General features: G+C 42.0%; 56 protein-coding genes and 1 pseudogene (1 of these 57 cut by a window edge). 46 read left to right on the top strand and 11 right to left on the bottom strand.

The features are described from left to right. Positions 1–120: 120 nt before the first annotated feature. Positions 121–315: a hypothetical protein gene (locus ASC42_RS01800; RefSeq protein WP_032100610.1), complete on the top strand. Its 195-nt coding sequence runs from the start codon at positions 121–123 to the stop codon at positions 313–315. Here the strand turns inward: ASC42_RS01800 and ASC42_RS01795 are convergent. After that, entirely contained in the window at positions 281–766 is a 486-nt protein-coding gene (locus ASC42_RS01795) for a sigma-70 family RNA polymerase sigma factor (protein ID WP_055440289.1), read from the bottom strand. The genes ASC42_RS01800 and ASC42_RS01795 overlap by 35 nt on opposite strands. 256 nt (positions 767–1,022) lie before the next feature. Here ASC42_RS01795 and ASC42_RS01790 point away from each other — a divergent pair, with 256 nt between their 5' ends. Together ASC42_RS01790 and ASC42_RS01785 are read left to right on the top strand one after the other, a co-directional pair. Beyond that, on the top strand, positions 1,023–1,265 hold the full coding sequence (locus ASC42_RS01790) for a YueH family protein (protein WP_055440288.1): 243 nt from the start codon (positions 1,023–1,025) through the stop codon (positions 1,263–1,265). A 23-nt stretch (positions 1,266–1,288) separates the two neighbouring features. Next, positions 1,289–2,545 (top strand): ATP-binding protein, encoded by a 1,257-nt coding sequence (locus ASC42_RS01785; RefSeq protein ID WP_055440287.1) that lies wholly within the window; start codon positions 1,289–1,291, stop codon positions 2,543–2,545. Positions 2,546–2,556: 11 nt separating this feature from the next. Here ASC42_RS01785 and ASC42_RS01780 read toward each other — a convergent pair whose 3' ends face one another. Then, a complete protein-coding gene (locus ASC42_RS01780; protein ID WP_055440286.1) occupies positions 2,557–3,162 on the bottom strand; it encodes a nitroreductase family protein in 606 nt (201 codons plus the stop codon). Positions 3,163–3,271: 109 nt separating this feature from the next. Between ASC42_RS01780 and ASC42_RS01775 the strand changes: the two genes are divergently transcribed. The 5 genes from ASC42_RS01775 to ASC42_RS01760 all read left to right on the top strand — a co-directional run bounded on the left by ASC42_RS01775 (position 3,272) and on the right by ASC42_RS01760 (position 5,657). Further along, positions 3,272–3,580 (top strand): winged helix-turn-helix transcriptional regulator, encoded by a 309-nt coding sequence (locus tag ASC42_RS01775; RefSeq protein WP_055440285.1) that lies wholly within the window; start codon positions 3,272–3,274, stop codon positions 3,578–3,580. Between the two features lie 57 nt (positions 3,581–3,637). Further along, positions 3,638–3,841: a DUF1659 domain-containing protein gene (locus tag ASC42_RS01770; protein WP_055440284.1), complete on the top strand. Its 204-nt coding sequence runs from the start codon at positions 3,638–3,640 to the stop codon at positions 3,839–3,841. Positions 3,842–3,854: 13 nt separating this feature from the next. Further along, the gene (locus tag ASC42_RS01765; RefSeq protein WP_055440283.1) at positions 3,855–4,070 is read left to right on the top strand and encodes a DUF2922 domain-containing protein; all 216 of its coding nucleotides are present in this window, start codon (positions 3,855–3,857) and stop codon (positions 4,068–4,070) included. Positions 4,071–4,139: 69 nt separating this feature from the next. Beyond that, a complete protein-coding gene (locus tag ASC42_RS13570) occupies positions 4,140–4,283 on the top strand; it encodes a YvrJ family protein (RefSeq protein ID WP_009361115.1) in 144 nt (47 codons plus the stop codon). 81 nt (positions 4,284–4,364) lie between these two features. Next, the gene (locus tag ASC42_RS01760) at positions 4,365–5,657 is read left to right on the top strand and encodes a globin-coupled sensor protein (protein WP_055440282.1); all 1,293 of its coding nucleotides are present in this window, start codon (positions 4,365–4,367) and stop codon (positions 5,655–5,657) included. A gap of 1 nt (position 5,658) precedes the next feature. On the opposite strand, the gene ASC42_RS13960 is transcribed toward ASC42_RS01760, so the two are convergent. Beyond that, positions 5,659–5,826: a hypothetical protein gene (locus ASC42_RS13960; protein WP_167338083.1), complete on the bottom strand. Its 168-nt coding sequence runs from the start codon at positions 5,824–5,826 to the stop codon at positions 5,659–5,661. 113 nt (positions 5,827–5,939) lie between these two features. Between ASC42_RS13960 and ASC42_RS01755 the strand changes: the two genes are divergently transcribed. Genes ASC42_RS01755 through mnhG form a run of 7 tightly spaced genes read left to right on the top strand, consistent with a single transcriptional unit; the run spans position 5,940 to position 11,625 of the window. Beyond that, positions 5,940–8,324, top strand: coding sequence for a Na+/H+ antiporter subunit A (locus ASC42_RS01755; protein WP_055440281.1), 2,385 nt, complete (start codon positions 5,940–5,942; stop codon positions 8,322–8,324). Continuing rightward, positions 8,321–8,743: a Na(+)/H(+) antiporter subunit B gene (locus ASC42_RS01750; protein WP_055440280.1), complete on the top strand. Its 423-nt coding sequence runs from the start codon at positions 8,321–8,323 to the stop codon at positions 8,741–8,743. Before ASC42_RS01755 ends, ASC42_RS01750 begins: the two co-directional genes overlap by 4 nt. After that, entirely contained in the window at positions 8,743–9,075 is a 333-nt protein-coding gene (locus ASC42_RS01745; protein WP_032100601.1) for a Na(+)/H(+) antiporter subunit C, read from the top strand. Before ASC42_RS01750 ends, ASC42_RS01745 begins: the two co-directional genes overlap by 1 nt. Then, positions 9,068–10,540 (top strand): Na+/H+ antiporter subunit D, encoded by a 1,473-nt coding sequence (locus tag ASC42_RS01740; RefSeq protein ID WP_055440279.1) that lies wholly within the window; start codon positions 9,068–9,070, stop codon positions 10,538–10,540. The genes ASC42_RS01745 and ASC42_RS01740 overlap by 8 nt, the downstream gene beginning before the upstream one ends. Positions 10,541–10,545: 5 nt before the next feature. Then, the gene (locus ASC42_RS01735; RefSeq protein ID WP_032100599.1) at positions 10,546–11,022 is read left to right on the top strand and encodes a Na+/H+ antiporter subunit E; all 477 of its coding nucleotides are present in this window, start codon (positions 10,546–10,548) and stop codon (positions 11,020–11,022) included. Next, on the top strand, positions 11,019–11,294 hold the full coding sequence (locus ASC42_RS01730; RefSeq protein WP_032100598.1) for a Na(+)/H(+) antiporter subunit F1: 276 nt from the start codon (positions 11,019–11,021) through the stop codon (positions 11,292–11,294). Before ASC42_RS01735 ends, ASC42_RS01730 begins: the two co-directional genes overlap by 4 nt. Continuing rightward, on the top strand, positions 11,278–11,625 hold the full coding sequence (gene mnhG / locus ASC42_RS01725; protein ID WP_032100597.1) for a monovalent cation/H(+) antiporter subunit G: 348 nt from the start codon (positions 11,278–11,280) through the stop codon (positions 11,623–11,625). Before ASC42_RS01730 ends, mnhG begins: the two co-directional genes overlap by 17 nt. Positions 11,626–11,638: 13 nt before the next feature. On the opposite strand, the gene ASC42_RS01720 is transcribed toward mnhG, so the two are convergent. Continuing rightward, a complete protein-coding gene (locus tag ASC42_RS01720; protein WP_055440278.1) occupies positions 11,639–12,400 on the bottom strand; it encodes an alpha/beta fold hydrolase in 762 nt (253 codons plus the stop codon). 174 nt (positions 12,401–12,574) lie between these two features. On the opposite strand from ASC42_RS01720, the gene ASC42_RS01715 reads away from it, so the two are divergent. Further along, positions 12,575–13,609 carry a C40 family peptidase gene (locus tag ASC42_RS01715; RefSeq protein ID WP_072242639.1) on the top strand — a complete coding sequence of 345 codons (1,035 nt, stop codon included), beginning with the start codon at positions 12,575–12,577 and terminating at the stop codon, positions 13,607–13,609. Positions 13,610–13,634: 25 nt separating this feature from the next. On the opposite strand, the gene ASC42_RS01710 is transcribed toward ASC42_RS01715, so the two are convergent. Then, on the bottom strand, positions 13,635–14,438 hold the full coding sequence (locus ASC42_RS01710; RefSeq protein WP_055440276.1) for a Cof-type HAD-IIB family hydrolase: 804 nt from the start codon (positions 14,436–14,438) through the stop codon (positions 13,635–13,637). A 337-nt stretch (positions 14,439–14,775) separates the two neighbouring features. Between ASC42_RS01710 and ASC42_RS01705 the strand changes: the two are divergent. The 11 genes and pseudogenes from ASC42_RS01705 to ASC42_RS01655 all read left to right on the top strand — a co-directional run bounded on the left by ASC42_RS01705 (position 14,776) and on the right by ASC42_RS01655 (position 28,497). Further along, a pseudogene (locus tag ASC42_RS01705) lies at positions 14,776–15,328 on the top strand (IS607 family transposase). Then, on the top strand, positions 15,321–16,496 hold the full coding sequence (locus ASC42_RS01700; protein ID WP_055440275.1) for an RNA-guided endonuclease InsQ/TnpB family protein: 1,176 nt from the start codon (positions 15,321–15,323) through the stop codon (positions 16,494–16,496). The pseudogene ASC42_RS01705 and the gene ASC42_RS01700 overlap by 8 nt, the downstream one beginning before the upstream one ends. Positions 16,497–16,671: 175 nt before the next feature. Then, positions 16,672–17,517, top strand: a complete 846-nt coding sequence (gene glcT / locus ASC42_RS01695; protein ID WP_055440274.1) for a glucose PTS transporter transcription antiterminator GlcT — start codon at positions 16,672–16,674, stop codon at positions 17,515–17,517. Between the two features lie 244 nt (positions 17,518–17,761). Further along, positions 17,762–19,774 (top strand): glucose-specific PTS transporter subunit IIBC, encoded by a 2,013-nt coding sequence (gene ptsG / locus ASC42_RS01690; protein WP_055440273.1) that lies wholly within the window; start codon positions 17,762–17,764, stop codon positions 19,772–19,774. Positions 19,775–19,857: 83 nt separating this feature from the next. Next, positions 19,858–20,130, top strand: a complete 273-nt coding sequence (locus ASC42_RS01685) for a phosphocarrier protein HPr (protein ID WP_280790520.1) — start codon at positions 19,858–19,860, stop codon at positions 20,128–20,130. Next, positions 20,130–21,845 carry a phosphoenolpyruvate--protein phosphotransferase gene (gene ptsP / locus ASC42_RS01680; RefSeq protein WP_055440272.1) on the top strand — a complete coding sequence of 572 codons (1,716 nt, stop codon included), beginning with the start codon at positions 20,130–20,132 and terminating at the stop codon, positions 21,843–21,845. The genes ASC42_RS01685 and ptsP overlap by 1 nt, the downstream gene beginning before the upstream one ends. A gap of 142 nt (positions 21,846–21,987) precedes the next feature. Next, the gene (locus tag ASC42_RS01675; RefSeq protein ID WP_055440271.1) at positions 21,988–23,967 is read left to right on the top strand and encodes a methyl-accepting chemotaxis protein; all 1,980 of its coding nucleotides are present in this window, start codon (positions 21,988–21,990) and stop codon (positions 23,965–23,967) included. A 345-nt stretch (positions 23,968–24,312) separates the two neighbouring features. After that, positions 24,313–25,557, top strand: coding sequence for a GAF domain-containing sensor histidine kinase (locus tag ASC42_RS01670; protein ID WP_055440270.1), 1,245 nt, complete (start codon positions 24,313–24,315; stop codon positions 25,555–25,557). Next, positions 25,554–26,828: a GGDEF domain-containing response regulator gene (locus ASC42_RS01665; RefSeq protein ID WP_055440269.1), complete on the top strand. Its 1,275-nt coding sequence runs from the start codon at positions 25,554–25,556 to the stop codon at positions 26,826–26,828. Before ASC42_RS01670 ends, ASC42_RS01665 begins: the two co-directional genes overlap by 4 nt. 19 nt (positions 26,829–26,847) lie before the next feature. Continuing rightward, on the top strand, positions 26,848–27,615 hold the full coding sequence (locus ASC42_RS01660) for an SDR family oxidoreductase (protein WP_055440268.1): 768 nt from the start codon (positions 26,848–26,850) through the stop codon (positions 27,613–27,615). 15 nt (positions 27,616–27,630) lie between these two features. Then, the gene (locus tag ASC42_RS01655; protein ID WP_055440267.1) at positions 27,631–28,497 is read left to right on the top strand and encodes an NAD(P)-dependent oxidoreductase; all 867 of its coding nucleotides are present in this window, start codon (positions 27,631–27,633) and stop codon (positions 28,495–28,497) included. Positions 28,498–28,507: 10 nt separating this feature from the next. Here ASC42_RS01655 and ASC42_RS01650 read toward each other — a convergent pair whose 3' ends face one another. The 3 genes from ASC42_RS01650 to ASC42_RS01640 all read right to left on the bottom strand — a co-directional run bounded on the left by ASC42_RS01650 (position 28,508) and on the right by ASC42_RS01640 (position 30,478). Further along, positions 28,508–29,659 carry an aminotransferase A gene (locus ASC42_RS01650; RefSeq protein ID WP_055440266.1) on the bottom strand — a complete coding sequence of 384 codons (1,152 nt, stop codon included), beginning with the start codon at positions 29,657–29,659 and terminating at the stop codon, positions 28,508–28,510. Positions 29,660–29,771: 112 nt separating this feature from the next. After that, a complete protein-coding gene (locus tag ASC42_RS01645) occupies positions 29,772–30,011 on the bottom strand; it encodes an IDEAL domain-containing protein (RefSeq protein ID WP_055440265.1) in 240 nt (79 codons plus the stop codon). 281 nt (positions 30,012–30,292) lie between these two features. Next, positions 30,293–30,478 carry a hypothetical protein gene (locus ASC42_RS01640; RefSeq protein WP_055440264.1) on the bottom strand — a complete coding sequence of 62 codons (186 nt, stop codon included), beginning with the start codon at positions 30,476–30,478 and terminating at the stop codon, positions 30,293–30,295. A gap of 140 nt (positions 30,479–30,618) precedes the next feature. Between ASC42_RS01640 and ASC42_RS01635 the strand changes: the two genes are divergently transcribed. Continuing rightward, a complete protein-coding gene (locus tag ASC42_RS01635) occupies positions 30,619–31,875 on the top strand; it encodes an ATP-binding protein (RefSeq protein WP_055440263.1) in 1,257 nt (418 codons plus the stop codon). Here ASC42_RS01635 and ASC42_RS01630 read toward each other — a convergent pair. Next, positions 31,872–32,447 (bottom strand): TetR/AcrR family transcriptional regulator, encoded by a 576-nt coding sequence (locus ASC42_RS01630; protein WP_032100580.1) that lies wholly within the window; start codon positions 32,445–32,447, stop codon positions 31,872–31,874. The genes ASC42_RS01635 and ASC42_RS01630 overlap by 4 nt on opposite strands. Before the next feature lie 145 nt (positions 32,448–32,592). Here ASC42_RS01630 and ASC42_RS01625 point away from each other — a divergent pair, with 145 nt between their 5' ends. The 12 genes from ASC42_RS01625 to ASC42_RS01570 all read left to right on the top strand — a co-directional run bounded on the left by ASC42_RS01625 (position 32,593) and on the right by ASC42_RS01570 (position 50,140). Beyond that, positions 32,593–33,231, top strand: coding sequence for a glycoside hydrolase domain-containing protein (locus ASC42_RS01625; RefSeq protein WP_055440262.1), 639 nt, complete (start codon positions 32,593–32,595; stop codon positions 33,229–33,231). A gap of 68 nt (positions 33,232–33,299) precedes the next feature. Further along, entirely contained in the window at positions 33,300–34,205 is a 906-nt protein-coding gene (locus ASC42_RS01620) for a chemotaxis protein (RefSeq protein WP_055440261.1), read from the top strand. A 16-nt stretch (positions 34,206–34,221) separates the two neighbouring features. Beyond that, complete coding sequence (locus tag ASC42_RS01615) at positions 34,222–35,832, top strand: diguanylate cyclase (protein ID WP_055440260.1); 1,611 nt, start codon at positions 34,222–34,224, stop codon at positions 35,830–35,832. 2 nt (positions 35,833–35,834) lie between these two features. Further along, positions 35,835–36,869: a HEAT repeat domain-containing protein gene (locus ASC42_RS01610; protein WP_055440259.1), complete on the top strand. Its 1,035-nt coding sequence runs from the start codon at positions 35,835–35,837 to the stop codon at positions 36,867–36,869. After that, the gene (locus ASC42_RS01605; RefSeq protein ID WP_055440258.1) at positions 36,862–38,247 is read left to right on the top strand and encodes a glycosyltransferase family 2 protein; all 1,386 of its coding nucleotides are present in this window, start codon (positions 36,862–36,864) and stop codon (positions 38,245–38,247) included. The genes ASC42_RS01610 and ASC42_RS01605 overlap by 8 nt, the downstream gene beginning before the upstream one ends. Further along, positions 38,247–41,444 carry a hypothetical protein gene (locus ASC42_RS01600; protein ID WP_055440257.1) on the top strand — a complete coding sequence of 1,066 codons (3,198 nt, stop codon included), beginning with the start codon at positions 38,247–38,249 and terminating at the stop codon, positions 41,442–41,444. Before ASC42_RS01605 ends, ASC42_RS01600 begins: the two co-directional genes overlap by 1 nt. 5 nt (positions 41,445–41,449) lie before the next feature. Continuing rightward, entirely contained in the window at positions 41,450–41,824 is a 375-nt protein-coding gene (locus tag ASC42_RS01595; RefSeq protein WP_055440256.1) for a response regulator transcription factor, read from the top strand. Further along, the gene (locus ASC42_RS01590) at positions 41,808–44,699 is read left to right on the top strand and encodes an ATP-binding protein (RefSeq protein ID WP_055440255.1); all 2,892 of its coding nucleotides are present in this window, start codon (positions 41,808–41,810) and stop codon (positions 44,697–44,699) included. The genes ASC42_RS01595 and ASC42_RS01590 overlap by 17 nt, the downstream gene beginning before the upstream one ends. Positions 44,700–44,779: 80 nt before the next feature. Next, a complete protein-coding gene (locus ASC42_RS01585) occupies positions 44,780–46,243 on the top strand; it encodes a spore germination protein (protein ID WP_055440254.1) in 1,464 nt (487 codons plus the stop codon). After that, positions 46,243–47,340 carry a GerAB/ArcD/ProY family transporter gene (locus ASC42_RS01580; RefSeq protein WP_072242638.1) on the top strand — a complete coding sequence of 366 codons (1,098 nt, stop codon included), beginning with the start codon at positions 46,243–46,245 and terminating at the stop codon, positions 47,338–47,340. The genes ASC42_RS01585 and ASC42_RS01580 overlap by 1 nt, the downstream gene beginning before the upstream one ends. Next, the gene (locus ASC42_RS01575; protein ID WP_082435659.1) at positions 47,337–48,449 is read left to right on the top strand and encodes a Ger(x)C family spore germination protein; all 1,113 of its coding nucleotides are present in this window, start codon (positions 47,337–47,339) and stop codon (positions 48,447–48,449) included. Before ASC42_RS01580 ends, ASC42_RS01575 begins: the two co-directional genes overlap by 4 nt. A gap of 92 nt (positions 48,450–48,541) precedes the next feature. Next, complete coding sequence (locus ASC42_RS01570; RefSeq protein WP_055440251.1) at positions 48,542–50,140, top strand: putative bifunctional diguanylate cyclase/phosphodiesterase; 1,599 nt, start codon at positions 48,542–48,544, stop codon at positions 50,138–50,140. Positions 50,141–50,202: 62 nt separating this feature from the next. On the opposite strand, the gene ASC42_RS01565 is transcribed toward ASC42_RS01570, so the two are convergent. Beyond that, the gene (locus tag ASC42_RS01565) at positions 50,203–50,643 is read right to left on the bottom strand and encodes a YkyB family protein (RefSeq protein ID WP_032100571.1); all 441 of its coding nucleotides are present in this window, start codon (positions 50,641–50,643) and stop codon (positions 50,203–50,205) included. 97 nt (positions 50,644–50,740) lie between these two features. Here ASC42_RS01565 and ASC42_RS01560 point away from each other — a divergent pair, with 97 nt between their 5' ends. From ASC42_RS01560 to ASC42_RS01545, 4 genes are read left to right on the top strand one after another with little or no spacing between them, the layout of a single operon-like run. Next, positions 50,741–52,252, top strand: coding sequence for a Ppx/GppA family phosphatase (locus ASC42_RS01560; RefSeq protein WP_055440250.1), 1,512 nt, complete (start codon positions 50,741–50,743; stop codon positions 52,250–52,252). 2 nt (positions 52,253–52,254) lie between these two features. Continuing rightward, a complete protein-coding gene (locus tag ASC42_RS01555; protein WP_082435658.1) occupies positions 52,255–54,339 on the top strand; it encodes an RNA degradosome polyphosphate kinase in 2,085 nt (694 codons plus the stop codon). A gap of 11 nt (positions 54,340–54,350) precedes the next feature. After that, complete coding sequence (locus ASC42_RS01550; protein WP_055440248.1) at positions 54,351–54,737, top strand: CrcB family protein; 387 nt, start codon at positions 54,351–54,353, stop codon at positions 54,735–54,737. Further along, the gene (locus ASC42_RS01545) at positions 54,734–55,066 is read left to right on the top strand and encodes a fluoride efflux transporter FluC (protein WP_055440247.1); all 333 of its coding nucleotides are present in this window, start codon (positions 54,734–54,736) and stop codon (positions 55,064–55,066) included. The genes ASC42_RS01550 and ASC42_RS01545 overlap by 4 nt, the downstream gene beginning before the upstream one ends. On the opposite strand, the gene ASC42_RS01540 is transcribed toward ASC42_RS01545, so the two are convergent. After that, complete coding sequence (locus ASC42_RS01540) at positions 55,061–55,909, bottom strand: metallophosphoesterase (RefSeq protein ID WP_055440246.1); 849 nt, start codon at positions 55,907–55,909, stop codon at positions 55,061–55,063. The genes ASC42_RS01545 and ASC42_RS01540 overlap by 6 nt on opposite strands. Before the next feature lie 145 nt (positions 55,910–56,054). Between ASC42_RS01540 and fadH the strand changes: the two genes are divergently transcribed. Together fadH and ASC42_RS01530 are read left to right on the top strand one after the other, a co-directional pair. Then, positions 56,055–56,810, top strand: a complete 756-nt coding sequence (gene fadH, locus ASC42_RS01535) for a 2,4-dienoyl-CoA reductase (protein WP_055440245.1) — start codon at positions 56,055–56,057, stop codon at positions 56,808–56,810. A 97-nt stretch (positions 56,811–56,907) separates the two neighbouring features. Further along, on the top strand, positions 56,908–57,671 hold the 5' portion of the coding sequence (locus ASC42_RS01530) for an EAL domain-containing protein (protein ID WP_055440244.1). 445 nt of this gene lie beyond the right edge of the window; only the first 764 of its 1,209 coding nucleotides appear in the window; it begins with the start codon at positions 56,908–56,910; its stop codon lies beyond the right edge, outside the window.

Raw genomic sequence — 57,671 nt, 5'->3', positions numbered from 1 at the left:
ATCCACCAACATTGTATGTTCATTTTTTATAGACGTGTGTCGATATGACAAAATTAGGCATTCACACATCGTATTGACATGTGTCTGTAAGCAAGTTAAAACAAAGAGGGAGGGATGACGATGACTGAACAAGAAGCAAAGCAACTTTTACAACAATTGCGCGCAAAAGACATTCCGCATGTGCTTGTGAAAAAAGAACATTTTTTAACGTTTCGTCATGTGCTCGTCCAACAGGAAGATTTTAAACATTTTCGCGGCGTTGCGCAGCGCGGTGGCGACGTCATGTATTACTATATGGATCGACCGCGCAGTTAACGTATCGTTTTAATTTTTTTACGGCCGACATGCGCCATTGTTTCACCGCATTGACGGTAACGCCTTCTTCAGCGGCAATTTGTTTAAACGTTTTTCCTTCCCTCACATGACGAATGAACCATATTTGCTCGCGTGGCGTTAAATATTGCAGCGCATCTTTCCATACGATGTCGGCAAAAAAATCGACATCTTCTTTTAGCACATATTCATTTGGCAACGGAACATGTATGTTTTTCGTCTCTTTCCGAAGCTGTGATACGATGCGCCAACGAATCATTTTATATGCGAACGAATAAAATGAGCCTTTCGTTTTATCATATCGTTCGTACGCTTCCCAAAGCGCGATTAAACCGATTTGCACATATTCATCGACATGGCGACGAATATGTAATTGACGGATGGTATAGGAAATAAGCGGACGATATTGCTCAACGATGGCTTCAAATGACATATATATCCCTTTCCCGAAGGCGCGCCTTCACGTATTCCGCGGTTACATGTAGCTTATCAAACACGCTTACGTTGCGCGAAAGAGAAAATAGGAAAAAACGCCCCGTTTCCGTTAGGCATATGCGGTGTTTCCTTTAAGGAAATGCAGAAAATGAGGCGAAAAAAGGGCGGGAAATAGCGTATTTGCCTAAAAAAATGCTTTGAATAATGGGAATTTTTTGTGTTATGATAATAAAAAATGGAAAGGCATGAGCAAGATGAAAATAAGAAAAACATGTATTCATCAAGATTCTACTCAACAAAATGTATACATTTATGAAAATAAAAAAGAACAATATATCGTTGTCGCTATTCCTTATTTAGAATGGTCGATGCATGTCACTTATGACGATTTTACTTATATCGAATCACGTCTACAACAATCGCTTGCGAACGTATTAGACGAACAATATGTGCAACCACTTGCGATGAAGCTAGCCCAATGGATGAGGGAAATGTAAATGAAGAAAGGTTCCGTTGTCAGATGAAATACGCCGTTTTTGCTTATGTGATTGTAAGTATCATTTGGATTGTATTAACCGATTTATATGTAGAGCAGTTGCCTATTCCGCCACATATCGCTCCGTACGTTCAGACGCTCAAAGGCTCGCTTTTTGTCATTTTATCTGCCGTCTTTATGTATATCGCTTTAAGAAAACATCGTCAGTTAAAACAAATGGCAGAAAGCGAGCAAGAGTTGTTGACGCTCATTCATGCGATGCCCGATTTCGTATCGTTTAAAGATGGACAAGGCCGTTGGCTAAGGGTAAACGAATTTGGCTTAAAGCTATACGGGCTTGAGCATGTCGATTATAAAGGAAAAACAGATGCCGAGCTTGCGGAATACACTCCTCATTTTCGCGAAGCATTACTTTACTGCATCGATTCCGATGAAGAAGCGTGGCAAGCGAAAACAGTCACGCGCGCAGAAGAATCGTTTGCGATGCCGAACGGTGAAATGAAAACATTTGACGTCATTAAAGTGCCGCTGTTTCATGGAAACGGCAAACGTAAAGGACTTGTCGTCATCGGTCGCGACATTACACAACAAAAAATTGCTGAGCAGCTGTTGTTGAAAAAAGAAAAGCTATCGGTGATCGGGGAATTAGCAGCAGGCATCGCCCATGAAATTCGCAATCCGTTAACGTCGATTAAAGGATTTTTGCAAATGATGAAAGAAACGAAACAAGTAGATGAGCGATTTGTGCAAATTATGCTCGATGAAATTGAGCGCGTCAATCAAATCGTTACCCAACTGCTCGTGCTTGCGAAACCGCAAATGAAAGCGTACAAACCGCTTGCCTTACACGACGTGCTCGAATATGTGATCGAGCTGTTTACGTACGAAGCGATTTTACAAAACGTACAAATGAAATACGAACCGCGTACGTCTGCCATCGTATATGGGGATAAAAACGAACTCATTCAAGTGTTTGTCAATATCGTGAAAAACGCATTAGAAGCGATGCCAAAAGGGGGAAAACTGACGATTTCCACGAAAGATGAAGATGACTGCGTTTATGTTGTCATCGAAGATACAGGAAAAGGCATTGAACAAGAGCGATTAAAACATATCGGTGAACCGTTTTATACGTTAAAAGAAAAAGGTATGGGACTTGGCTTAACGACAAGTATGAAAATCGTTCATGAGCATAAAGGCACGATGCAAATTGAAAGTAAAGTCGGCAAAGGAACGCGGGTTCGTATGATGTTGCCCCTCTATAAAAACGACCCGTCTTAAAACGGGTCGTTTTATCCATTTACCCACGTCGTTATTTCCTCAATTGATAAACGGGACGATGGATGAGCAGGGGCGCTCGCTTTTCCGATTGTAATAAGCATCACCGGAATGTAGCGGTGTGGGATGTGGAATGCTTCCATAAACGCTTGTGTGTCAAAGCCGCCGATGGCGCACGTATCGAATCCTTCCGCTTTTGCCGCAAGCATGAATTGCATCGCGGCTAACGATGCGTTTGAGAATGCCGCATCGCGCGCATATTGGCGGTTTGTATATGCCTGTTCAATTTGCTTTGCGAGCGTTTCTTTCACTTCTTTTGTCATTTTTCCTGCTGCGACAAGCGGATCATAGACCGCATCTGTTTTTTTATTGGCTTCTAAGTCGCCAAGTACCGCAACAACGGCAGACGCATCAACGATTTGTTGTTGGTTGTAAGCGATCGGAAGAAGTTTTTGTTGCGCTTCTTTTCCGTAAATGGCGACGAAATGCCAATGTTGTAAATTCCAAGCGGAAGGCGCTTTTCCTGCTAACTGCAACAGTTTTATTAATTGTTCCTTAGAAATCGAAGCAGTCGGATCGTATTTTCGGACGGATTGCCGTTGTTCAATAATCGAAAGCATATATAATCCTCCTTTATAAAAGAAAATAACTTACTTTTTGTTAGAAACAATGTTTATATTAATTTAGTTACAATAAGTTTGTCAAATTTCATGCATAGGGTGATGAGAGATGGAACATTCACACGTCTGTCCGAAAATTGAAGCGGCGTTTCAACTGCTTGGGAAGCGATGGAATGGACTGATTATTCACGTATTATTTCGCGGACCGCTTCGGTTTAAAGATTTAGCAGAAAGTATTCCAGAAATTAGTCAAAAGATGTTAACGGAACGATTAAAGGAGTTAGAAGAAGAACAAATTATCGTTCGTCATGTATATCCTGAAAAGCCTGTCCGAATTGAATATGAATTAACACCTAAAGGAAAAGATTTACATATTGTGATGGAAGCTGTGCAAAAATGGGCAGAAAAATGGATGTAGTCCCTAACCTTTCGCCGTTATCGTTGCGATAGTTATAAGTGAAAGGAGGGGAGGAACATGCTTCAACGTTCACAACTTCGTTTAACGTTTGAAGTGGGCGCAACAGAGGCGGGCAAACCGATCTATAAAAATAGGACGTATACGATTAAACCGAACGCAACGGAAAGCTCGCTCGTCTCTGTCGCTCAAGCGCTTGCATCTTTGCAAAGCGCCCCGCTCGTTCACGTGTATCGCAACGATGTGCATGTATTAGGCGAGTAAGGAGGGATAACAAATGAAAACGCTTGAATTACAGTTTGTAAATGAGGAAGGAAAGACCGTTCGTCTGAGCGTTGATGCTCCGCGTGACGATGTTACACAAATACAAGTTGCGAATGTGATGGATGTGATCATTGCTGCAAACGTCTTTCCATCAAGCGGAGGCGATCTAATGGGGAAAAAAGGCGCGCGCCTCATTGATACAACAGTAACAGAATGGACGTTTATGTAAACGGTTCGGGTGCCCTATGTTTCGGGGCACCTTGTTATATATCAACCGAAAAAGAAAGGGATGAGAAAGATGGAAGCGTATTTGTCGCTTCTTTCCGATGTCGGTTTTCCGATTGCGGTGACGTTTTATTTACTGCATCGGATTGAAGGAAAATTAGATGCGGTCATCGACTCGATCCGAACATTAGGCGAACAATGGAAAGCACCCAACTAAATGGGTGTTTTCTTTTTTTCTTCTGTTTGCTAACATAAACATATAGGTAAGTTGTTTATGTGATTTAAGGGGGCTCGGACATTGTTTAAACGAAAACAAGAACAGCGAGATGAAAAACTTGAAGTCATTTTACAAATGAAAGAAGAGCCGATTCGTCTAAGCGAAGGAACGGTCGAACGGCAACTCGCGCTCATTGGGATGACGACAAAAGATATGGCGATTTTGCAACATGTCAAACCTTATATTGATGCGCACATTGCGCGCATTGTCGATGCATTTTACGGTGCATTACAAAAAGAAAGCCATTTGCTTTCCATCATTCAACAACATAGTACAATAGAGCGACTAAAACAAACGTTAACGGTACATGTCAAAGAAATGTTCAGTGGACATATGGATGAAGCGTTTATTGAAAAAAGACGTCGCGTTGCCCAAGCGCATGTGCGCATCGGCTTAGAGCCGAAATGGTATATCGCTTCGTTTCAACATTTACTTGAGGAAATTTTAGCGGTGATGCTAGAGCAATTGCCTCAACAATCGTATGTCATCGCAGTCATGAAAACAGTTTCGAAAATGTTAAACGTTGAACAACAACTCGTTCTTGAACAATATGAACGAGAGAACGAATTGCTTCGTCTGCAAATGGAGACGTTAAAACAACAAATGAAAGAACAAGTGAAATTATCGCTACAACAGTTAAGTCACGCATCTGACGAAGTAAGCGCTTCCGTTGCGTCATTAAACGAACAAGCAACAAGCATTTCGCAAGCGGCAAAAGAAGCGTCTACCGTAGCGATAGCGAGCGCAGAAAAATCGACGCAAGGAAAACAACAGTTGCAAATGCAAGTCGAAAACATGTTACAAATGAACGAAAAAATGAAACAAATTGAGACGAATATGGACAAGCTTCAACAAGCAATGAAAGAAATTGAACATATCGCATCTCTTGTCACATCGATTGCCGATCAAACAAATATGCTTTCATTGAACGCATCCATTGAAGCAGCGCGCGCAGGAGAACATGGCAAAGGATTTGCGGTCGTCGCTAACGAAGTGCGTAAGCTTGCTACGCAAACGAAACAGTCCGTTGCAGATGTTGCGCGCGTATTAAGTGACATTCATCATCACATTTTAGCCATGTCGCAATCGCTCGAACAAGCGTCGCTATCAGTGACCGAGAGTACAAACGGAATAGAAACGGTGTATACGTTTTTCGATGAATTTGCGTCAGCGCTTGAGCGAATTTGCCAATATAACGTGCGTATTGATGATGAAATGAAAGCATGTGTACAAGCGGTTAGTGAAATTCACGAAGCGATGACACACGTATCGGCATCGGCGGATGAATTAGAAGGGCTCGCAAGCGAACTGTAAGCTAGTTTGTTTTCTCCTTCTCTTTCCTTTCTATTTTCCGAATATATTGCCTCGGTTGAAACGGCTGATCGAGCTTTTCGTTTACGGTGGCGTAAGCGGGAGGCTCTATTTTTTTGACTGTTGTTTCATAGTGATCGACCATCATGGCAATGATAAAAAAAAGAACCATCACGTGTCTTCCTTTCTTTATTTTTACTATGTATTTTGAAAAAAAGTGAAACTTTTTATACATATGGCACGTATAAAAAAGCGGATGGCTATGTCAGAAGGGGGTTGATTGTTATGCCGACATTACATATCGCGATGTTTGCGCCATTTTTGTTGGCGCTACTCGTTCCGTTTTTGTACAAATTGATTCGTTCGTTTCATGTCGGATGGTTTGTTTTACCGTTGCCGATTGCGCTATTTGTCTACTTTTTATCTTATATGGAGAACGTGCGTCAGTATGAAGCAGTGAGCGCCACGTTGCATTGGATTCCGTCGCTTCACATTTCATTTGACGTATATGTTGACGGATTAAGCTTATTATTTGCGCTACTTATTACAGGTATCGGCTCGCTTGTTGTCCTTTATTCGATTTATTATTTACAAAAAGGAAAAGAGCAACTCGGAAACTTTTACGTCTATTTACTTTTATTTATGGGAGCGATGCTTGGGGTTGTGCTTTCCGACCACTTAATTTCGCTATATGTATTTTGGGAGTTGACGTCCATTTCGTCGTTTTTATTGATCGCCTATTGGTACACACGCGATCGATCGCGCTATGGCGCACAAAAATCAATGCTGATTACGATGTTTGGCGGACTGCTGATGCTCGGGGGATTTGTGGCGCTTGCGATCGCAGGTGGAACGTATAACATTCGTGAGCTTATGCATACACCATTAACGGAACATCCGCTTTTTATCCCCGCACTTTTCCTTATTTTGTTTGGTGCTTTTACGAAATCAGCGCAATTTCCATTTTACATTTGGTTGCCTGATGCGATGGAAGCGCCAACGCCCGTCAGCGCATATTTACATTCTGCTACGATGGTGAAAGCAGGTATTTATTTAATTGCTCGTTTGACGCCGATTTTCGCCGTTTCATCTGTTTGGGTTTGGACGATTGCGCTCGTTGGCCTTGTGACGTTATGTTGGGCTTCGTTTTTAGCCTCCAAACAAACAGATTTAAAAGCGATTTTAGCGTATTCAACGGTCAGTCAGCTCGGTTTAATTACGGCGCTGTTAGGGATCGGAGGGCTATCGTTTCATTATGATGGGATAGACGAAAATGTATTTATGGTCGCGGTGTTAGCTGCTATTTTCCATTTATTTAACCATGCGACGTTTAAAGGAAGTTTGTTTATGGTCGTTGGGATTGTTGATCATGAAACAGGAACGCGCGACATTCGTCGTCTTGGTGGTTTAATGACGATCATGCCGGTGACGTTTACGATCGCGCTCGTTGGCTCGCTGTCGATGGCAGGATTGCCACCGTTTAACGGCTTTTTAAGTAAAGAAATGTTTTTTACCGCAATGTTGCGGGCAAAAGACGTTGCGGGATGGGCGGTTGTGTTGCCTGTCGTCGCATGGGTGGCAAGCATATTTACGTTTTTATATAGCGCGCTTTTAGTCAGCCGAACGTTTTTCGGGAAATATAAGCCGCACTTGTTGAAAAAAGAAGCGCATGAAGCACCGATCGGCATGCTTATCGCGCCAATTGTGTTAGCGTTGCTCGTCATTTTCATCGGATTTGTGCCGAATGTATTGTCTGACTCTGTATTAGCTCCAGCCGTATATGCGGTGCTATACGGATTGTTTACGCCAAATGAAGCGCTTGATGTGCATATTTCCCATTGGCACGGCTTTACACCAGAATTGTTTATGACGATCGGCGTATTATTGTTTGGTTTGCTGTTATATCGTACGTTTCCAAAATGGAAAAAAATATATTATCGCTTTTCTGAGCGGATGTCGCTGAACTTTTTGTACGATCAATCGTTCGTCTGGATGGAAAGAGGTGCTCGTTCGTTTACATCGCGCATCATGACAGGCTCGATGCGTACGTATTTAATTTATATTTTTACATCGCTCGTTGCCTTGCTTTTGTTTACGATCGGTTGGAACGAGCAATGGAACATCGATTTAAGCCGTTTAGCAAACATTCGTGTGTATGAAGTCGTTTTAGCGGTAGCGATTGTGGCAGCAACGGTCACAACGGTTATTGCGAAATCACGTTTAACAGCAATCGTTTCATTAGGGGCAGTTGGCTATGCAGTTGCGCTATTTTTCGTTTTATTTCGTGCGCCTGACTTGGCTTTGACTCAACTTGTTATTGAAACGATTTCGGTCGCGCTCTTTTTGCTTTGCTTTTATCATTTGCCGAAGTTTAGTCAAAAGCAAGAAGGCGTCGGTTTTAATTTAAAGAACGCCCTGATTTCGATTGCAGTCGGAGTGACGATGAGCGTCATTGCCTTTTTAGCGTATGCCGGAAAACATTTCGATGCCATTTCGCAATATTACGTGGACAATACGTATGAAAAAGCGGCTGGAAAAAATATGGTCAATGTCATTTTAGTCGATTTTCGTGGCTTTGATACGTTGTTTGAAATATGCGTATTAGCGATTGCCGCCTTAGGCATTTATGCGATGGTGAAATTGCGGCTCGCGAAGGAGGAGGAGCGATGAGACGAAACGATGTCATTTTACGAACGACAACAGCGGTTGTCACGCCGATCATCGTGTTATTTTCCGTTCAGTTGTTTTTTGCTGGGCACTATTATCCTGGTGGCGGATTTATTGGCGGGTTAATGACGGCTGGAGCGATCGTTTTGTTGCTTTTAGCGTTTGATATTGAAACCGTTCGAAAAATGGTTCCTATTAATTACAAATGGCTTGTTGCGATTGGACTGTTGTTTGCGGTCGGAACGGGGATGAGCAGCATGTTTCTCGACCGCCCGTTTTTAACGCATGCGTATGAATACGTCCATTTGCCGTTGCTTGACCATACGTCGCTTCATACCGCTGTGTTGTTTGACTTAGGTGTTTATTTTGTCGTCGTTGGTGTGACGTTGATTATTATTGAAACGATAGGGGAGAGCGACTAATGGAATTGCTTATGATTGTCGTCATCGGTGTGTTATTTACCGCTGCGACATATTTGTTGCTCAGCAAAAGTTTACTTCGCATTATTATCGGCACAGGGTTGCTTAGCCATGGCGCTCATTTGTTGTTGTTGACGATGGGCGGGCTAAAAGTAGGTGCCCCACCGCTTTTAGGGGAAAAAGCGGCACGATACGTTGATCCGCTCCCGCAAGCGCTCATTTTAACAGCAATCGTCATTAGTTTTGGGGTAACAGCATTTTTCTTAGTGTTAGCGTATCGTTCTTATCAAGAAATTGGAACAGATCATATGGAAGGGATGAAGGGAGATGAGTAACCTTCTGCTTTGGCCAATTCTCATACCGCTTGTGACGGCCATTATTCTTATTTTCTTTCCGAAGCACGTCTTTTGGCAACGTGCTGTTTCGACGCTCGCAACAACGAGTTTAATCGTCGCAAGCAGCGTCTTGCTTTATCGTGTGCATACGAACGGCATTCAGACGTTAAACGTCGGAAATTGGCCAGCCCCATTTGGCATTACGCTCGTGTCGGATTCGCTATCTGCTTTGCTTGTATTGACGACGAGCATCATTGCCCTCGCTTGTTTAATGTATTCGTTTTATGCGATCGGGCATAAACGGGAAACGTTTTATTACTATTCGTTTTTTCAATTTTTGCTCGTCGGCGTCAACGGGGCATTTACGACAGGCGATTTGTTTAACTTGTTCGTCTTTTTTGAAGTGATGCTCATGTCTTCTTACGTGTTGCTTGTACTTGGAGGCACGAAAATTCAATTGCGTGAAACGATTAAATATACGCTTGTCAACGTCATTTCGTCCGCGCTATTCGTCGTGGCGGTTGCTTATTTATATGCGGTGACAGGGACGTTAAATATGGCTCATTTAGCTCAGCGCATTCACGACCTAGGCTCATCGCCAATTTTAACGGTTATTGCGGTGTTGTTTATGATCGTATTCGGATTAAAAGGGGCGATTTTCCCGCTATACTTTTGGCTTCCAGGTGCGTATTATGCGCCACCAACACCGGTGTTAGCGCTGTTTGGTGGATTGTTGACGAAAGTAGGAGTATATTCTATTTTGCGTACATTTACATTGTTATTTACGCATGATGCGATGTATACGCATACGTTGCTCGCTTGGCTTGCGCTTGGCACGATTGTCATCGGCGTCATCGGAGCAGTCGCCTACAACGATATGCGCTACATCGTCATTTATAACATTATTGCAGCAGTCGGCGTGATGATTTTCGGCATTTCCATGATGACGCCAGACAGTTTAGAAGGAACGATTTTTTATTTGTTGCAAGATATGGTCATGAAAGCGATGCTCTTTTTATTCGTCGGTATCGTCTTTTCAATTACTCGTTCAAACGATATTCGTTCATTTTCTGGGTTGATGACATCGTATCCGCTTCTCGGTTGGGCGTTTTTTATCGCTGCGTTATCGCTCGCAGGCATTCCACCATTTAGTGGCTTTATCGGCAAGCTGTTCATTGTGAAAGCAAGTTTCGATCAACATCTTATCTTTGAAGCAGTCGTCATTTTATTGTCGAGTTTGCTTGTGTTATATTCGGTAATGAAAATATTTATGAACGGCTTTTGGGGCGAGAAAAAAGGATTTGAACAAAAGAAGCTTGATGGACGATTCGTTCCGGTGTTGTTTTTGCTTGTTTTATCTGTTGCATATGGCGTTAGTATTGAATTTGTCCGCCCGTTTGTTGCTGATGCGGTAAGTGTATTAGTCGATCCGAGTATGTACATTCAAGCGGTGTTAAAGGAGTAGAGAAGATGGCATTTCAAATTTTATTAAATGTCTGTTTAGCGTTCGTATGGATGTTTTTAACCGTTTCGTTTAATGGAGCATCATTTATCGTTGGCTATATGATCGGATTGTTTATTATTTTTATGTTGCGCCGTTTTTTCCATTCCCGCTTTTATCTCGTTCCGGTGTTCGTCATGATGAAATTGCTGTTCATCTTTTTGAAAGAGCTCATTTTATCAAACATTGCTGTAGCAAAAGTCGTCATGAAACGTCAGTTGACGATTCAGCCTGCTATTTTCGCTTTGCCAACGGAGTTAAAAAAAGAATGGGAAATTACGATGTTAGCTATGCTCATTACATTGACTCCCGGCACGCTCGTTTTAGACGTATCGGATGATGGAAGCACGTTATATATTCACGCGTTAAACAGCCCAGATGTGCATGAGGCGATTGAAAGCATTAAACAATCGTTTGAAAAAACGATTATGGAGGTGAGTAAATGATTTTAAACATCGCTCTCGTCATTCTTTCATTAGCGATGATCGGTTTTTTATATCGCGTCGTCAAAGGTCCAAGCACAGCCGATCGCATTATTGCACTTGATGCGATGGGGATTACCCTCGCTGGAATGGTCGCAATCGTTTCTATGCTATTAAACACGAGCGCGTTTTTAGACGTCATTTTGCTCATCGGCATTTTAGCGTTTGTCGGAACGGTCGCATTTGCGAAGTTTTTAGAGAAAGGGGTTGTGATCGAACGTGGTAACGATCGCTAACGTGCTTGTTGCTGTACTTATTTTACTCGGTGCGGTGCTTACACTTTTATCTGCTGTCGGTGCGATTCGATTGCCGGATGTATATACGCGTAGCCACGCCATCAGCAAAAGTACGACGCTTGGCATCATGTGCATTTTACTCGGGGCATTTTTGCATTTTTTTATTGAAAATAACCATTTCAACTCCCGCTTATTACTTGGCATCGTTTTTATTTTCATGACATCTCCTGTAGCGGCCCATTTCATTAGCCGAGCAGCATATTATACAAACGTCGATCGGTGGGAAGGGACGGTTCGCGACGATTTAAAACAAAAAGCTGGCGGAAAATAACCGTCAGCTTTTCTTATGAAAAATATGAGCGAATAATTAAGTGAAGTTCTTGATCGTGTTTCGTTGGAATTTGATGTCTTGCTCCGTCCACATATACGATGCGGACATCGTGTGCATGTTGTTGAAATATACACCCATATGTATGGACGTAATAATCGCGCGCCCCGTATATAAGCAAAATCGGGCAACGAAGTTCATGTAGGCGATCGGTCGACCGATAATGAAGCCCTGTCACATACATTTCATACAGTCGCTGACGATCGCATAATCGAACGTAATCGGCAATCATTTGTTGTTCTTCTTTCGTTATGCCGTGCGAGTTGCCGAGCACGTTTGCGAGAATAGAAAGGCCATGCCATTTTACCGCATAAATCCCTATGAGAAATTCCCCGTACAATAGTGGCGTACATACTTCAGAAAATCCGCCAATTAATATAAGCGCTTTCACTTGATGGGGATATTGCAACGCAAAATGTTGGGCGATCGAGCCGCCGTTTGAATAGCCACAAACAATCGCTTCTTTCAGTTCGAGATGATTGAACAGCTCATGCAAATCGCTCGCTAATACGTCCATCGTTATCGGTTTATTTCCTTTTCCGCTTTTTCCATTTCCCCTTAAATCATATGTCACGATTTGAAATGAAGAAGAAAGTTCGCGCTGACGATGAAATGTCACGCTTCCCATGCCGGGGGGATGAACGAATACAATCGGTGTTCCGCTTCCAATCATCTCATAGTACAAAGGAACGGAATGTTCGACAAATGTATAAGGCATATCGCATCTTCCTTTCGTTTTCATACGAATAGTATGCGAAAAAAGACCGATCATTTATGCTCGTTTCAATTTAATGGAAAAATAGTCTAAAAGTATACGGTTAATAGATTCGTAGTTTCATGTTATCATATGAGCAAGGAAGCGCTTCAAAAAAACAAAAAGGAGTTTGGGACGATGAAAAAAACGATTGTAGCTGGAGCGGTATTATCGACGTTATTTCTAGGCGAAAAAGCGGTAGACGCCGCACAATATACGGTCAAATCAGGGGATTCATTATGGAAAATTGCCCAAACGTTCCGTACATCCGTCAATGAAATCAAAGCGTTAAATCAGTTAACGTCAGATACGATTTTTATTGGACAAGTATTACAAGTGCCCGATGCCCCGACAACTGTACAAACGTCAGCGTCAACAACGACAGCACCAACAACACCGACGACAGCAACATATACGATTCAAAGTGGCGATACGTTATCAACGATTGCAAGAAGATGGAATACGACAGTGACGCGTCTTCTTGAATTGAACCCAACGATTACAGATGTGAATCGGATTTATGTCGGACAAGTGATTAAAGTGCCAGCAATTACCACAACCAATACAATGACAAATCAATTGACGTCACCAACACCAGCGCCGACAACGACACAAACATCGGTGCCAACGTCGACAACTAGCGCAAGTAAATCGTATATTGTCCAACCGGGCGACACGTTATCAACAATCGCTAAAACGTTTAACACGACAGTAAACGATTTACTCGCACTAAATCCAAATATCACAAATGTTGATTTTATTCGCGTTGGACAAACGATCAATGTGCCGCTTTCATGGGAAGAACGAGCAAATGCGATTATTGAAACAGGGAAAAAATACGTGGGAGCGAAGTACTTGTTTGGTGCACCAACGACGCGCACGGATGTATTTGACTGCTCATCGTTTACGTATCGCGTATATAGCGAAAACGGGATCACATTGCCGCGCACATCGCGCGAACAAGCGATGGTCGGTACTGAAGTGCCAATTACGAGCGTAAGAAAAGGCGATTTAATCTTTTTTGATACGACAGGAGATGGTGTCATTAACCACGTGTCTATCGTTGTAGATAGCGAAACGCTGTTGCATGCCGCAACGAGCACAGGAGTCGCGTTTGCGAACATGAAGCCATATTGGGCACCGCGTGCAGTGAAAGCTGTCCGCTTATTCTAGTAATGATAAAATGAAAAGATGCCTCTTACGTTTGAGGCATCTTTTCATTTATGGAAAGCACTGTTTCAATCGCTTCATGAACGGAAGAAACGACGTAGCGCGCTTCTTTTTTTACTTGCTCGGGTGCATGCGACATGACGAAACTATGCGGAGTGAGGCGAAACATCGGAATATCGTTAAACGAATCACCGAAACAAGCCACTTCTTCTACGTTCAGTTGTAAATGGTTCATGAGCAATCGAAGCGCTTCGCCTTTACTAATTTGTTTTGGCATAATGTCTAAACAACGCGGTTCAGAAATAAACGTATCGACATGTTGTGCCCACGTTTCACGAACGAATCGCTCAAAGTGCAGGACGACGTGCTCTTCTCCAATCACAGTAATTTTTGATGGAAATATGTCACGACCAATCGCTTCGAGCATATCCCCTTTTTCGACAATATCGAAAAATAAACGCGATCTCATTTGCTCGATTTGCTCGGTCTTTGTCTCGACAAAGCTCGTTTGTTCGTTGCATACAAGAACGACCGCTTCTAATGTACGTGCTTGCTTATAAATGGAGCGGGCAATGTCTGGATGAAACGAGCTATGATGAAGAAGGTGATGATTTTTTGTGTACACAAATGCACCATTTTGGCTAATGCGATGTGCGTCATGACCGATTTCTTTTAACACTTCTAAAATTTCATTATCCATTCGTCCAGAAGCGACAGCAAAGTCGATACCGTTTGTAATCGCGCGCACGACTGCTTCACGATCTTCCGTTTTGACGCGGCGATCGTAACCGAGCAACGTTCCGTCTAAATCGGTAACAATGAGTTGAATCATGATGGCAAACTCCTTCCATTTTTATACTGAACAAAAGTTTAATCGAACAAATGCGTTTGTGCAACTGAAACGCCTTTTTGACAAAAAACATTCACAGCTGTCTTGACAAAATACAACGCATTTCCATTGACGTAGCTTTGTTCGTTTCGTAACATTGAAAGTAATGTAAACGTTTTTAAAGGGGCCAAGTGCTGTTAAAATGTTTTTATAAAAAATTGTAAAACTCTATATACAAATTATAAAAAAAAAGTATGGCATTATTGTATATAGAGAGGTGATGATGAAGTATTATAGTATAGGCGAGTTTGCTAAACTAATAGGCAGAACTGAATAAAACTTGAGAAATTGGGATAAGAGCAATAGATTAAAACCAGCTTATGTTGCTCCGTCTGGATTTAGGTATTATTCAGAAGAACAACTTAATCATTTTCTCGGTATAAACAAAAAGCCTTTAATTAAAAAAGTAATTGGATATTGTAGAGTTTCAAGTCAAAAACAAAAAGATGATTTAGAAAGACAAATAAAATATGTCAAAGAATATATGATAGCAAAAGGATACAAATTTGAAATAATAACTGATATTGGAAGTGGAATTAATTATAATAAAAATGGTTTAAATAAACCTTGTTGATATGATTACAGATGGTGAAGTTGAAAAGATAGTAGTGCTATATAAAGGATAGACTTGTTAGATTTGGATTTGAATTAACAGAAAATATTTGTAAAAATATGGTACTAATATTAAAATAATTGATAACACAGAAAAAACTGAAGAACAAGAACTTGTAGAAGATTTAGTCCAAATAATAACAGTATTTAGTTGCAAACTTCAAGGCAAAAGAGCCAACAAAGCCAAGAGAATGGTTAAGGAGCTAACTGAAAATGATTAAAACATATAAGGTTATGCTGCTTCCGAATAACAAACAAAAAACAAAATTATTTGAGTGTGCGGGTGTTGCCAGATGGGCGTACAATTTTGCATTGGCGCAACAACAAGAAAATCATAAACAAGGTGGCAAATTTTTAAGTGATGGTGAATTAAGAAAAAGATTAACGCAGCTCAAACAGGCAAAAGAGTATAGTTGGCTCAATCAATATTCCAACAACATCACAAAACAAGCGATCAAAGATGCGTGTCAAGCCTACAAAAACTTTTTTACAGGACGGGCGAAGTGTCCAAAGTTTAAAACAAAAAAGCGAACTCGACCAAGTTTTTATCAAGATACATCCAAAATCAAAATCACCGACACGCATGTAAAACTAGAAAAACTGACGCCTTCCAAAAAGAAAAATAAACAGACATTCAATTGGATCCGCCTTGCAGAAAGAGGTCGCATTCCGCATGGAACACATGTGACATACGTCAATCCACGAATCGTGTTTGACGGACTACATTGGTTTTTAACGGTCGGTGTAGAGGAAGCGGAAGGAAAACATGAAACGTACAGCGAAGGCATCGGCATTGATTTAGGGGTAAAATCGTTAGCTACCATCAGCAATGGCATGACGTTTGCAAACATCAACCAAACACCGAAAGTGAAAAGGCTTGAAAAACAAATGAAGCGCATGCAAAGACAACTATCACGAAAGTACGAAATGAATAAAACAAAAACAGAAAGGGGGGAATTCCGTTACAGAAAAACGGAAAACATCAAGAAAATTGAGTTCCTTGTTTTAAAAAAACGCCGAAGGCTAAAAAATATACAACTTAACTATACCCATCACATCACAACAACGTTGGTGAAAGCCAAGCCAGCGTATGTCGTGATGGAGGATTTGAACACAAGTGGCATGTTAAAAAATCGCAAGCTATCGAAAGCAATCCAACAACAAACATTCCACGCGTTCAAGCGCCAAATGACGTACAAATGTGCATGGCATGGCATCAAGTTGATCGTGGCAGATCGTTTTTATCCGTCAAGCAAAAGGTGTAGCCGTTGCGGTCATGTGAAAAGCCACTTTTCTTTATCGGAACGGACGTACCGTTGCGAAGTGTGTGGGCTAGAAATCGACCGTGATCTCAACGCTAGCATCAACTTGAAACAATATGCCAAGTGAATCACCACATGTACCCATACGTTAGTGGGGAAGTAAAGCCTTCGGAGCGCCAAGCAAACGAGAGTAGCTTTTTGCGAAATCGGGCGTGATGAACAAGGAAGGAAACGTAAACTTTATAAATAATGAATAGATTATTTATAAAGTTTTGTAAGTTTTCTGTAACGGCGAACTAGACGTGGAACAATCGTTTCGCATTGAAAAAGTATTAAACAACAACGTGCTCATTGCCTCGCATCCAACGTACGATGAAGTTGTGTTGATCGGCAAAGGCATTGGCTTTGGCAAAAAGAAAGGGGACATCATTGCACAAAAAGACGTCGAAAAATGGTTTATTTTAAAAAATGAACGGGAACAAGAACAATATAAAAAATTGTTGCCACATGTCGATGAAGAATTTATCGGCTTAATGAACGACATCATTCACCACATTCGGAAAAGAACGAACAGCTCGTTGAATGAACATATTCACGTTGCATTAACGGATCATATTTTGTTTGCGATCAAGCGGTTAGAACAAGGAATGGACATTAAAAATCCGTTTTTAGTCGAGACAAAAAGCTTATATCCGCTTGAGTATGATGTAGCAGCTGAAGTCGTAAACATGTTAAATGAACGGCTGCACATTCAGCTTCCTGAAGGTGAAATTGGCTTTATTGCTTTACACATTCATAGTGCGTTAACGAATCATCAATTATCGGAAGTGAATCAACATTCGCAGCTCATTTCTCGCTTAGTTTCCGTCGTTGAAGAGCAGCTCGACATTCGTATTGATCGCGAAAGCATTCATTATTTACGGTTTGTTCGCCATCTGCGCTATGCGATCGAGCGCGTGAAAAAAGGGGAAAAAATTGAAGAGCCAAAAAAATTGTCGAACATATTGAAAGAGACGTACCCACTATGTTATAATTTGTCGTGGAAGCTCATAAAAATTATGCAGCAAACGTTGCAGCTTCCGGTAGATGAAGCTGAAGCCGTATATTTAACGTTGCACTTGCAACGGCTAACTGGAAAAAGTGAATAAATGGGCACTTATCTTTACGTGTTACTGATTCGATCAGGCATGAGTAAAGAAGGCAAAAAAGTGGTGTAACGACAAAAATCGTTACATAATACCCTTTTTCTGTCTCTCTTTGCTCATGCCTTTTTGTTTTCTCTTATTTGCAAATGCTTACATTCGTTAGACGTCTAACATTTCGCTTCATCTACTTTTCATACATGAAAATGCCGTTTGTTGCAAACGTTAACATGATGAAGGAGGGTTTTATATGAAAAAAGCGTTTGGTACGTTACAAAAAGTCGGTAAAGCGCTTATGCTTCCGGTTGCGATTTTACCGGCAGCAGGTATTTTGCTTGCGTTCGGTAACGCATTGCAAAACCCAGCATTAATTGAAAAAATTCCAGCGTTAGAAACAGGCTGGGTCGAAATGGTTGCAAAAGTAATGGAGCAATCTGGTGGGATTGTGTTTGCGAACTTACCGCTTTTATTCGCGGTAGGGGTTGCCGTCGGATTAGCTGGCGGTGAAGGGGTTGCTGGTTTAGCAGCGATCATCGGTTACTTAGTCATGAACGTCACGATGAGCGTTATTTTAGGTGTCACAGCAGACCAAGTCGGGACAGACCCATCGTTTGCAAACGTGTTAGGTATTCCGACGTTGCAAACAGGGGTATTCGGCGGGATTATCGTCGGTATTTTAGCAGCATATATGTACAACAAATACTTTAACATTGAATTGCCATCTTATTTAGGTTTCTTTGCAGGAAAACGTTTCGTTCCAATTGTGACAGCCGCATCGGCATTAATTCTTGGTATTGCGATGACATGGTTATGGCCACCTGTTCAACATGGCTTAAACGCATTTTCGCACAACATGATTGATGCAAACCGTACGTTAGCAGCATTCATTTTCGGTGTCATCGAGCGCGCATTAATTCCGTTCGGCTTACATCACATTTTCTACTCACCGTTCTGGTTTGAGTTCGGTCAATACGTGAACAAAGCAGGCGAACTTGTACGCGGTGACCAACGTATTTTCTTTGAACAAATTAAAGACGGTGCTGAATTAACAGCAGGTACATTTATGACAGGTAAATTCCCGTTCATGATGTTCGGATTACCAGCAGCAGCGCTTGCCATTTATCATGAAGCGCGTCCAGAAAACAAAAAAGTTGTTGCCGGTATTATGGCATCTGCAGCGTTAACATCGTTTTTAACAGGAATTACAGAACCAATTGAGTTTTCATTCTTGTTCGTTGCACCAGCATTGTTTGCGATTCATACGATTTTCGCTGGATTATCGTTTATGCTTATGCACATGTTAAACGTCAAAATCGGTATGACATTCTCTGGCGGTGTCATCGACTACTTACTATTCGGTGTATTGCCAGGTCGTACAGCTTGGTGGCTCGTCATTCCGGTCGGTCTTGTGTTTGCGGTCATTTACTACTTCGGATTCCGCTTTGCGATTCGTAAATGGGATTTAGCAACACCAGGACGTGAAAAAGAAACAGTTGAAACAACAAGTACAGCGGACGCTGGTGAACTTCCGCACGAAATTTTAGCGGCACTTGGTGGAAAAGAAAATATCGCTCATTTAGATGCGTGCATTACACGTTTACGTGTATCCGTCAACGACATTCAACATGTCGATAAAGATCGTTTAAAAGCGCTCGGCGCAGCAGGGGTATTAGAAGTTGGCAACAACATTCAAGCGATTTTCGGACCAAAATCAGACATATTAAAAACACAAATTAAAGACATTATGGAAGGTCGCGTACCGACAAAAGCGGTAGAAAAAGCAAAACCAACTGTACAAGCGACAGGCGAAACAGAACAAGTGGCATCACCGTTAACAGGAAAAGTCGTTCCACTTTCTGAAGTGCCAGATCAAGTATTTTCAACAAAAATGATGGGTGACGGTTTTGCGGTTGAGCCAACAGATGGCACAGTCGTATCACCAGTAGACGGCACGATCGTCAACGTCTTCCCAACAAAACATGCGATCGGCATTCAATCAAAAACAGGTCGTGAAGTGCTGATTCACTTCGGCATTGATACAGTGAAATTGAACGGTCAAGGATTTGAAGCGCTCGTATCGGAAGGAACAGAAGTGAAAAAAGGACAACCGATTTTAAAAGTGGATCTTGCATACGTAAAACAACATGCACCTTCTGTCGTTACACCAATTATTTTTACAAACTTACAAGCAGGAGAAACAGTAAATATCACGAAACAAGGAACAGTAACAAAAGGCGAAGACGTTGTCGTCGTTCAAAAATAATTTACTTGCAAAACACGTCATTTTTCGGTAAAAAAACATAGAGGGTTTTCGCCCTCTATGTTTTCAAAATAAAAAGTGAGGAGATGAGCAATATGCAAAAAACATTTAAAGTAACTGCAGAATCTGGTATTCATGCCCGTCCAGCAACGATGTTAGTGCAAACAGCGAGCAAATTCGATAGCGACATTCAATTAGAGTACAACGGCAAAAAAGTCAACTTAAAATCCATTATGGGTGTGATGTCTTTAGGCATTCCACAAGGTGCGCAAATTACGATTTCAGCTGAAGGTAGCGATGCAGCAGACGCGATGAACGCATTAACAGAAACGTTAGCAAAAGAAGGATTAGCGGAGTAATGAAACGATTAAAAGGGATTGCTGCATCGAATGGCATTGCCATTGCGAAAGCGTACCGTTTAGAACATCCTGATTTAACAGTTGAAAAACAAACGATTGAAAACCCAGCTGAACAAATTCACCGCTTTCAACAAGCGCTCGCCAAATCAAAAGAAGAACTTGAAGTTATTCAAGCGCATGCATTAAAAGAGCTTGGCGAAGATAAAGCGGCTATTTTCTCCGCCCACTTGCTCGTACTAAGCGACCCAGAACTCGTCCAAGCGGTTGAACAAAAAATTGAACAAGAACGCATCAATGCAGAATTTGCGCTTCATGAAGTGGCATCGATGTTTATTGCGATGTTTGAAGCGATGGATAACGAATATATGAAAGAGCGTGCGGCAGACATTCGCGATGTGACCAAACGTGTTCTTGCTCATTTATTAGGGGTTACGATTTCAAACCCGAGCATGATTACGGAAGAAGTCGTCATCATTGCTGAAGACTTAACGCCGTCTGATACAGCTCAATTGAATCGAAAGTATGTGAAAGGTTTTACAACTGACATCGGCGGACGGACATCTCATTCCGCTATTATGGCGCGCTCGATGGAAATTCCAGCTGTCGTTGGAACGAAAGAAGCAACAGCGACGATTCAAAACGGTGACATCGTCATTATTGACGGACTTGACGGAGAAGTCATCATTCACCCAACGGAAGAAACGATTGCTGAGTATGAACAAAAACGTGCCGCATTTGCTGCACAAAAAGCAGAATGGGCAAAGCTCGTTCATGAAAAAACAACAACAAGCGACGGACATCATGTAGAACTTGCCGCAAACATCGGAACGCCAAACGATGTTGAAGGTGTACTTGCCAACGGTGCAGAAGGTATCGGCTTATATCGTACCGAGTTTTTATACATGGGCCGCAACGAATTGCCGACAGAAGAAGAACAGTTTGAAGCATATAAGACGGTATTAGAAAAAATGGAAGGAAAACCGGTTGTCGTTCGTACGCTTGACATCGGTGGAGATAAAGAATTGCCATACTTAGACCTTCCAAAAGAAATGAACCCGTTTTTAGGTTTCCGTGCTGTTCGTCTTTGTCTAGATATGCAAGAGATGTTTCGCACGCAACTTCGCGCGTTGTTGCGCGCAAGTGTTTACGGCAACTTAAAAATCATGTTCCCGATGATTGCAACGTTAGACGAATTCCGTCAAGCAAAAGCGATTCTTTTAGAAGAAAAAGAAAAGCTTGTTGCTGAAGATGTGGCAGTATCAGACGACATCGAAGTCGGCATGATGGTCGAAATTCCGGCCGCTGCTGTATTAGCGGATCAATTTGCGAAAGAAGTCGATTTCTTTAGCATCGGTACAAACGACTTAATTCAATATACGATGGCGTCTGACCGAATGAACGAACGCGTATCGTATTTATACCAGCCGTACAACCCAGCCATTTTACGTCTCATTTATAACGTCATTGAAGCGGCGCATAAAGAAGGAAAATGGGTTGGCATGTGCGGTGAAATGGCAGGCGAAGAACTAGCTGTACCAATTTTATTAGCGTTTGGTTTAGACGAATTTAGCATGAGCGCAACTTCGATTTTACGCGTTCGCTCGCAACTGAAGAAACTGTCCAAACAAGAAGCAGAACGAGTGAAAGATCACATTTTATCGCTTGCGACAGCCGAAGAAGTTGTTCATTTCGTAAAAGAAACGTTCCAACGATAAGAACCGGACGCCTCCGGTTCTTTTTTTATGGAAAAAAAACAGTAAAAAACGGTCATAGACATGATGATGTAAACCTTTTATAATGAAACTACAACTTTATTAATTTTTCGACAACATTCGACACCGCTAGGGGGGAGTCACTTTGTTTCGCTCATTAACGATGAAATTAACGAGTTTAATGGCATTATTATTAATCATTGCACTCGTTGCTTCACAAACGGTCAACTATGTTCAAATGGCATCGGTTATGAAAGATGATGCAAAAGTGCGTGCGGAATCACTTGTGCTAGAGCTTGTTGACGATATCGAACATAGCTTTGACAGTCAAGAAGATGCGCTAAAGCAATTTAGTGAAACAAAATCATTTCAAACATTTACAAAAACGGAAGATGCACAACTTTGGCCACAAATTGATGAGCAGTTCGCCACGTTTTTAAACATTCATAAAAAAGTACAATTAGCTTACATCGGTACAGCAAATGGCAACATGTATACGACGCCATCCGTCGATTTGCCACCGGATTTTGATCCGACGACACGCCCGTGGTATAAAGCGGCAGTAGCAGCGCCAGACAAAGTCATTTGGACGGAATCGTACGTCGATGCGGTCACAAACGATTACATTGTTACGATTGCCAAAGCCATTGTCGAAAACGGTCAAGTAATCGGCGTCATCGGTTTAGACGTATCGTTAAATACGCTCGCTGAAACGGTCGAACAATTCCACGTTGGCTACAACGGCTATCCGGTATTGTTTGACCAAAACAAATTGGCGATCGTTCATCCACAATATAAAGGGAAAGATATGTCTGACCATCCGGTCGTCAAAACGATGTTTTCTAAAGACAAAGGCGCTTATGAATACGAACAAGATGGCGAAAAACGGTTATTGTATTTTGCGACGATTCCAAAGTTAAATTGGAAAGTCGGTGCAGTGTACAAAGAAAAAGATTTATTAGCGACGTTAACAGCAATCGGAAAAACGTCATGGACGATTGTCGTCATTGCAACAGTGCTTGCCTCGCTTCTTATTTATGCCGTATCGCGTTCGATCGTCAAACCGATCGTTCAACTGAATGAGCGCGTGCAACAAGTGGCGACAGGCGATTTAACGGTGCATGTCGAACCGAAAGGAAAAGATGAAATTGCGCAACTTACTAGCCACTTTAATGAAATGGTGTCGCATATGCGCTCACTTATTGGCGAAGTCGATCGTTCCGTCGCAGAACTCGGTGGTGCGGCTGACCATTTAAGTGCGGTGTCCGAAGAAACGATGGCGACAAGCGAACAAGTGACGACAGCGGTCACCGATATTGCGAAAGGGGTATCCGAACAAGCGAGCAATTTAGATGCGATGAACGACCGCATGAACGATTTATCTGAAAAAATGGGTACGGTAACGCAATCGGCCGAGCGAGTGAAACAACTTTCCGATGAAACGAAAGACGCCAGCTACATGGGTATTGAAAAATTAAATGTGCTTCAAATGAAATCAGCAGAATCGCAAAACGAATTGCGTTCGGTTGAAACGGTGATCACCGATTTAGGCGAAAAAATGAAACAAATCGGTGCGATTATTCAAACGATTACCGACATTTCTGCGCAAACGAACCTTTTAGCACTCAACGCTTCAATTGAGGCGGCACGTGCAGGAGAGCACGGCAAAGGATTTGCGGTTGTTGCGGAAGAAGTACGTAAACTTGCCGAACAATCGGCACAAGCGACAGAACAAATTCGCCAAACGATTACGTCCATTCAACAACAAGCTTCCCTTGCGACTGAAGCGGTTGATCATACGAAACAAATGAACGACCAGCAACAACAAGCAGTAAACGAAACGGCAGAATCGTTTATGCATATTGCGACGATGATGGAACAATTAACGTCAGCGATTGAACATATTTTTACACAAATTCATGACGTAAACGAAAATAAAGAACAAATTGTTGCCGCATTACAAAACTTAGCAGCGATTTCAGAACAATCAGCCGCATCGGCAGAAGAAGTATCCGCGTCATCGGAAGAACAATTAAAAGCGTTAAGCACCGTAACAGAAGCGGCGGAACGACTAAACGATATGAGCCGTTCATTGCAACAACTCATCCATCGTTTTCGTGTATAAAGCTAGGCATCATGCCTAGCTTTTTTTATAAGGTAAGAAAGTATAAAATTTTGCGATTGGATGGAGCGCTGTCTATCTCCAAGCGCCATCGGCTCGAGTCGCTTCGCCCCACGCTGCGGCGGCGACACAATGAGTTTGCCTCTTTGGAATATCCCACGCAAGCCAAAGCTTTTGCTTTGGCTGAGCCTCCTCGGTGGGGCTTGTGCGATCTTCGCCGATAGGCGGGCGCTTTGCGCTTTTCTTATATGCTTGTAACAATTTTTTTCCTTGATTTTTTTTCCCATGAGAATTACGATAAATTTAGTACAAAAGACCTATATTTGTTCGTTTTTGGAGGAGAGGGCTATGGATCGCTCGCTGATGGCGGCGTTAGAAAGTTTGCGCATTGCGCTTCATGTGACGCGCGTTGCCATTTTTCGCTTACATACAACTGACCGAACATATATATTGCGACGCATTTATTATATACAAACACCATCTGCACGTGTTCCATCGCACGATGATATTGTGCTTCCAACAGAAGATGTTCATTGTTTAGCCCATTTATATGACGGAAACGTGTTTGTTGGGCATACAAATGAATTAGATGGGAATATACGCACCATTTTTGAGGAACAGGCCATTCAATCGTTTATGATCGCCCCCATTTTTATTCACGATGAACGATGGGGGTTTTTAAGCGTCGTCGATTGTGAACAAAAGCGAGTATTTTCTGCTCATGAACGCGCCATTTTTTTTGCGCTCGCCCGCACAATAGGTGAGTCAATCAGACGGGAACAAACGTTAAAGGAGCTTCAACAGCTCAAACAAGAAATGGAACAAATGAATGCAACACTCCAGCAAAAAGTTGAAGAAGAAGTGCGAAAAAATCGCGAAAAAGATTTTATGCTTATTGAGCAATCACGCTATGCAACGATGGGAGAAATGTTAAGAAACATCGCTCACCAATGGCGCCAGCCGTTAAACGTCCTCGGCTTGCTTTTACAAGATATACAAGAAGCATATACGTACGGAGAACTAAACGAATCATATTTGCGCACATCCATTCAAAAATGTCTTGCTCAAATTCAACATATGTCCCGAACGATTAACGATTTTCGCAATTTTTTTAAACCGCATAAGGAAGCATCGTTTTTTCGTCCCGTTCAAGCCATTCGCCAAGCGTTAAAAATTATTTCAGCAAGTTTAGACCATTATGACGTTCATTTGCACGTTCAAAATCGGACGCGTGCGCACATGTATGGCTTCCCGAATGAAATGAGCCAAGTGCTTATTAACTTGTTGACAAATGCGTGTGAACAATTTGTTGAACGGGATGTGGGGCGACGAATCATTTGCATTCGTACATATGCGGACGACTCATTCATTTACATTCAAGTAAAAGACAACGCAGGCGGCATTGACGAAACGATCATGCCACGTATGTTCGAACCGTACGTGACGACGAAAAAAGACGGCACAGGTCTCGGACTATATATGTCTAAAATGATTGTGACAAAAATGGGCGGTAATTTGCTCGTTTCATCATCAAAAAAAGGAGCGACGTTTACGATTCGCATGCCACGAAGGGAAAGGGGAAAAGAGGTATGATTGCGGTGCAAACAGATGTCAAAGTATTATATGTCGAAGATGAGCCGAGCGCACGCGAGATGTTGACGCGTTTATTAAAACGGCGCATTCGTGAAGTAAAAATAGCGAAAAACGGTCAAGAAGCGCTCGAACTATTTACGACGTTTCACCCGGACATCGTCATTACAGATATTAAAATGCCTATATTAAATGGATTAGAGCTTATTCGCCATATTCGTGAGATGGATAAACATGTGCAAATTATTATTACGACCGCCTATGACGATAACGACTTTTTCATTCGGGCGATTGAATATGGGGTGAACCATTTTATTTTAAAGCCGATTGACCATGAAAAATTTTTGCAATCATTGCAACATTCCATTTACCAACGTCAGCTCGAGCGGGAACTAGAAAAACAAAAACAATATACGCGCACGATTATTGATTTTCAAGAAAACTTAATATGCATTTTAAATGATGAGCGATTGCTCGATTGCAATTTATCATTTCAACGGTTTTTCGGACGAGAACAAATGGAAAAACTACGCTCTGGTCAAACGCACGTATGCGATTATTTTGTGGCTGAACCTGGCTATTTTTATATAAAAGGAGAAAGGCGATGGCTTCGCCCGCTCATTGACCGCACGATTCCGTTTTTAAAAGTAAAAATGTGCAAACAAGCAGAAGAGCACGTATTTTTAGTGAAGGCGACATCGTTTCCTGATGAGCCCGAGTCGTATTTAGTCGTACTCACCGACATTACCGCGCTTGAGGAAGAAAGTAAACGGAACGAATTTTTAGCGACAAAAGATCCGCTTACCAAAACGTTTAACCGCTTAAAATTTGACGAGTTTTTTACGCGTGAAATTCATCGTGCGAAACGATATAAACATACGTTTTCCATTATTTTATTTGATATCGACCATTTTAAAAAAGTCAATGATACGTACGGACACGACGTCGGTGATGCCGTATTAGTGCGCATGTGTGAAACGATTTCGAATCGATTGCGCGACTGCGACATATTGGCGCGCTGGGGCGGGGAAGAATTTATTATTTTAGCCCCTGCGACATCGCAGGCGGGAGCGTATCGTTTAGCGGAAGCGCTTCGTCATTTAATAGCAACTGTTCATTTTCCGAAAGTTGGACATATTACGTGTAGCTTTGGCGTTTGCGAATACGAACAAGGAATGACGAAAGAGCAAATGGTTAAGCGGGCGGATGAAGCGTTATATGAAGCGAAGCGAACAGGAAGGAATCGCGTCGTCGTTAGCGAATGTATATGTTGAGGGAAGGAGATGAGATGAGATGAAAACAGCCATTGTAGCCGCATCAAGCCAAGGGCTTGGCAAAGCGATTGCGACAACACTCGTTTCACAAGGCATGAACGTCATGCTCGCTAGCCGCGATGAGCAAAAATTGCACGCGGTCGCCGAACAGCTCAACGCGCTCGGAAAAGGAAAAGCAGCCTATGTTGTCACAGACGTGACGAACAGCGCAATGATTGAACATTTAGTAGAAAAAACAGTAGAAACATTTGGTGATATTCATGTACTAGTGAATAACGCTGGCGGTCCGAAAACGGGAACGCTTGCGACGTTGACAGATGCGGATTGGCAACAAGCGTTTGAGTTAAATTTGCTCAGCTACGTGCGGCTCATTCGCGCAACATTGCCACATTTGAAAAAGACGAAAGGGAAAATCGTCAATATTGCCTCATCTTCCATTAAAGAACCGATTCCGGGCTTGCTTTTGTCGAATACGTTTCGTCTCGGCATCGTCGGTTTGACAAAAACGCTCGCACAAGAGCTTGCCCCATACGGCATTTTAATCAATGCCGTTGCTCCGGGGCGCATCGCAACGGAACGTGTCGCCTATTTAGACGAACAAAACGCCAAAAAACTCGGCATTCGCAAAGAAGAAATGGAAGCGCGCATGAAAGCGACCATTCCGCTCGGTCGTTACGGCACGCCTGAAGAGTTTGCGAACGTCGTCGCCTTTTTATTATCCGATGAAAATACGTATATGACAGGACAGTCGCTTTTAGTCGATGGCGGCATGGTCAAAGCGATTTAGAATGGAGAGAGGAACATGAAAACGATTGGTTTCATTGGACTTGGTGTCATGGGAAAAAGTATGGCGCGCAACTTGCTTCGGGCAGGCTATTCGCTCGTTGTATATACGCGCACAAAGGAAAAAGCGGAAGATTTATTAGCAGAAGGTGCAGTATGGAAAGAAACAGTAAAAGACGTCGCTCAAGTGGCGGATGTCGTCATGACGATGGTCGGTGAGCCGCACGATGTGGAACATATATACTTTGGCGATGACGGCATTTTGAAACATGTCAAACGCGGTGCGTACTTGATTGATTTTACGACATCTAAACCGTCACTGGCGGTACGCATTTATGAGGAAGCAAAGAAAAAAGGAATGTTTGCTCTTGATGCCCCTGTATCAGGTGGTGATATTGGTGCACGCGAAGGTACGTTGTCGATTATGGTCGGCGGGGACAAAGAAGCGTTTTCTGCGTGTATGCCGCTTTTTTCGCATATCGGAAAAAATATCGTTTGGCAAGGAAAAGCGGGCGCAGGGCAGCATACGAAAATGTGCAATCAAATTGCGATTGCGACAAATATGATTGGCGTATGTGAAGCGCTTGTTTATGCTGAAAAAGCAGGGTTAGACCCAGAACGCGTCTTGCAAAGCATTTCGCAAGGAGCGGCATCGAGCTGGTCGCTTTCTTATCTTGCGCCGCGCATGCTTGCTGGCGATTTCGCTCCGGGCTTTTACGTAAAACATTTTATTAAAGATATGGGCATCGCGCTTGCCGAAGCAGAAACGCTTGGTTTATCATTGCCGGGCTTAAAGCTTGCAAAACAATTGTATGAGGCGCTTGCGGAGCGCGGGGAAGAACAAAGCGGTACACAAGCGTTATATAAATGGTATAAAGAATGGTAAAAAGGTGCTTTTAGCGAGCACCTTTTTTTATGTACGATTCGATGCGGTCGAGCCCTTTTTCTAGCTCCTCCATTGCACAAGCATACGATATACGAATATATCCTTCGCCGTATGCCGAAAATGCACTTCCTGGTACGACAGCGACTTTTGCTTCTTTCGCTAGCTGTAACGCAAAATCAAATGACGAATGATGAAACTTTGTGATGGAAGGAAAAATGTAAAACGCTCCATTCGGTTTTTGAACGTCAAAGCCCATGTCACGAAGGCGCTCGTACACATATACCATTCGCTTAGCATATTGCTTTTTCATGTCGTGCGCATCGTTCATCCCAACTGTTAGCGCTTCAAGCGCTGCTCGTTGTGAAATAGATGTCGCGCATGAGACGTTATATTGATGCACTTTCAACATATGCTCAATCATCCATTTTCGCGCAAATAAAAACCCGATGCGAAACCCAGTCATCGCATGCGACTTACTAACGCCGTTAATGACGATCGTTTGGTCAGGAAGCGATGTCGCAATCGACTCGTGTTTCCCTGTAAACACCAGTTCGCTATAAATTTCATCAGAAATGACCCAAATCGGTTTGTCTTTTACAAGTTGAGCGATTTGTTGCAGTTCATCGCGTGATAACGTCATGCCTGTCGGATTAGACGGATACGGCAACACGATGCATCGCGTCCGCTCGGTCATAAGCGGTTCGATTTGCTCTGCTAATAGTTTAAAGCCTGTATGCCGCGTATCGACATATACAGGTGTTGCCCCGCATAACCGAATGATCGGTTCATATCCCGGATACACAGGGGCAGGGAGAATGACTTCGGAACCTTCTGTTAAAATCGTACGAAATGCAATATCAAGCGCTTGACTTGCCCCGACGGTAACAATGACTTCATCAGCGGTATAATGCAAGTCGTATTTCGTTTCAACAAAGCGACAAGCCGCTTCACGTAACGGTACATATCCTGCGTTATGCGTATAAGAAGTAAACTGCTCATCAAGCGCACGTTTGGTCGCTTCTTTAATATGATCGGGTGTCGGAAAGTCCGGCTGTCCGATCGTTAATGAAATCATATCTTTTTCTTGGGAAACGAGATTAAAAAACTGACGAATGCCAGAGAGTTGAATATGTTTCACACGTTCATTCATCGGAAGCGTCATCGTCTTTCACCTTTCTTCGTTTTTTTCTATTAAACAATAAAAGGTGAACGTTTCGCAATGTGTTTTGCAGAAAACGTTCACCTTATGTGCTGTTCTGTCATGTCACAGTCGATCATGCGTGTACATCCTCCAAATGACGATAGCGAGCGAGAAGCTCATTGTATTGTTGCGCGAGGGTTAGAAACAACGCTTCATTCCGTTCTTCAAGCGCCTTGTCAATATCGCGCATGAGACGCTCTCTTTCAAACCGGAATAACGCCTGTTCGATCACAAATTGTGCTGCTTGCCCATAACCATTAGCGACATCGTGTGGCTGCGATACGAGTGCCATATCATTGTACTTTTCAAACATGTTTCATTCCCCCTTAGCGAGAAGAATACTCTTCCCCCTTTTCTACATTATAAAGAGTTTTTTGTAAATTGTAAATAAAATTTTGAAAAATAAAAACAAAAAATAAAAGCTGACGAACGCCAGTTTTTTAAAAGATAAGAAAGTATAAAATTTCAGATTCATGTCTAGCTCCAAGCGCCATCGGCTCGAGTCGCTCCGTCCCACACTGCGGCGGCGACAGCCTCCTCGGTGGGACTCGTGCGCTCTTCGCCGATAGGCGGGCGCTTTTCGCTTTTCTTATATTAATAACCGTAGTCCCAGTCGATTTCTTCATCATGCCAAAGAACAGCTTCTGTTTGTTCATCGGCCACTTCTTCTAGCTGTTCTTTCTCTACATCTTCTACAATCGTTACTGTATGATCTTCTTCAAAAAGAATGGCTAACCCTTTCATTTTGACACTACCTTTCGTGTTTGTTTTCACAATCATTGTAACGCGCCATATTTGTCCACGTCTATCGTGTTCATAAAGATGTCAATGTTTTTGTTTTTTCTGAAAATAAAAATGAATGTAGTCGCTGCCATTCTTGTGTTACAATACATGTGGAACGACCATCATGGAGGCATCACATGTTTGTTGCGATCATTAAACCACTCGTTGTCAATATTACCATTTTATTTTCACTCATTTTTAATGCCAACTTATTTTTTCCGTTTCGAAGAAAAATGATGCTCACATGGAAACAAAAGATGATATACGGTGTTGTTTCTTCATTCACCGCTATATTATGCATGATGTATCCAATCCAACCACTTGCAAAAACAAACTTCGATTTTCGCATGATCGTCATTTTAGTGACAACATTATATATCGGAAAAACCGCAGGGCTGTTATGCACATTTACCGTTGTCATCGTTCGTTTCATCATTGGAGGTCCATTTGCTTATGTCGGTTCGGCGGTGTCCGTATTTGCCTACGTCGTCGGTATGATGTTTCGTACGTCTTTTTTTAACGTAAAAAGAAAAAAATTATATGGACTCATGATCGTTTTCATTTATCTTATTTTGTATGTCGCAACGATTATATACGCCGTTCCGCCGCTTCCTTGGCGATTTTATGTTGTATATTTTTCGTTTTTTATCGCCATGTTTGTCGCGCTTATTTACGTGATTGAACGGCTCATTCAATTTAACGAGCAGTTTGATGATATGATTTACGTCGATAAACTAGCCACTGTCAGCGAAATGGCGGCATCTTTCGCTCATGAAATTCGCAATCCGCTTACAACGGTGCGCGGCTTTGTCCAATTTTTAAGCGAAGATACGACTGATGAAAACGTGAAAAAATTTGCTCCCGTCATTTTAGAAGAATTAGATCGAACGAATCAAATTATTACCGAATATTTAACATTAGCTAAACCAACGCCGTTTGAACGACAAAAAGTGAACATCGATGACGTTTTATATACATCTGTTCATTTGTTAAGTCCGCTCGGTGCGATGGCAAACGTATCGTTGCAGCTATATACGGAAGGGAAAAGCGATGTGTATGGCGATAAACATTATTTAAAACAAGCGCTATTAAACGTCATAAAAAACGGAATGGAAGCAATTGAATACGGCGGGGTCGTGACGATTCATAAAACAGTCAATGAAAAAGAAAAAGAAGTCATCATTACGATTTCTGACACCGGAAAGGGAATGACGGAAGAACAGTTAAAAAACATCGGCTTGCCGTATTATACGACAAAATCGAAAGGTACAGGGCTTGGTAGTATGATTACAGCCCGTCTGATTCGCCAAATGGGGGGAACGATTACATATGAAAGCCGCTTGAACGTCGGAACGACTGTCACGATCACATTGCCATTGTACGAAGGGGATTAGTCCCCTTCTTTTTGTATATAAGAAAGAAATACATGTAACGTCTCATGAAGAAACGTCGGTAATGGCTCCGTAATATGTGAAAAGATCCATAACTGTAATGCGCCAACGTATAATTGGACTGCCATTAAAGCAAGCGATGAGGACGAGTGTCTCGTTCGAATATCGCCACATCGTTTTCCTTCTTCAAACAAATGTACAAGCATATGAAGCAAAGGGGTAAATGGAAACGTTTGTTTAGAAGTATATATATGTAAAACCGATTTCGTCACTTTACGTCCAAGCTGCTCGTGCATCATTGTCAGTTCATAAAACAGTCGCTCCATTCGTTCACGCCAATGCTCATGTTCATTGTTTTTCATTTTTTCATATACACGCTCGACAGACGAAAAAAATACGCTTTGCAATACGTCTTCTTTCGTGCGGAAATAATTGAAAAATGTCCCTTTTGCGACGCCTGCTTCGTTTGTAATTTGCAAAACGGTCGTTTCATCGTATCCTTGTTTTTGAAACAATTGAAGTGCCGTTTGTTGCAACAATAGTCTCGTTTGCTTTTTTTGTCGCTCTCGTTTCATCATACATCCTCCGCGATGATTATATATTTTTATTATAGTGATTTTTACCTAGGAATAAAGTAATATTTATATAGATTGAAAGTTTTGTTTAGACATGTATCATTCGCATATATATGGAAAGACACATAAAAAGGGGGAATGGTGCATGTGGGGCGTTGATTCAGCTGCGAAAGTGACGGAAGCGTTGCTTGCATGTGTGAGACGGGAATATGGTTTTCCGAAATTTTGGGGAAGATATGTGACGACCGTGCCGAACGTATCGGACGGGTTGACAAAAGAAGAAATCGCTTTTCTGCGCAGAAACGGGATACAAATTGCACCGATTTACAATGCATTTCGTGAGGCGACACAATACGAAAAAGGAAGGACAGCAGCAAGAAATGCCATTTTCCATGCGCGCAGACTAGGTATTCCGAAAAACAAAGTCATTTTTGCGAACATTGAAGATGAATTTGCGGTGGACGCTGCATGGATTCGTGCGTGGGTCGATACGTTTTATCCGAGCGGATATCGTCCAGGCATGTATGCAAATCCAACGAAAGGCGCATTCGGTGAAGCATATTGTGAAGCGGTAAAAAACGATGAACGTGTGGCACAACAAACGATCATATGGAGCTCTGATCCGCGCCCTGGAACGACACCAGCAACAAAAGCGCCAACGTTTCGACCGAACGTGCCAAACTGCCGCGCGAACGTTTGGATATGGCAATACGGACGCGATGCGGACCGTTGCGCGATCGATACAAACGTCGCCAATCGAAAAGTAAGCGAGTTTTTATACTAAAATTTTTTCCGTCCCATAGAAGAAGTATGATAAAATAAGCAGTAAATGATGTCGATGGAGGTTTTTTTATGGAAAATAAAAACGGAATTTTATTAGAAAGCGGGACGAATGAACTAGAAATTGTCGAATTTTTAATTGGGGACAACCGATTTGCCATTAATGTCATTAAAGTGAAAGAAATTATTCAACCGATTGCGCCAACGAAAGTGCCACACGCGCATCCGTACATTGAAGGGATTATTGAATTGCGCGGCGAGGTGCTTCCGCTCATCGACTTAGCGAAAGCGCTCGGCTTTGGGCCATCGAACAATCCAGCGCAAGATAAATATATTGTCGCACAGTTTAATCAACAAAAAGTTGTGTTTCACGTCCATAACGTCACACAAATTCATCGCATATCATGGAAACAAATTGAAAAACCGTCGCAAATGTATCAAGGATTAGAAAGTCAAATTATCGGCGTTGTGAAGTTAAACGGAAATATGATTTTACTTCTCGACTTTGAAAAAATCGTTGTAGACATTAATCCACAATCCGGCATTAACGTCGAACGCGTGAAAAAGCTAGGCAAGCGTGAGCGGTCAAATAAAAAGCTAATCGTTGCCGAAGATTCACCGCTATTACGTAAACTACTTCACGATACGCTCTCTGAAGCGGGATATGTATACGTCGAGTTTTTTGAAAACGGTGAAGATGCGTTCAACTATTTACAATCGATCGTTCAAAAAGGAAAGCCGGTTGAAGGCGAAGTACAGTTAGTCATTACCGATATTGAAATGCCACAAATGGACGGCCATCATTTAACAAAACGTATTCGAGAAGATGAAAAATTAAAACATTTACCAGTTATCATTTTCTCTTCTTTAATTACAGACGATCTTCGTCATAAAGGGGAACGCGTCGGAGCGACAGCACAAGTAAGTAAACCTGAAATTGCCGAGCTTGTCCAAATGATCGATCAACACATTTTATAAGTAGTAGGGGATCACTATGGATCGTTATGAAAAATATCGCCAACATTTTTTAAAAAATATTCGCAAACGGTTAGAAGAATGGGAAAACGTTGATGAAATCGGCCATCAAGACGTTTATCGCCTTCTTCACTCCATCGCAGGCACAGCTGCGATGATCGGCATGCACGACATCGGAAACTATGCGCGCAAGTTAATGGAGCAGTGGGGAGAAAATGAAGAGAAAAAGTGGAAAGCGTCAGATGTGAAAGAGCGGCTCGCCCCGCTTTTTCAACTTTGTTACGAACAACAAATTGGGGACGTGTCACAAGGTGAACAAGGAACGAAACAAGGCGATGAACCGACCGTTTTGCTCATTGATGATGATCCGTCGTTTTTAATGTATGTGAAAGAACATCTGGAACAAAACGGTTGGTATGTCGTGGCGATTGCCGATCCTGTCAAAGCGGTCGCGTCGTTTTATGACGTTCGTCCAGATTGCGTCGTTATCGATATTCATATGCAAACGAAAACAGGATTTGAAGTATTAACGTTTTTAAAAGAAAAATTAAAACAACAATTCGTTCCGATGGTTATGGTCAGTATCGATGACCGAAAAGAGACGCGCATGAAAAGCTATGAAATGGGTGCGGACGACTTTATTCCGAAGCCATTTGACATCGATGAATTTATCGTGCGCATTCATAGGCAACTCGAGCGAAAACAATTAATTGATGAGCTGCTTTTATTAGATGAGTTGACGCATGTGTATAACCGAAAATATTTAAAACAAGCATATGAGCAATTAAAAAGCGACTGGCATCGTACGCATGAACCGTTTTGTTTAGCGGTGCTCGATATTGACCATTTTAAACGAGTAAACGATCAATACGGGCATTTAATTGGCGATGTCGTCTTAAAACAATTCGCCCAATTTTTAAAAACGAACGTTCGTGCGTACGATATCGTCATTCGTTTCGGTGGGGAAGAATTTATTGTTTTATTGCCAGCGACAGACGCAAGCGAAGCGTTTCTCGTGTTTGACCGCCTGCGTGAACAATTTGAACGCATTCCGTTTCAATCTGGAGACACGACGTTTTCGTGCACGTTTTCAACAGGCATCGTGGAAGTCAACGACCCGTCCAAACCGATTGGGTATTGGATTGAGCTCGCAGATTCTGCGCTATATGAAGCGAAAAATACAGGAAGAAACTGTGTCGTGCTTGCGAAGCAACAAAAAGCATCGTATCGCCGTACGGTGAAAGTAGCGATTGTCGATGACGATGCGATCGTGCGCGCCATTGTGGCCGACGTCGTTCAAAAAATGTTTGCGAAAGAAAAAGTGGCGCTTGATTTACGTGCATTTAAAGACGGCGAACAGTTTATTACATCGGAGTGGCATCGTGGAAAAGAATCGTGTCTCGTCATTTTAGACGGCGTCATGCCGAAAATGGATGGACTGGAAGTGTTGCAACAATTAAGAAGCCAAAAAGACTCATCAAGATACAAAGTCATTATGTTAACGGCACGAAAAAGCGAACACGATATTGCCCGCGCCCTTGAGCTTGGCGCAGACGACTATATAACCAAACCGTTTAAATTGCTTGAGCTTGAAGCAAGAATACGACATATGTTAAAAAGGATGAATTAGTTGTGTCCGATTCACTTATTTTGTTTGCGTGGATTGTCATAAGCTTATCGTTGCTGCTTACCGTTATGTTTTCGTATCTTGTGACCCAAAAGGTGAAAGAAAATCGGTGGAGAAAGGAAGTCGAATCGTATAAATCGTTATATGAACCGATTTTACTTCGGTATTTATTCGATGGTCAACATGTACCTCCACCGCTCGTTTCTGCTCAATATGTGGCGATGATGGAGTTGCTTGACCATTTCCTTCTTGTCCTTGATAACGGAGTGAAAGAGCGAGCTACGCTTTTAGCCGAACAATATTTGTCTACGTATTTGCAAAAGCAGCTACATCATCGACGATTAGGAAGACGGATGAATGCGCTTTTTTATATTGAAGATTTTCAACTCGCTTCTTTTCTTCCTGAGTTAGAGAAACGATATGATGCCGAGGAAACAACGACGATGGAAAAGCGCCAACTGTTGAAAATGTTTGCGCTTTTTCGCCATCCGCACGTATATGCATATATGAAACGTGTAGACGAATCGTTTACACAATTCGACTATCGTCTCATTTTGTCGCGTATGGATGATCGTATGTTTACGAAAATGGTTGACTATTTTTTTGATTGGAACGAAAAAATGCAATATGCATTAATTGATATGATTGGCATTATGCAAAAATGGGCTCACATTTCATTTTTACGTACATTGCTTCAACATGAACAAAGTGAGTATCGCATTCGCGCTTTAAAAGCGTTAGCTGAAATGGCGTTTCCGCTTGAAGATGACCAACTTCGCATTCATTTATATTCCGAAGTTTGGCAAGAGCGGCTGATGGCGCTTCGTTTATGTGCGCGCATTCGTCAACATACGCTGATCGACACCATTAAACAGTTAATGAAAGACCGCGTATTTGCCGTTCGATCACAAGCGGCAGAAGCGTTGTTGCGCATGCCAAACGGGTTGGCGATGCTCGAACAAATCGCCCAAACATCAGACGATCCGTATGCGCGCGATATGGCGCTTGAATGGTTAGAAAGAGGGCGAGAAGATGATTAAATTTGCAGCGATGTTCGTTTTTTTCTTTATGATTGCAGTCATCGTTTTTTATACGTTTTTACTCGTCGTCTCGATCGTGCAATTGCGTCGCATGTACGAGTTAGACGGATGGGAACCGTATGAAGAAATGCTCGATGTCAGTTATACAAAACCAGTTTCCATTTTAGTGCCTGCTTACAATGAAGAAGCTGGTATTTTTGCGACGGTGCGCTCTCTTTTAAGCATTGAATATCCGCAATATGAAATTGTCGTCATTAACGACGGTTCAACAGACGACACGCTTGAGCGGCTGAAACGAGATTTCGATCTTGTTGAAATGAAGCGCGTCATTCGTCAGCAGTTAAAAACGAAACGTGTGTGCGCGGTATACCGCTCGCGTAAGTTTTCTCATTTATTCGTCATCGACAAAGAAAACGGCGGCAAAGCTGATGCGTTAAATGCCGGCATTAACTTTTCCTCTTATCCATACGTTTGTTCCATTGACGGCGACTCGGTCATTGAACGTCGCGCCTTTTTAAAAGTCATGAAACCTATTATTGATTCGGACGAAGAAGTGATTGCTTCGGGCGGAAGTGTGCGCATCGCCAACGGCTGTGACATTGAAAAAGGGGAAGTCATTCGCATCGCCCTCTCTCGTCAACCGCTCGTTGTCATGCAAGTGATCGAATATTTGCGCGCCTTTTTAATGGGGCGTATCGGGCTAAGTCGCCACAATTTATTGCTCATTGTTTCAGGTGCTTTCGGTGTTTTTTCAAAACAATGGGTCATTCGGGCGGGCGGATATGCGCATACCGTCGGAGAAGATATGGAACTTGTTGTCCGTCTTCATCGCCTTATAAAAGAAACAGATGCCGATAAAAAAATTGTGTACGTGCCTGATCCGGTTTGTTGGACGGAAGCGCCAGAGTCGATGACCGACTTACGTAAACAACGTCGCCGTTGGCATCGCGGATTATTTGAAAGCCTTTGGCTTCATCGTCGCATGTGGTTTAACCCGCGTTATGGGTCGATTGGACTCATTTCCCTGCCGTATTTTTTACTCATCGAATTTTTTGGACCTGTCGTCGAACTATTTGGTTACATCCTCATGATCATCTCACTCATCTTAGGCGACATATATATCGAATTTGCCATTTTGCTATTTCTCGTTTCCGTTTTATACGGTTCGATGTTTTCCATGGCTGCCGTGTTGTTAGAAGAATGGACGGTCCGAAAATTTTCAACCGTTTCCGATGTTGCGCGCCTCTTTTTTTATTCGTTGACAGAGACGTTATGGTATCGTCCGCTTACTGTATTATGGCGCTGTGAAGGAATTGTTGATGCGCTTTTAAAAAGAAAAGGATGGGGAGAAATGAAAAGAAAAGGTGTGTCGAAGTGATGAAACGACAGCGATGGCTCATTGGATATGTAGTATGTATTTTTCTTGCCATTTCTTCACCGTATTGGCTGTGGAAAATGAAGCCTGAAACAACGTTGAACATGCTCATCGTCAATAAAACGGTTCCAGATGAAACGTATCGCGAACATGAAGGGCTCGTTTGGCTATTAAATCAACAAAAATATGTGAAGTCAAACGGGGAGCGTTATGAGTTAAATAAAGATTACGTTGGTTTTGTACCGAACGGGAAAAAAGAACGACCGTGGCCGGCATCGTTACAACCGTACGATGTCATTTATGTGGCAGATACGTACGGTGTATATGAACAAGATTTTACAGAAGAAAAAAAGAAAGGGAAACGCTCGAAAAAAGTGTATGGCGGATTGACAGAACAAGAAGTCAGTCGCTTGCACGATGCGATGTTTGAAGGAAACAAAACGCTCATTGCAGAATTTAACTCATTTGCAAGCCCAACGGATCGAGCTGTTCGTAATAAATTTTACGCGTTATTAAACGTCGAATGGACGGGCTGGATTGGCCGTTATTTTCCGAAGCTGGAAGATGACGAAGTGCCTGTATGGGTGAAAGAAAACTACGAAAAACAATACAACAAACGATATACATTTACCGGACCGGGCTATGTGTTTGTCGATGAGTATGATCGGCTCGTCATTTTAAATAAAAAAGAAATCGGAAAACGAGGGGTTCTTTTCACTCCGACAGATAAAGGGAAAAAAGAACTTCGGATTGACGGTTCGATTCCATATTCATATTGGTTTGATATTGTTAAGCCGCTAGACGACGATGAAGTGTTAGCGACATATACGCTTTCGTTATCGGAAAGCGGAAAAGAAAAATTACGAGCGATCGGCTTGCCGACGACATTTCCAGCAATCGTTCATCACCGTAACAAGCAATACGATGCGTACTATTTTTGTGGCGATTACGCCGATCAACCAGATGTGCCAAACATTTATCAAACCGTCGGCATCGATATATGGCGGAAATGGACGACGCGTCACGATCCAAACAGCACCGTCTCGTTTTATTGGAAAGCATATGTTCCGGTGATGAAAACGATTTTGGAGCATGTACATGATGGGGAGAAACAAACGAACGAGCCCGTCATTGCAAAAACAGACGACGGCATTCAACTTGCTGGACGAGTTGGAGAGCAATATATTCAAATTTATAAAAATGGAAAATGGGAAAATATGTTGTTAAAAGGAGTGAATATGGGCATCGCGAAACCGGGTCATTTCCCGGGTGAAACAGCGATTACGAAAGAAGAATATTTTCGATGGTTTAAACAAATTGGCGCGATGCATGCCAACGCCGTTCGGGTGTATACGATTCATCCGCCCGCATTTTATGAAGCATTTTATGAATATAACAAAATCGCAAAACAGCCTTTATATTTATTCCATGGTGTTTGGGTCAATGAAGAAACATTTTTACGAACAAACGATGCGTTTGCGAAAGACAATACAGAGGAATTTGTTGCGGAAATGAAGCGAACGATTGACATCGTTCATGGAAAAGCAATCATTCCAGCTCGCCCGGGTCATGCAAGCGGCGTATATCGTTACGATATTTCGCCATATGTGCTCGGTTGGATTTTTGGTGTCGAATGGGAACCGACCGTTGTTTATGCAACAAACACGAAACATGCCGGCTTGTCAGATTATCAAGGGGCGTACGTGTATACAAAAGGGGCTTCACCGTTTGAAATTTGGCTTGCGCGCATGATCGATGAAGCGATTGCTTATGAAACAAAAACGTACGGTTGGCAACGTCCGGTGAGCTTTACAAACTGGGTGACGACCGATTTGTTGACACATCCGAGCGAACCGTTAGAAAAAGAAGATTTTGTGTCCGTCAACCCGAACGTCATTTATACGACAAACGCTATGCATAGCGGCTTATTTGCGTCGTATCACATTTACCCGTATTATCCAGACTTTTTAAACTATGAGCCGAAATATGTCAATTACATTGACCATCGTGGCAAGAAAAACAACTATGCCGGTTATTTGCACGATATGAAGCAAGTACATCGCATGCCAATTGTTGTCGCGGAATTTGGTGTACCATCATCACGCGGTATGACGCACCGCAACGTATACGGGATGAATCAAGGATTTCATTCCGAGCAACAGCAAGGCATGATCAACAAAAAACTATTCGAAGATATTGTGCACGAAAACATGGCAGGCGGATTTATTTTCACATGGCAAGATGAATGGTTTAAACGAACGTGGAACACGATGGATTACGACAATTCCGATCGTCGTCCATTTTGGTCAAACGCGCAAACGAACGAACAACAATTTGGTTTATTAAGTTTTGATCCTGCGAAAAATGAAACGATGATGATCAAAGTCGATGGCAGAAAAGAAGATTGGGCATTTCAACAAATCGCGCCAGCGTTTCAACAAAACGGTCGTGCGCTATATATGACGAGCGACGAACGATACGTGTACATTCGTTACGACACCACTGTAAAGCAAAACAAAGACGTATATCTTTTATTTGACACGATCAATAATCAAGGACAATCAACGATTCTCGACGTGCCAAATGTCAAAACAGAAGGCGTCGATTTCGTTCTCCATTTACGCGGTGAAAAAGAAGGACGATTATGGATTGATAGTTATTACGATTCGTTTTATTATCATTATGGACATGTTTTAAATATGATTGATCGCCTGCCGTATGCGAACAAAAAAAATAACGGCGTGTATCATCCGATTCGCTTAACATTAAATAAAAAACTACAAATTAAAGGGAAAACATACCCATTCGACTTTTATGAAACAGGCGTCATGACGTTTGGCACAGCGAATCCGAGCGATGAAGCATACAATTCATTAACAGACGTGAGCGTCAGCAAACAAAAAGACGGATATGAAATTCGCATTCCATGGGCGCTGTTAAATATGAAAGACCCGAGCATGCATGAAGCGATGGGGGATATGTGGCAAGAAGGGTTGGCGAGCAGCCGAACGATTGATGGTATTCGCGTCGGTGTATATGAAGATGGATTTTCGTATCCAGCAAAAGAAGGACATATGTTAGATGCCACATATTTTTATACGTACACATGGGACCGTTGGGAAGAGCCGACGTATCACGAACGGTTAAAACGTTCATACGAAATCGTGAAACAAACATATAAGAAAGTTGAAGGGGAGTAACAATAATGGCAAAAATTTTATTAGCAGAAGATGAAGAAGTATTGCGCATGCTTGTCGTCGATACGTTAGAAGATGAAGGACACGACATTGATGAAGCGTGCGATGGGGAAGAGGCGATTGAAATGATTCAACAAAATGATTATGACTTAATTTTGCTTGATTATATGATGCCAATATATACCGGCTTAGAAGTCATTCAACAAGTACGAAATATGCCCGATAAAAAACATGTAAAGATTATGATGCTGTCGGCAAAAAGCCAACAAGCCGACCAGCAACGCGTACTAGAGGCGGGGGCGGATTACTTTATGGCAAAGCCGTATAGCCCGCTAGAACTTGTGCAACGAATCGAGGCGATTTTACATGGAGAAGATGCGTAACTATTTTAGGAAAAGCTTAGCAAGACAATTTGTTGTGCTTGTGACAACTTTTTTATTCGTCTTTGTCATCGGTGCCGTATCCGTTTTTGTTTATCAGTCATCGCTGACGACATCATTTGAACAAAAAAAGAATCAAATCGAAACGAAGATGAAATACGCTCAAGAAATCGAACGGGCGTTTAATCAAGCGTTTTCTGATGCGCGCGGCTATTTAGCGTTTAACCGAAAAGAGTTTAAATTAAGCATTTTCCGCGAACAAGAAAACGTACAAACGGCGCTTGATGCGCTCGAACTCGTCGCAACGACAAAAGATGATACACAATTTATTTTAAAGGCGCGCCAGTTTGCTAATTACTATTTCGTTCAGCTCGTTCCACAAGCGATCGAAGCGTTTGAAAACGGCAATATACAAAAAGTATTAAGCTTATCGGAAAATGGTGGTACGGCGTCCATTGAACAATTTCAATTTCAAATGAAAACGTATAAAAATAAATTAACGGAACAGCTTGATGCGGAATTTCAACAATTGCGTAATGCTCAAACGACCGCGCAAACGGCATTTATTTTATTCATCGTTATGATTTTAGCTATTTTAATTACGATCGCGCGCATCATGATGAAAAAAATCGGAAGACCACTCAACGAACTTGCGAAAGTCGCTGAAAAAATCGCAAACGATGAACAAGTCGTTTATGACATGCAAGAAACGATTAAACGAGAAGATGAGATCGGCAAATTAGCTAATGCTTTCAAAAAAATGTTAATGAGCATTCAAGAAAAAGAAGAAAGTTTAATGGCGCACAACGAAGAGTTGCTCGCTCAACAAGACGAACTAGAAGTACAACAAGCGGAGCTTGAACAAGCGCTTGAAGCGATGCAAGCGCGCGAAAAAGAGTTAAAACGGCACAACGATTTTATTAACGGATTATCGAACTCGCTTGATAAACAAGAAGTATTAAAAAATATCGTTTGCAATATGGCGCGTGTGATGGAAGCGGACCGCGGCATGATCGTATTAATGAACGATGAACAAACGCACGCCTCGTTCGGTTTATCAGAAGAAGGCGTCCATCAGTTTTTAACGTATATATATAACGGCTTACATCAACGATTGTTTGAACAAAAAAGGCCGTTTATGCTAAAACGCGAACTCGTACCGTCTGAAAAAGGATATCATGAAGAAACGATGTATGTGCATGACGTCTTTTTACCTGTGTTATCTAATGAAAACGACGTACAAGCGATTTTAGTATTTAGCCGTTTTGGCGGACCGTTTTCGGACGAAGACATTCAAGAATATGTCGGCTTAACGAAACAAATATCGATTTCATTGCAAAAAATTGCGCTATATGAACAGTCCGAACAGGCGCGCGAAACGGTGCAACATATTTTAAATACGGTACAAGAAGGGATTCATTTCGTTGATCGTGACGGCCATAGCGTGATGGTAAATAAACAAATGGTTACCTTGCTTCGAAAAGAAACGATTGCTGAACTAGAAGGAGCAAGTTATGAACAATGGGCGCGCGGTTTAGTTGAACAGTCTGATGCGGACAAAAAGCTATGCGATTATTTACGAGCCATTATTTTTAACGGTGATGAAGAACATGAACCGTTTGTATATCATTTACCGCAAAAACGAAAAGTGATGCAAGTGTACGCCAAACCGTTATATCGCAACGGTGAACGGCAAGGAACGGTATTCGTTCATCGCGATATTACGAAACAATTTGAAGTCGATCAAATGAAATCAGAATTTGTTAGCACCGTCAGCCACGAATTGCGCACGCCACTTTCAAGCGTGCTCGGCTTTACGGAACTGATGTTAACGAAAGAATTAAAACCAGAACGTCAAAAAAAATATTTAACAACCATTTACCAAGAAGCGAAGCGGTTAACTGCGTTGATTAACGACTTTTTAGACGTGCAACGAATGGAGTCTGGAAAACAAACGTACGATAAAAAATATGAAGATATCGTATCTATTATTGAAAGTGTGATCGAAACGCAAAAAGTAAATACGAAAATCCATCAGTTTCATTTCCAAAAAGAAACGGATAAAACGACGGTGCTTGGCGATCGCGATAAACTCGCCCAAGTGTTTACCAATTTAATAAGCAATGCGATCAAATATTCGCCAGAAGGCGGAAACATTACAGTGCGAATGTACGAGCGAGGCAACCGCTTATGCATCGACGTGCAAGATGAAGGATTAGGCATTCCTGAAGAAGCGTTGCCAAATTTATTTACGAAATTTTATCGCGTCGATAACTCCGACCGTCGCCGCATCGGCGGAACAGGTCTAGGACTTGCGATCGTCAAAGAAATTGTAAAAGCACACGAAGGGGAAGTAAGCGTCACGTCCGAATTGAAAAAAGGAAGTACGTTTACGGTATCGCTTCCGCTTGTTACCCTTGCGAACGCAGAAGAAGAGGAGCGCGACAATTACGAAAAGTACGCGCATGCGCACGTCATTATTGTCGAAGATGACGAACATTTAGCGGCGTTATTAGAAGCGGAATTAAAAGATAGCGGTTTTCGTGTCAAACATGTGAAAGAAGGAAAAGAAGCGATTGCCCTCATTCAAAATGAAAAACCAGATGCAGTCGTTTTAGATATTATGTTAGAAGAGCACGACGCATCTGGTTGGGACGTGTTAAAAGCGTTAAAACAAAACGAACATCTTTCTAATATTCCAATTATTATTTCTTCCGCGTTAGAAGAACGAGAAAAAGGGATGGCGCTCGGGGCAAGTAGCTATTTAGTCAAACCGTATCAACCGAGCCAACTATCGAAAATGATTTTACAAATGTTGTTGAATAAAGAACGACAAGGGGAAATTTTTATTCCAATGCCGAAAGAGGAAGCCGAATAAGGTTTCCTCTTTTTTGTATAAAAACGGGCAGTTATTACAAACTAGTAAAAAACGAAGCGGAAGAAAAAGGGGACAACATCATGTGGTTTACGAAAAAAAATCGAGTCGATGATGTCGCGAAACTGCTCGCTCATTCACCAGATTTCATGTGCCGGCGCATTCGATGTCAAGGAAAAATCGTTAACGTTTTATTTTTAAGTAATTTAATTAACCACGACCATCTCCAACAAAACGTTTTAGCGTTTATTCATGAACAAAAAAACATTTCCATTGACGAGCTCGCTCGTTGTTTGCCGATTGGCGCAATACGTATATGTGAAACAGAAAAAGAAATGGCATCCGCTATACGTGACGGCTGGGCAGTTATTTCTATTGAAAAAGAGAAGCGTACGCTTGCTGTCAACATCGCTGAAAAAGTCGAACGGTCGCTTGAAAAAGCAGAAACGGAGTCGCTCGTTTTAGGACCGAAAATATCATTTACCGAGTCAATTGATACAAATATTCGCATTTTACGTCAAAACATTACAGATAAACATTTAGTAACGGAAAAAGTGGAAATTGGCGAACGCAACAAACTTGAAGTGCGCGTCGTCTATATTCAAGACATTGCGGATGAAACGAACGTTCAAACCGTAAAACAACGACTATCGGAGTTGCGTATTGATGAGGTCATTGATAGCTCCGTATTAGCTCAACTGTTAGACGATCATGCATACACCATTTTTCCACAATATTTATTAACAGAACTTCCTGACCGATTAGCGTATAGCTTAATGAGAGGGCGCATCGGCATTTTTGTTGATCGCAGCCCGACGGTCATTGTTTGTCCGACGACGTTTTTTAGCTTTTTTGAAACGACGGAAGATATTTATTTACGTTGGACGATGAGCACGATTTTGCGCGCTGTTCGTATGCTCGGTATTTTTGCTTCTATCTTTTTATCGCCACTTTATGTCGCTGTCATTACGTATCATTATGAAGTCATCCCTTCTGCTTTGTTGTTGACGATTGGAGAGTCACGTTCACGTGTACCATTCCCTCCTGTCATTGAAGCGTTATTTCTTGAATTTATGATTGAGCTGTTGCGCGAAGCAGGCGCACGCTTGCCAACAAAAGTTGGTCAAACGATGGGTATCGTCGGCGGTATCGTTCTCGGACAAGCGGCGGTCGATGCGGGTTTTACAAGCAACGTCCTCATTATTATCGTTGCGTTAAGCGCGCTCGGCTCATTTACTGCACCAAGCTATGAAATGGGCGCAACGATTCGCATTTTACGCTTTCCAATCATTTTACTTGCAGCGCTTTGGGGACTTATTGGTATTTTTATTGGCGTGAGCCTTTTGCTTATTCATTTATTGAAGCTGACATCGCTTGGAAGACCGTACTTGTCGCCTGTTTATCCGTTTCGTTTTGCAGATATCAAATATTCGCTCATTCGTTTGCCAATTAAATTTTATGGCGAACGTCCGAAGACGAACCGTCCAAAAAACTCTCGCCGCTTTTCATGGCGGGAAGCAATGAAACGAAAGGATTTGGATGAATAATGAAAACGCCACGCGAACGGCTATCGATTAACGCTTATCTCGTTTTTTTTCTCGTTCATACCGCACAAATGGGACTTGGGATTGTCGGTGTGCAGCGCGTCATTTTCGTTGAGGCGCGTCAAGATGCGTGGATTGCTGTTTTGCTGAGCGGCTTATGGATTCATCTCGTCGTTTTCGTCATATATCAAACGTTAAAACAAACAGAGCACGACAACATTTTTTCGCTTCATACGTTCGTTTATGGGCGTGTGTTTGGCTGGATGGTGAATGCTGCAGTTGTCGTTTATTTTTTAATGGCATATACGTCCATTTTGCTTGGTTATGTTGAAATGGCGTTAACGTGGATGTATCCTGACTTTCCGCTTTGGGGCGGGGCGCTTATTTTAGTTGTGTTAACCGTATATGCACTATACGGCGGGGGATTTCGTCTCGTAGCAGGTGTCAGTTTCATCACATTTTTTATGACGATTTGGATTATCATCGTTTTTTTTCAACCGCTGAAATACGCGGAATGGATTCGTTTATTGCCGATTTTTGAAGCGACGCCGAAACAAATGGCAAACGGCGTATTAAAAACAGCATATACGATGCTCGGGTTTGAAGTATTGTACATTATTTATCCGTTTGTTAAAGAAAAAGGACGCGCCCATCGTTACGCCCAACTTGGCGTGTTGCTGACAACATTTCTTGTAGCTTCCGTGACGATCATTGCGATTGTTTTTTTTAGCCCGAAGCAACTCGAAGTGACGATTTGGGCGTCGTTATCGATGTTTACCATCGTTAAATTTCCGTTTATTGAGCGATTTGAATATGTCGTCATTCCGCTTTGGCTTCTCGTCATTTTACCGAATTTACTCATGTTTATGTGGGCGATGACGCGCGGCGGAAAAGCGCTTTTTCACGTCAAACAAAAATATTTGCTGTTTGTTTTTGGGCTCATGTCTTTTTTTGTTGCCATTTTATTTAAACGAAGGGCAACGATTAACGAATTTATTGATCAAGTCGGATGGTACGGCTTTTGGTTAAGTTTCGTATATCCATTTATTTTGTATATGCTTGTCAAATACAAAGCATGGATGAGGGAGAAAAAACAATGAAATGGCTACTCATGTTTACATTATTGCTTTCTGGCTGTGTACAACCGCGCGTGTTAGAACGGCAAGGCATTATTACCGCTGCTGGGTTTGATAAAGAAGGAAAACAATATAAAGGGGCATCTGTCATGCTTTCGTTTCAAACGACCGGTTCGTCGATGTCAGAAGTCATTGAAGCGACAGATGTCACGAGCAAAGGAGTGCGTCAAGATTTAGAAGCGCAAACGAGCCACGATTTAGGGTCAGGGCAAATTCGTGTCGCTGTATATGGAAAAGAACTAGCAGAAAAAGAAGGAATTTATTCATTAACAGATACGTTGCAGCGCGATGCGAATATTGGCTCGCTCGTTTATTTAGCTGTTGGTGATCCGAGTGCTGTTGATATTATCAAGAGTAAAAAAACGGAGGATACGCCTGATATCGGAACGTATTTGTATCGTCTAATTGAAAAAAATGCAAAAACAGAATCGGTATTAGCGGCAACGCTTTATGAATTTATTGCCCATTATTATGACGTAGGAAAAGACCCGACGTTACCATGTTTAACGTTGCGCGATGGGAAGCCCATTATTCAGCATGTCGCTTTATTTAAAGGCGATCGGTACGTTGGAAGGGCGAGTTTAGATGAAAGTTTTTATATTAAGTTATTAGCATCTGGACGTAACGTCGGCATTAAAAACGTCCCGTTGCTCGTTGATGACATTTCACCGCTTATCGTGAAAAAGCGTGGAAAAAAAGTGAATATCGTTATGAACGAAATTCGCACGAAGCGAAAAATTACACTCGTCAGTCAAAAACCAACGCCGCATTTTCGTGTCACAGTAAAAATGCAAACAGAAATTTTAGAGATGTCTGAAAAAATGAAACCGATTATGCAAGCCAATATTCACGTTTTAGAACGAGCAATCGAAAAACAAATGAAAAAAGAAATCGAGCAGTTATTAGCGAAATTAAAATCATACAAAACCGATCCGATCGGATTTGGGCAAATATACGACCACTCCGTGCGCAAATTGCAATTGACGCCAAAGCAATGGGACAAGTTGTATCAAGATACACAAATTGATGTCGATGTGAACGTATCGATTTTACGAACAGGAACAATTGACTAATTTGTATTTCTTCATGAAAAAATATTTTCAATTGTTGAACCATATGTTTTAATAAAGAGGGAGGGAAGAAAACAAAAAGCGAGGATTACAACATGAGTGAACAGCAGTTTCTGTACCAACACCCTCCATTTGCGAAATGGAAGGCCGTTGGGCAACAGTTTGACCAATATGCCATTTTTTTTATTACGAATGAAGACGGAACGATTGTGTATATGGACGATTCGTTTATGAACCAGTTGTCACGTCGTTACGGAGTCGTCCAACAGTTTGTTGACAGCGCCCATGAAGTTGTGGCTACATTACATACAAACGATGCGTTTCGCGGCAAAACCGTTGTCGATCATCGTCCTGCGTATATGCACGTATATTCGTTCCATTCGCACTTCATTTGGACAGGTTGCTTTTTATTCGATCACGATGATTCGGATATATTAACAGGTGTGCTATCGTACGATGCATTTAGCGACATGCTTCGTGCGCGCATGAATAAACGTGAACCGTTTGCGTTATTATCGCTCAATTTAGATCGTTTTAAATTTATTAATGATTTAATTGGCTATGAGTGTGGAAACGAATTATTAAAACAAGTGGCCGAGCGTTTGCGTCGCTATGAAGAGAGCATCGTCGCAAGACAACATCGCGATCAATTTTTTCTCGCTTTTTATACGATTGATCGAAATGAACTACGTCGCATGATCGGCGACGTCATTCAACTATTTACTACCCCATTTCAGCTGACTGACCAAGAGTTGACCGTGACGCCAAGCATCGGCGTAAGCGTCTTTCCTCACGATGCAACCGATTGGACGACGCTCATTTCATGTGCTGATTTGGCGCTTGAAATTGCGAAAGAAAACGGTGGAAATACGTATTGTTTTTATACGAACGAATTAAAAAAGACGAACGAAGAAAAATTGTACATTCAACATAGCATTCGCAAAGCGTTAAAACAAAATGAGTTTATGATCCATTATCAGCCGATTGTCGATATTCAAACAGGCAATATTGTTGCGGTTGAAGCGTTATTGCGTTGGTTCCATCCGAAGCGTGGTTGGATTTCACCAGCAACGTTTATTCCGATTGCCGAAGAAACGAACTTAATTCAGCCGCTCGGCGACTGGGTATTGCACCAAGTATGTGAACAAAGTAAAACATGGAGGAAAAAAGGACTTCCCCACGTTCAGATTGGCGTAAACGTATCGATTAAACAGTTTTTACAAGCCGATTTAGTCAAACATATTGAACATGTGTTGCACACGTACGATTTAGACCCATTTTGTTTAAAGTTAGAAATTACTGAAAGTATGGCGATGCATCACGTCGATTATGTGCTCGCTCAGTTGCAGTCGTTAAAACATTTAGGATTGCAACTGGCTGTCGATGATTTTGGGACAGGCTATTCGTCATTAAATTATTTAAAAAAATTGCCGGTAGACATCATTAAAATCGACCGTTCGTTTGTACAAGATATGGTGAAACATTCATACGATTTATCGATCGTTCGCGCTGTCATTGAAGTGGCGCACAGCTTGCAGATGAAAGTTGTTGCTGAGGGGGTCGAAACGGAACAACAGCTTGCGATTTTACAGCGAGAAGGATGCGACCGCGCCCAAGGCTACTACTTCAGCAAGCCCCTCTCTGCTGAGCAATTTGAACAATTAGTCCAACATAACAAAGGGCGATCTCATTAAGAGGCCGCCCTTTTGTGTAATATAATAAAGCATGCTTGCGACTTTTTAAACTAGGCTTGTCCTTATCGAAACGTTTTTCCGAACCGATGCGGACGTGTCCAGTCATACCGTTTCGTTTTCGGCTCAACATCTTCTGGTGAAATGCCTGTATATGCTTGTAATAATCGCTTCGCTTGAGACAACGGCATTTTAACAACAGGATTGCGATATGAATCGTCCAACGTACCGAGATGAGGCAAATGCTTGAAGTCTTCTTTTGTTGGAGGTATGTGGAAGTAATACGCACCGATCGCCACAAGCACATCTGACTTTTGCTGGCTATATTTCGGATTTCGAGAAAAATGAAGCCCGACTTTTTTCGCTTTCCCTTCTTCGAGCATTTTTTCAATCGTTTTTTTCTTTAATAAATACAAGTAAGAAGGGTTTAAAGCTGTTTTCGCATGACGGTTTACAGTAAACAGCGCGACCGACAAATTTTCAACGGTGCATTCGACTGTTTCCATGTTTACTCAACTCCTTTTCATTTTGGTACACTTATATTATACACGATCGTTTATGTTTTTGGAAAATTTTCAATTTATTTTTTAGGGAGGTTGAACGTTGAAGTACGGTATTATTGACATTGGCTCCAATACGATGCGTCTAGTCATTTACGAACAAAGTAAAAGCGGTCGTTTGCGCGAGCGAGAAAACGTAAAAATTGCCGCTCGGTTGCGCAACTATTTAACCGAAGACGGTTGGTTTACTGAGGAAGGATTGCACGTTCTTTTAGACGGGCTTCTTACGTTTCAAGACGTGACGCGCTTTCATCGATTGCACGATGTGAAATGTGTCGCAACGGCAACGATTCGTCAAGCGCGCAATCGCGACGATATCGTTCGTATCGTTGCGGAACGAACGGATTTTCACATTCGTATTTTATCCGAATATGAAGAAGCGTACTACGGTTTTTTAGCTGTCATTCAATCGACATCGTTTTATGAAGGAATTACGATCGATATTGGTGGGGGAAGTACGGAAGTGACGTATTTTTACAACCGTGAACTTGTCGAGTATCATAGTTTTCCGTTTGGTGCGCTATCGTTAAAGCGTGAATTTGTCGCTGGAAACGTGCCAACCGATGAAGAACTACAAACGTTACGAGCATACGTCGAAAAACAATTTCAGTCGCTTCCGTGGCTAAAACAACGCCGCTTGCCGATCATTGCGATTGGTGGAAGCGCCCGCAACGTCGTACAAGTACATCAAATGTTGCAAAACTATCCGATTGCTGGCATTCATCAATATGAAATGAATCGTGAGCATATTATTCGAGTAAAAAAATATTTGCGCGCGCTTACATTTGAACAACTTCAAAAAGTGGAGGCGTTATCGAAAGATCGAGCCGATTTAATTATTCCTGCCGTTGAAGTATTTCAAACGTTATATGAAACGGTCGATGCGACGATGTTCATTTTAAGTCGAAAAGGATTGCGTGACGGCATTTTTTACGAACAGTTTGGTCCGATCATTTTTCCCAGCGTATTAGATGAAAGTTTTTTTGAGTTAGCCCAAGATTACGAAGTGAATACAAACCATGTGCAGCACGTATTAAAACTAGTTATCCAACTGTTTGAACAAATGCGTTCGCTTTCGCTTTTCCCATTGACAGGCGAAGACCTCGTTCTATTAAAACGCGCAACCCACGTGTTTTATTTAGGACAATATGTCGATGAAGAAGCGAGCAGCCAACATACGTTTTACCTTTTAGCTAATCGAACGATTGACGGATTAAGCCATCGCGATCGTGTCCAGTTAGCTCTTGTTGCGTCGTTTAAAAATAAAACGTTGTTTAAACAATACGTCCAGCCGTTTCACACATGGTTTACACGTGCTGAACAAAAAAAGCTTCGTTTTCTTGGCGCCTTATTAAAATTTGCTTATAGTTTAAACGACACGAAGCGAAATATTGTTAATCGTCTGCAACTTGACATGCAACAAGAAACGATCGTCATACACATTTTTTGCAGTCAATCGTTTAAAGCGGAAGAATATCAAGCGGAAAAACATAAAAAGCATGTCGAAAAAATGTTGAAACGTCCGATTCAATTACAGTTTCATTTGGAGGGATGAACATGGATTTAAGCCATCCGCGTTATTACAACAACCGCGAATTAAGTTGGCTAGCGTTCAACGAGCGCGTCTTGCAGGAGGCGATGGACGAACGCAATCCGTTATTAGAACGATTGAAATTTTTAGCGATTTTCAGCTCGAATTTAGATGAGTTTTTTATGGTGCGCGTCGCTGGCTTAAAAGATCAAGTGAAGGCTGGTTTTAATAAGCCAGAAAATAAAGCAGGACTAACGCCGAAAGAACAGTTGAAAAAAATTGCGAAAAAAACGCATGAGCTCGTTCGGTTGCAGTACGACATGTACAATCAGACGTTATTGCCGATGTTGCATGAGGAAGGGGTATATTTGCTTGCGCCAAACGAATGGAACGATGAGCAACGAACGTATGTACAAACGTATTTTATGAAAAATATTTTTCCTGTGTTAACGCCGATGGCTGTTGATGCGTATCGTCCGTTTCCGATGTTGTTAAACAAAAGTTTAAACTTAGCGATCGTTCTTGAAGATGATGAAGAAGATGATGATGATCGAAAAAAATTAGCGATTGTACAAGTGCCTGCTGTGTTACGTCGTTTCATTCCTTTGCCTACACATAGCGGCACGCACGCTTATGCGCTATTAGAAGATGTCATTACGACATTTATTCATACGTTATTTAAAGGATACACTGTCTCATCTGTGACACAATTTCGCATTACACGCAACGCGGATTTAACGATTCATGAAGAAGGGGCACGCGACTTATTAAAAGAAATTGAAAAAGAATTAAAAAAGCGAAAATGGGGCGCTGCGATTCGACTAGAAATGAGCAAAAAAGGATTTGACGAATGGGTGCTCGACTATTTATTAGATGAGCTAGAAATTCATGAAAAAGATGTGTACAACATCGACGGACCTATTGATTTAACATTTTTATTTTCGTTTTATCATGAAGTAGCACGATACAAAGAACATTTGATTTTTGAAACGCTCATTCCACAACCGCCAAAAGATTTAGATGATGACGAGGACATATTTGAAAAAGCAAAAGAGCACGATTTATTGTTCCATCATCCGTACGAGTCGTTTGAACCGGTTATCGATTTTATTTCCGATGCGGCAGATGATCCGGATGTGTTAGCGATTAAACAGACGCTATATCGCGTGAGCGGAGATTCACCGATTATTGAAGCATTGAAGCGTGCGGCGGAAAATGGGAAACAAGTGACCGTTCTCGTTGAATTAAAAGCGCGGTTTGACGAAGAAAATAACGTCCAATGGGCGAAAGAACTTGAAAAAGCAGGATGTCACGTCATTTATGGCATGACGCATTTAAAAACGCATAGTAAAATTACATTAATTGTTCGGCAAAAACAAGGAAAAATTGAACGGTTCGTTCATTTAGGAACAGGCAACTATAACGATGCGACTGCGAAAGTGTATACGGACTTCGGCTTTATTACAGCGAACGAGCAATTTGGGGAAGATGCGACAAACTTCTTCAATTATTTAAGCGGTTATATGGAAAAGCCACCGTTTCATCATTTATCTGTCGCTCCGTTTGATTTACGGCAACAATTTTTACAACTCATTGATGAAGAAATTCGTTACCATAAACAATACGGTGACGGTCGCATTATCGCGAAAATGAACTCGCTGACAGATAAACAGCTCATCATGAAGCTATATGAAGCGTCGCAAGCCGGCGTACAAATCGATTTAATTGTGCGTGGCATTTGTTGTTTACGTCCACAAATTCAAGGAGTAAGTGAAAATATTCGCGTTCGCAGCATCGTCGGCCGCTTTTTAGAACATAGTCGCGTGTATTATTTTCACCATCACGGACAAGCGCGCGTCTTTTTATCGTCTGCCGATTGGATGACGCGCAATATGGATCGGCGCATTGAAATTTTGTTCCCGATTTTCCGTCAAGAATTAAAAGAGCGACTCATTGAGGTGCTACACATTTTGCTTTCTGATAACGTCAAAGCGCGTGAACAAAACGAACATGGAGAATATCATTATGTGAGACGAAAAGAAGGAGAAGAAATCGATAGCCAAATGATATTATTTCAAATGGCTTACGATGTCGCAGATGATGAAGAATGAGGTGATAGATGATGAAAGAAAGTGGGGCAGTCGCCATAGGCGGAGCGATCGGCGCGTTATGTCGTTACGGTGTGGCGCTTATCTTTCCATTTCTCACATTTCCGTGGGGAACGTTGCTTGTCAATTATATCGGTTCATTTTTGCTCGGTGCGCTGACGTCTTACGTCGGAAAACGGAAAATGGCTGAATGGTTACGACTTGCGATCGGTACAGGATTTTGCGGCGGATTGACGACGATGTCGACGTTTAGTAAAGAAACGGTGATGTTATGGCATACCCATGCTGCATTAGCGAACGGATATGTACTTATATCTTTCGTTGGCGGTTTGCTTCTTTGTTATGCGGGCGTATATGTCGGTGAACGAGCAGGCGGAAAACAAGTAGGTGAACTGTCATGATGTATGTAGCACTTGGTGGGGCATTAGGTGCGTGGTGTCGGTACAAGCTTGGCGTATGGCTGTTGCGTTGGACAAAACAGTCACCTGTCCCGCTATCCATTTTGTTCATCAACTGGCTCGGTTCATTCGGGCTCGGTTTTGTTCTTTCTTCTGGTGTTCAATCGATTGGGGTGACAGTCGGGTTTTTCGGGGCGTTTACGACGTTTTCAACATTTAGCGTGGAAGCACTTCAACTCTTATTGCATAAACAACATAAAGAAGCGCTTATTTATATCGGTGCGTCAGTCGTCGGAAGCATATTGTTGTTTCAAGCCGGGTTTATGTTATAACCCGGCTTTTAACGTAAATAACGTGAGTTCTGGCGGCGTTAAAAAGCGAAATGGCATGCGCGTCGTACCAAGACCGCGATTGACGTACAATGTAAGCTGCCCGACGTCGTAAAATCCTTCCACGTATCGTTTCGCTAACGGAGGGGTGACGACTGGACCGATCCACGGCAGTTGAATTTGTCCACCATGGCTATGACCAGAAAGCTGCAGGTGAAACGGATATACGCTTGCTTGCGTCACAAGATCAGGTTCATGAATTAAAGCGATCGTATACGTTTCTTTTGGCATATGTTGCACCGTTTTTGCGAAATTGGGCTTACCGAGCATGAAATCATCTAACCCGGCAACGACAATTTGTTCACTACCTTGTTTGACATATACCCATTCGTTTACAAGTAAACGAAATCCACTCATGTTCATCATTCGCTTATATATGTCTGTGCCGTATCCACCATGATCGTGATTGCCATAAATACAAAATTTTCCGAGTGGAGCGTGAAGTTGGGAGAGTAGCGATGTAATCGCATCGACATGTGCATATTTGTTCGGCTCATCAAGCAAATCGCCTGTAAAACAAATAAGATGTGGCTTTAAGTCGTTCATTCGTTCGACGACTTGTTGAAAATGACGAACGGTATAATGATAACCGATATGCACATCGCTAAATTGGAGCAGTCGACACCCGTCAAAGCTTTTTGGAATGAGTGGATGCACGATCTCATAACGCCGCACCGTCAGCCGTCGCGGTTCAATATATTTCGCATACATATATCCTGCCGTTGAAAGCAATGCCCCTTTGACAACCAAAGAGAAAAACGTTTTCAAAACATCTCGTCGTTTCATTCGCTTCAAACCTTATACGTAAAATGTTCTTCACTCATTATAAAAGAAAAAAGTCGATAAAAACAGTAAAAACAATATTAAAAATTTTCTAAATATATAGTACAATAAAAATGAATGAATAACCATTCATAAAGGGGATGAGGAAATGAACGGAAAAGTCATTATTGTGACAGGCGGTTCAAGCGGTATGGGGAAATATATGGCGAAGCAGTTCGCGGAACAAGGGGCGCATGTCGTCATTACAGGAAGGCGAAAAGAAGCGCTTGAAGAAGCAGCGAACGAAATTGGCGGAAGCGTGTTGCCGATCGTTATGGACGTGCGCAAGCCAGAATTAGTCGCTGCGATGGTGAAAGAAACGGACGAACGTTTCGGGAAAATTGATGCGTTAATTAACAATGCTGCTGGCAATTTTATTTGTCCAGCGGAAAAGTTATCCATTAACGGCTGGAATAGCGTCATTGACATCGTCTTAAACGGCACGTTTTATTGTAGCCGAGAAGTCGGAAACTATTGGATTGAGAAAGGGCAAAAAGGGTCAATCATTAATATTGTCGCTACATACGCTTGGGGAGCAGGGGCGGGCGTCATTCATTCCGCGTGCGCCAAAGCAGGCGTATTAACGATGACGCGTACGTTAGCGGTTGAATGGGGAAAAAAATACGGTTTTCGCGTGAACGCCATCGCCCCGGGACCCATTGAACGAACAGGCGGGGCAGAAAAGCTCATTTTATCAGAAGAAATGGAAAAGCGCGTAAAAGATAGCGTACCGCTCGGTCGCTTCGGGACGCCAGAGGAAATTGCCGGCGTCGCCTCATTTTTACTTTCTGATGCCGCTGCCTACATTAACGGCGAATGTATTACCGTTGACGGCGGTCAATGGCTCAATCAACATCCGTTTTAATGCGACGTTTCTTGACGTCGCTTTTTTTATTTGATGGTACGATGATGCGCATTTCTTATGATATAATGAGTGAAAAAACGGGGGAGGAGGCGTCGTTTTGGATGCGCTAGACATTTTAACACATATCGATCAAGTTGTTCCGTATTATCAACCGATTTTTAGCGCCGATGAGCAATGTATTGTTGGTTATGAAGTGCTTGGTCGCTTTCAACATGGCAATGAAGTCATCAGCCTCGGCCCATTTTTTCACGATGAAACGATTCCAGAAGAATTTCGCATGGAAGTCGACCATGCGGTGACGACGAAAGCGCTCGAACAGTTCGTAAATGAACAGCCTGCGTCACTCATTTTTATTAACCGCGATGCCAATGTGTTAATGATTGACCGCGGTGAATCATTTTTACAACTGCTTTTTCAATACAAGGAAAAAGGGTTGTCGCTCAATCAAGTCGTTCTTGAAATTACGGAACATCATTTTAAAGGCGACATTCAACAACTCGGGCACGTGCTCACATATTTGCGTACATACGGCATTCAAATTGCGGTCGATAACATCGGAAAAGAAAGTAGCAATTTAGATCGCATTCGTTTGTTAGCACCAGATTTATTAAAAATTGATTTGCATTCGTTGCGCACGTCAACTGTATCGTACGATGATGTACTGTATTCCATTTCGCTTTTAGCACGCAAAATTGGTGCGACACTTTTGTATGAAGATATCGAAAACGCCTTTCAGCTACAATATGCATGGCGAAACGGCGGAAGGTATTATCAAGGTTATTATTTGCACGAACCTTCGCCATCATTTCTTCCGAACGATTTATTAAAAGATCGATTGCGCGATCAATTTCATACGTTTAT

Source organism: Anoxybacillus suryakundensis, assembly GCF_001418025.1.
Taxonomy (GTDB): Bacteria; Bacillota; Bacilli; order Bacillales; family Anoxybacillaceae; genus Anoxybacillus; species Anoxybacillus tengchongensis.
The sequence above is the reverse complement of the archived record's forward strand: the minus strand, read 5'-3'. Positions and strand labels throughout refer to the sequence as shown.

Excerpts from the sequence above, each read along its gene's own strand:
- ASC42_RS01800 (WP_032100610.1), top strand. The coding sequence starts at position 121 with ATGACTGAACAAGAAGCAAAGCAACTTTTACAACAATTGCGCGCAAAA.
- ASC42_RS01795 (WP_055440289.1), bottom strand. The coding sequence starts at position 766 with ATGTCATTTGAAGCCATCGTTGAGCAATATCGTCCGCTTATTTCCTAT.
- ASC42_RS01790 (WP_055440288.1), top strand. The coding sequence starts at position 1,023 with ATGAAAATAAGAAAAACATGTATTCATCAAGATTCTACTCAACAAAAT.
- ASC42_RS01785 (WP_055440287.1), top strand. The coding sequence starts at position 1,289 with ATGAAATACGCCGTTTTTGCTTATGTGATTGTAAGTATCATTTGGATT.
- ASC42_RS01780 (WP_055440286.1), bottom strand. The coding sequence starts at position 3,162 with ATGCTTTCGATTATTGAACAACGGCAATCCGTCCGAAAATACGATCCG.
- ASC42_RS01775 (WP_055440285.1), top strand. The coding sequence starts at position 3,272 with ATGGAACATTCACACGTCTGTCCGAAAATTGAAGCGGCGTTTCAACTG.
- ASC42_RS01770 (WP_055440284.1), top strand. The coding sequence starts at position 3,638 with ATGCTTCAACGTTCACAACTTCGTTTAACGTTTGAAGTGGGCGCAACA.
- ASC42_RS01765 (WP_055440283.1), top strand. The coding sequence starts at position 3,855 with ATGAAAACGCTTGAATTACAGTTTGTAAATGAGGAAGGAAAGACCGTT.
- ASC42_RS13570 (WP_009361115.1), top strand. The coding sequence starts at position 4,140 with ATGGAAGCGTATTTGTCGCTTCTTTCCGATGTCGGTTTTCCGATTGCG.
- ASC42_RS13960 (WP_167338083.1), bottom strand. The coding sequence starts at position 5,826 with ATGGTTCTTTTTTTTATCATTGCCATGATGGTCGATCACTATGAAACA.
- ASC42_RS01755 (WP_055440281.1), top strand. The coding sequence starts at position 5,940 with ATGCCGACATTACATATCGCGATGTTTGCGCCATTTTTGTTGGCGCTA.
- ASC42_RS01750 (WP_055440280.1), top strand. The coding sequence starts at position 8,321 with ATGAGACGAAACGATGTCATTTTACGAACGACAACAGCGGTTGTCACG.
- ASC42_RS01745 (WP_032100601.1), top strand. The coding sequence starts at position 8,743 with ATGGAATTGCTTATGATTGTCGTCATCGGTGTGTTATTTACCGCTGCG.
- ASC42_RS01740 (WP_055440279.1), top strand. The coding sequence starts at position 9,068 with ATGAGTAACCTTCTGCTTTGGCCAATTCTCATACCGCTTGTGACGGCC.
- ASC42_RS01735 (WP_032100599.1), top strand. The coding sequence starts at position 10,546 with ATGGCATTTCAAATTTTATTAAATGTCTGTTTAGCGTTCGTATGGATG.
- ASC42_RS01730 (WP_032100598.1), top strand. The coding sequence starts at position 11,019 with ATGATTTTAAACATCGCTCTCGTCATTCTTTCATTAGCGATGATCGGT.
- ASC42_RS01720 (WP_055440278.1), bottom strand. The coding sequence starts at position 12,400 with ATGCCTTATACATTTGTCGAACATTCCGTTCCTTTGTACTATGAGATG.
- ASC42_RS01715 (WP_072242639.1), top strand. The coding sequence starts at position 12,575 with ATGAAAAAAACGATTGTAGCTGGAGCGGTATTATCGACGTTATTTCTA.
- ASC42_RS01710 (WP_055440276.1), bottom strand. The coding sequence starts at position 14,438 with ATGATTCAACTCATTGTTACCGATTTAGACGGAACGTTGCTCGGTTAC.
- ASC42_RS01700 (WP_055440275.1), top strand. The coding sequence starts at position 15,321 with ATGATTAAAACATATAAGGTTATGCTGCTTCCGAATAACAAACAAAAA.
- ptsG (WP_055440273.1), top strand. The coding sequence starts at position 17,762 with ATGAAAAAAGCGTTTGGTACGTTACAAAAAGTCGGTAAAGCGCTTATG.
- ASC42_RS01685 (WP_280790520.1), top strand. The coding sequence starts at position 19,858 with ATGAGCAATATGCAAAAAACATTTAAAGTAACTGCAGAATCTGGTATT.
- ptsP (WP_055440272.1), top strand. The coding sequence starts at position 20,130 with ATGAAACGATTAAAAGGGATTGCTGCATCGAATGGCATTGCCATTGCG.
- ASC42_RS01670 (WP_055440270.1), top strand. The coding sequence starts at position 24,313 with ATGGATCGCTCGCTGATGGCGGCGTTAGAAAGTTTGCGCATTGCGCTT.
- ASC42_RS01665 (WP_055440269.1), top strand. The coding sequence starts at position 25,554 with ATGATTGCGGTGCAAACAGATGTCAAAGTATTATATGTCGAAGATGAG.
- ASC42_RS01660 (WP_055440268.1), top strand. The coding sequence starts at position 26,848 with ATGAAAACAGCCATTGTAGCCGCATCAAGCCAAGGGCTTGGCAAAGCG.
- ASC42_RS01655 (WP_055440267.1), top strand. The coding sequence starts at position 27,631 with ATGAAAACGATTGGTTTCATTGGACTTGGTGTCATGGGAAAAAGTATG.
- ASC42_RS01650 (WP_055440266.1), bottom strand. The coding sequence starts at position 29,659 with ATGACGCTTCCGATGAATGAACGTGTGAAACATATTCAACTCTCTGGC.
- ASC42_RS01645 (WP_055440265.1), bottom strand. The coding sequence starts at position 30,011 with ATGTTTGAAAAGTACAATGATATGGCACTCGTATCGCAGCCACACGAT.
- ASC42_RS01640 (WP_055440264.1), bottom strand. The coding sequence starts at position 30,478 with ATGATTGTGAAAACAAACACGAAAGGTAGTGTCAAAATGAAAGGGTTA.
- ASC42_RS01635 (WP_055440263.1), top strand. The coding sequence starts at position 30,619 with ATGTTTGTTGCGATCATTAAACCACTCGTTGTCAATATTACCATTTTA.
- ASC42_RS01630 (WP_032100580.1), bottom strand. The coding sequence starts at position 32,447 with ATGAAACGAGAGCGACAAAAAAAGCAAACGAGACTATTGTTGCAACAA.
- ASC42_RS01625 (WP_055440262.1), top strand. The coding sequence starts at position 32,593 with ATGTGGGGCGTTGATTCAGCTGCGAAAGTGACGGAAGCGTTGCTTGCA.
- ASC42_RS01620 (WP_055440261.1), top strand. The coding sequence starts at position 33,300 with ATGGAAAATAAAAACGGAATTTTATTAGAAAGCGGGACGAATGAACTA.
- ASC42_RS01615 (WP_055440260.1), top strand. The coding sequence starts at position 34,222 with ATGGATCGTTATGAAAAATATCGCCAACATTTTTTAAAAAATATTCGC.
- ASC42_RS01605 (WP_055440258.1), top strand. The coding sequence starts at position 36,862 with ATGATTAAATTTGCAGCGATGTTCGTTTTTTTCTTTATGATTGCAGTC.
- ASC42_RS01600 (WP_055440257.1), top strand. The coding sequence starts at position 38,247 with ATGAAACGACAGCGATGGCTCATTGGATATGTAGTATGTATTTTTCTT.
- ASC42_RS01595 (WP_055440256.1), top strand. The coding sequence starts at position 41,450 with ATGGCAAAAATTTTATTAGCAGAAGATGAAGAAGTATTGCGCATGCTT.
- ASC42_RS01590 (WP_055440255.1), top strand. The coding sequence starts at position 41,808 with ATGGAGAAGATGCGTAACTATTTTAGGAAAAGCTTAGCAAGACAATTT.
- ASC42_RS01585 (WP_055440254.1), top strand. The coding sequence starts at position 44,780 with ATGTGGTTTACGAAAAAAAATCGAGTCGATGATGTCGCGAAACTGCTC.
- ASC42_RS01580 (WP_072242638.1), top strand. The coding sequence starts at position 46,243 with ATGAAAACGCCACGCGAACGGCTATCGATTAACGCTTATCTCGTTTTT.
- ASC42_RS01575 (WP_082435659.1), top strand. The coding sequence starts at position 47,337 with ATGAAATGGCTACTCATGTTTACATTATTGCTTTCTGGCTGTGTACAA.
- ASC42_RS01570 (WP_055440251.1), top strand. The coding sequence starts at position 48,542 with ATGAGTGAACAGCAGTTTCTGTACCAACACCCTCCATTTGCGAAATGG.
- ASC42_RS01565 (WP_032100571.1), bottom strand. The coding sequence starts at position 50,643 with ATGGAAACAGTCGAATGCACCGTTGAAAATTTGTCGGTCGCGCTGTTT.
- ASC42_RS01555 (WP_082435658.1), top strand. The coding sequence starts at position 52,255 with ATGGATTTAAGCCATCCGCGTTATTACAACAACCGCGAATTAAGTTGG.
- ASC42_RS01550 (WP_055440248.1), top strand. The coding sequence starts at position 54,351 with ATGAAAGAAAGTGGGGCAGTCGCCATAGGCGGAGCGATCGGCGCGTTA.
- ASC42_RS01545 (WP_055440247.1), top strand. The coding sequence starts at position 54,734 with ATGATGTATGTAGCACTTGGTGGGGCATTAGGTGCGTGGTGTCGGTAC.
- ASC42_RS01540 (WP_055440246.1), bottom strand. The coding sequence starts at position 55,909 with ATGAAACGACGAGATGTTTTGAAAACGTTTTTCTCTTTGGTTGTCAAA.
- fadH (WP_055440245.1), top strand. The coding sequence starts at position 56,055 with ATGAACGGAAAAGTCATTATTGTGACAGGCGGTTCAAGCGGTATGGGG.